54 protein-coding genes, 1 tRNA gene and 1 pseudogene (2 of these 56 running past the window's edge) are annotated in these 55,731 nt (G+C 65.7%); 25 read left to right on the forward strand and 31 right to left on the reverse strand.

The window, feature by feature from the left end:
* The 9 genes from RBT54_RS06060 to RBT54_RS06100 all read left to right on the forward strand — a co-directional run.
* Nucleotides 1–132: the 3' portion of a plastocyanin/azurin family copper-binding protein gene (locus RBT54_RS06060; protein WP_320365176.1), read on the forward strand. It extends 198 nt beyond the left edge of the window; only the last 132 of its 330 coding nucleotides appear in the window; its start codon lies off the left edge, out of view; its stop codon occupies nt 130–132.
* Nucleotides 133–257: 125 nt separating this feature from the next.
* Complete coding sequence (locus RBT54_RS06065; protein WP_320365177.1) at nt 258–641, forward strand: cytochrome c; 384 nt, start codon at nt 258–260, stop codon at nt 639–641.
* A gap of 73 nt (nt 642–714) precedes the next feature.
* Nucleotides 715–1,923, forward strand: a complete 1,209-nt coding sequence (locus tag RBT54_RS06070) for a cytochrome D1 domain-containing protein (RefSeq protein ID WP_320365178.1) — start codon at nt 715–717, stop codon at nt 1,921–1,923.
* Nucleotides 1,923–2,972, forward strand: a complete 1,050-nt coding sequence (locus RBT54_RS06075; RefSeq protein ID WP_320365179.1) for an AsnC family transcriptional regulator — start codon at nt 1,923–1,925, stop codon at nt 2,970–2,972. The genes RBT54_RS06070 and RBT54_RS06075 overlap by 1 nt, the downstream gene beginning before the upstream one ends.
* Nucleotides 2,965–3,474: an Lrp/AsnC family transcriptional regulator gene (locus tag RBT54_RS06080; protein ID WP_320365181.1), complete on the forward strand. Its 510-nt coding sequence runs from the start codon at nt 2,965–2,967 to the stop codon at nt 3,472–3,474. The genes RBT54_RS06075 and RBT54_RS06080 overlap by 8 nt, the downstream gene beginning before the upstream one ends.
* Before the next feature lie 53 nt (nt 3,475–3,527).
* Nucleotides 3,528–4,031: an Lrp/AsnC family transcriptional regulator gene (locus RBT54_RS06085; RefSeq protein WP_320365332.1), complete on the forward strand. Its 504-nt coding sequence runs from the start codon at nt 3,528–3,530 to the stop codon at nt 4,029–4,031.
* A gap of 113 nt (nt 4,032–4,144) precedes the next feature.
* A complete protein-coding gene (gene nirJ, locus RBT54_RS06090) occupies nt 4,145–5,353 on the forward strand; it encodes a heme d1 biosynthesis radical SAM protein NirJ (RefSeq protein ID WP_320365183.1) in 1,209 nt (402 codons plus the stop codon).
* Nucleotides 5,350–6,990 carry a cytochrome D1 domain-containing protein gene (locus tag RBT54_RS06095; protein WP_320365185.1) on the forward strand — a complete coding sequence of 547 codons (1,641 nt, stop codon included), beginning with the start codon at nt 5,350–5,352 and terminating at the stop codon, nt 6,988–6,990. The genes nirJ and RBT54_RS06095 overlap by 4 nt, the downstream gene beginning before the upstream one ends.
* A 71-nt stretch (nt 6,991–7,061) precedes the next feature.
* Nucleotides 7,062–8,249 (forward strand): NnrS family protein, encoded by a 1,188-nt coding sequence (locus RBT54_RS06100; RefSeq protein ID WP_320365187.1) that lies wholly within the window; start codon nt 7,062–7,064, stop codon nt 8,247–8,249.
* A gap of 62 nt (nt 8,250–8,311) precedes the next feature.
* Here the strand turns inward: RBT54_RS06100 and RBT54_RS06105 are convergent, their stop codons facing one another.
* The 11 genes from RBT54_RS06105 to RBT54_RS06155 form a co-directional block, all read right to left on the reverse strand.
* Complete coding sequence (locus tag RBT54_RS06105; RefSeq protein ID WP_320365189.1) at nt 8,312–9,118, reverse strand: EAL domain-containing protein; 807 nt, start codon at nt 9,116–9,118, stop codon at nt 8,312–8,314.
* A gap of 129 nt (nt 9,119–9,247) precedes the next feature.
* Nucleotides 9,248–10,006: a Crp/Fnr family transcriptional regulator gene (locus RBT54_RS06110; protein ID WP_320365191.1), complete on the reverse strand. Its 759-nt coding sequence runs from the start codon at nt 10,004–10,006 to the stop codon at nt 9,248–9,250.
* Nucleotides 10,007–10,010: 4 nt separating this feature from the next.
* A complete protein-coding gene (locus tag RBT54_RS06115; protein ID WP_320365193.1) occupies nt 10,011–11,936 on the reverse strand; it encodes a nitric oxide reductase in 1,926 nt (641 codons plus the stop codon).
* Between the two features lie 4 nt (nt 11,937–11,940).
* On the reverse strand, nt 11,941–12,960 hold the full coding sequence (locus tag RBT54_RS06120; protein WP_320365195.1) for a 4Fe-4S binding protein: 1,020 nt from the start codon (nt 12,958–12,960) through the stop codon (nt 11,941–11,943).
* 14 nt (nt 12,961–12,974) lie between these two features.
* Nucleotides 12,975–13,382, reverse strand: a complete 408-nt coding sequence (locus tag RBT54_RS06125; protein ID WP_320365197.1) for a hypothetical protein — start codon at nt 13,380–13,382, stop codon at nt 12,975–12,977.
* 20 nt (nt 13,383–13,402) lie between these two features.
* Nucleotides 13,403–14,203, reverse strand: coding sequence for a CbbQ/NirQ/NorQ/GpvN family protein (locus RBT54_RS06130; protein WP_320365199.1), 801 nt, complete (start codon nt 14,201–14,203; stop codon nt 13,403–13,405).
* A complete protein-coding gene (locus RBT54_RS06135; protein WP_320365202.1) occupies nt 14,200–14,481 on the reverse strand; it encodes a cytochrome C oxidase subunit IV family protein in 282 nt (93 codons plus the stop codon). The genes RBT54_RS06130 and RBT54_RS06135 overlap by 4 nt, the downstream gene beginning before the upstream one ends.
* A gap of 10 nt (nt 14,482–14,491) precedes the next feature.
* Nucleotides 14,492–15,100 (reverse strand): cytochrome c oxidase subunit 3 family protein, encoded by a 609-nt coding sequence (locus RBT54_RS06140; RefSeq protein WP_320365204.1) that lies wholly within the window; start codon nt 15,098–15,100, stop codon nt 14,492–14,494.
* A 45-nt stretch (nt 15,101–15,145) separates the two neighbouring features.
* On the reverse strand, nt 15,146–16,240 hold the full coding sequence (locus RBT54_RS06145; protein WP_320365206.1) for a type I glyceraldehyde-3-phosphate dehydrogenase: 1,095 nt from the start codon (nt 16,238–16,240) through the stop codon (nt 15,146–15,148).
* Between the two features lie 228 nt (nt 16,241–16,468).
* On the reverse strand, nt 16,469–17,848 hold the full coding sequence (locus tag RBT54_RS06150; protein ID WP_320365208.1) for a cbb3-type cytochrome c oxidase subunit I: 1,380 nt from the start codon (nt 17,846–17,848) through the stop codon (nt 16,469–16,471).
* A gap of 32 nt (nt 17,849–17,880) precedes the next feature.
* On the reverse strand, nt 17,881–18,306 hold the full coding sequence (locus RBT54_RS06155; RefSeq protein WP_320365210.1) for a cytochrome c: 426 nt from the start codon (nt 18,304–18,306) through the stop codon (nt 17,881–17,883).
* A gap of 224 nt (nt 18,307–18,530) precedes the next feature.
* On the opposite strand from RBT54_RS06155, the gene RBT54_RS06160 reads away from it, so the two are divergent.
* From RBT54_RS06160 to RBT54_RS18460, 4 genes and pseudogenes are all read left to right on the forward strand, one after another.
* Nucleotides 18,531–19,262, forward strand: a complete 732-nt coding sequence (locus RBT54_RS06160) for an N-acetylmuramoyl-L-alanine amidase (RefSeq protein WP_320365212.1) — start codon at nt 18,531–18,533, stop codon at nt 19,260–19,262.
* Between the two features lie 138 nt (nt 19,263–19,400).
* Nucleotides 19,401–19,946 (forward strand): PAS domain-containing protein, encoded by a 546-nt coding sequence (locus RBT54_RS06165; RefSeq protein WP_320365214.1) that lies wholly within the window; start codon nt 19,401–19,403, stop codon nt 19,944–19,946.
* Nucleotides 19,947–20,548: 602 nt separating this feature from the next.
* Nucleotides 20,549–20,989, forward strand: a pseudogene (locus tag RBT54_RS18455) (methyl-accepting chemotaxis protein); the annotation flags it as partial.
* A gap of 102 nt (nt 20,990–21,091) precedes the next feature.
* Complete coding sequence (locus RBT54_RS18460) at nt 21,092–21,427, forward strand: CZB domain-containing protein (RefSeq protein WP_413788425.1); 336 nt, start codon at nt 21,092–21,094, stop codon at nt 21,425–21,427.
* 105 nt (nt 21,428–21,532) lie between these two features.
* On the opposite strand, the gene RBT54_RS06175 is transcribed toward RBT54_RS18460, so the two are convergent.
* The 5 genes from RBT54_RS06175 to RBT54_RS06195 form a co-directional block, all read right to left on the reverse strand.
* Nucleotides 21,533–22,621, reverse strand: coding sequence for a BMP family ABC transporter substrate-binding protein (locus RBT54_RS06175; protein WP_320365218.1), 1,089 nt, complete (start codon nt 22,619–22,621; stop codon nt 21,533–21,535).
* A gap of 103 nt (nt 22,622–22,724) precedes the next feature.
* On the reverse strand, nt 22,725–23,729 hold the full coding sequence (locus RBT54_RS06180) for a quinone-dependent dihydroorotate dehydrogenase (protein WP_320365220.1): 1,005 nt from the start codon (nt 23,727–23,729) through the stop codon (nt 22,725–22,727).
* Between the two features lie 91 nt (nt 23,730–23,820).
* Nucleotides 23,821–24,546: an arginyltransferase gene (locus tag RBT54_RS06185; RefSeq protein WP_320365222.1), complete on the reverse strand. Its 726-nt coding sequence runs from the start codon at nt 24,544–24,546 to the stop codon at nt 23,821–23,823.
* A 30-nt stretch (nt 24,547–24,576) separates the two neighbouring features.
* Nucleotides 24,577–25,284, reverse strand: coding sequence for a leucyl/phenylalanyl-tRNA--protein transferase (gene aat / locus RBT54_RS06190; protein ID WP_320365224.1), 708 nt, complete (start codon nt 25,282–25,284; stop codon nt 24,577–24,579).
* A complete protein-coding gene (locus RBT54_RS06195) occupies nt 25,281–26,390 on the reverse strand; it encodes an ABC transporter ATP-binding protein (RefSeq protein ID WP_320365334.1) in 1,110 nt (369 codons plus the stop codon). The genes aat and RBT54_RS06195 overlap by 4 nt, the downstream gene beginning before the upstream one ends.
* Nucleotides 26,391–26,530: 140 nt before the next feature.
* Between RBT54_RS06195 and RBT54_RS06200 the strand changes: the two genes are divergently transcribed.
* Nucleotides 26,531–28,198 (forward strand): iron ABC transporter permease, encoded by a 1,668-nt coding sequence (locus RBT54_RS06200; protein ID WP_320365226.1) that lies wholly within the window; start codon nt 26,531–26,533, stop codon nt 28,196–28,198.
* A 182-nt stretch (nt 28,199–28,380) separates the two neighbouring features.
* Nucleotides 28,381–30,522, forward strand: a complete 2,142-nt coding sequence (locus RBT54_RS06205; protein WP_320365228.1) for an MASE3 domain-containing protein — start codon at nt 28,381–28,383, stop codon at nt 30,520–30,522.
* Between the two features lie 39 nt (nt 30,523–30,561).
* Here RBT54_RS06205 and RBT54_RS06210 read toward each other — a convergent pair whose 3' ends face one another.
* Nucleotides 30,562–31,575 (reverse strand): Fe(3+) ABC transporter substrate-binding protein, encoded by a 1,014-nt coding sequence (locus tag RBT54_RS06210; RefSeq protein ID WP_320365230.1) that lies wholly within the window; start codon nt 31,573–31,575, stop codon nt 30,562–30,564.
* 122 nt (nt 31,576–31,697) lie between these two features.
* Here RBT54_RS06210 and RBT54_RS06215 point away from each other — a divergent pair, with 122 nt between their 5' ends.
* On the forward strand, nt 31,698–32,045 hold the full coding sequence (locus tag RBT54_RS06215; protein WP_320365233.1) for a DUF2325 domain-containing protein: 348 nt from the start codon (nt 31,698–31,700) through the stop codon (nt 32,043–32,045).
* Between the two features lie 66 nt (nt 32,046–32,111).
* On the opposite strand, the gene RBT54_RS06220 is transcribed toward RBT54_RS06215, so the two are convergent.
* The 6 genes from RBT54_RS06220 to RBT54_RS06245 form a co-directional block, all read right to left on the reverse strand.
* The gene (locus tag RBT54_RS06220) at nt 32,112–32,660 is read right to left on the reverse strand and encodes a C40 family peptidase (RefSeq protein WP_320365336.1); all 549 of its coding nucleotides are present in this window, start codon (nt 32,658–32,660) and stop codon (nt 32,112–32,114) included.
* 92 nt (nt 32,661–32,752) lie between these two features.
* On the reverse strand, nt 32,753–33,394 hold the full coding sequence (locus tag RBT54_RS06225) for a 3'-5' exonuclease (RefSeq protein WP_320365235.1): 642 nt from the start codon (nt 33,392–33,394) through the stop codon (nt 32,753–32,755).
* A complete protein-coding gene (locus tag RBT54_RS06230) occupies nt 33,391–35,289 on the reverse strand; it encodes a DUF294 nucleotidyltransferase-like domain-containing protein (protein WP_320365237.1) in 1,899 nt (632 codons plus the stop codon). The genes RBT54_RS06225 and RBT54_RS06230 overlap by 4 nt, the downstream gene beginning before the upstream one ends.
* 106 nt (nt 35,290–35,395) lie before the next feature.
* Entirely contained in the window at nt 35,396–36,883 is a 1,488-nt protein-coding gene (locus tag RBT54_RS06235) for a PhoH family protein (RefSeq protein WP_320365239.1), read from the reverse strand.
* A gap of 85 nt (nt 36,884–36,968) precedes the next feature.
* Nucleotides 36,969–37,424: a peroxiredoxin gene (locus RBT54_RS06240; RefSeq protein ID WP_320365241.1), complete on the reverse strand. Its 456-nt coding sequence runs from the start codon at nt 37,422–37,424 to the stop codon at nt 36,969–36,971.
* Nucleotides 37,425–37,562: 138 nt separating this feature from the next.
* Nucleotides 37,563–37,946: an Mth938-like domain-containing protein gene (locus tag RBT54_RS06245; RefSeq protein WP_320365243.1), complete on the reverse strand. Its 384-nt coding sequence runs from the start codon at nt 37,944–37,946 to the stop codon at nt 37,563–37,565.
* Nucleotides 37,947–38,095: 149 nt separating this feature from the next.
* Here RBT54_RS06245 and RBT54_RS06250 point away from each other — a divergent pair, with 149 nt between their 5' ends.
* The 5 genes from RBT54_RS06250 (at nt 38,096) to RBT54_RS06270 (ending at nt 42,065) form a co-directional block, all read left to right on the forward strand.
* Nucleotides 38,096–39,400, forward strand: coding sequence for a pyridoxal phosphate-dependent aminotransferase (locus tag RBT54_RS06250; protein ID WP_320365246.1), 1,305 nt, complete (start codon nt 38,096–38,098; stop codon nt 39,398–39,400).
* Between the two features lie 64 nt (nt 39,401–39,464).
* Entirely contained in the window at nt 39,465–40,772 is a 1,308-nt protein-coding gene (locus RBT54_RS06255) for a homoserine dehydrogenase (protein ID WP_320365248.1), read from the forward strand.
* Nucleotides 40,773–40,887: 115 nt separating this feature from the next.
* Nucleotides 40,888–41,562 (forward strand): MOSC domain-containing protein, encoded by a 675-nt coding sequence (locus RBT54_RS06260; protein WP_320365250.1) that lies wholly within the window; start codon nt 40,888–40,890, stop codon nt 41,560–41,562.
* A 106-nt stretch (nt 41,563–41,668) separates the two neighbouring features.
* Nucleotides 41,669–41,809 carry a hypothetical protein gene (locus RBT54_RS06265; RefSeq protein ID WP_320365252.1) on the forward strand — a complete coding sequence of 47 codons (141 nt, stop codon included), beginning with the start codon at nt 41,669–41,671 and terminating at the stop codon, nt 41,807–41,809.
* 43 nt (nt 41,810–41,852) lie between these two features.
* Entirely contained in the window at nt 41,853–42,065 is a 213-nt protein-coding gene (locus RBT54_RS06270) for a dodecin (RefSeq protein ID WP_320365254.1), read from the forward strand.
* 105 nt (nt 42,066–42,170) lie between these two features.
* Here the strand turns inward: RBT54_RS06270 and RBT54_RS06275 are convergent, their stop codons facing one another.
* A complete protein-coding gene (locus RBT54_RS06275; protein ID WP_320365256.1) occupies nt 42,171–43,100 on the reverse strand; it encodes a tellurite resistance TerB family protein in 930 nt (309 codons plus the stop codon).
* 268 nt (nt 43,101–43,368) lie between these two features.
* Here RBT54_RS06275 and thrC point away from each other — a divergent pair, with 268 nt between their 5' ends.
* Nucleotides 43,369–44,817 (forward strand): threonine synthase, encoded by a 1,449-nt coding sequence (gene thrC / locus RBT54_RS06280; RefSeq protein ID WP_320365257.1) that lies wholly within the window; start codon nt 43,369–43,371, stop codon nt 44,815–44,817.
* 120 nt (nt 44,818–44,937) lie between these two features.
* Here the strand turns inward: thrC and RBT54_RS06285 are convergent.
* The 7 genes from RBT54_RS06285 to RBT54_RS06315 all read right to left on the reverse strand — a co-directional run bounded on the left by RBT54_RS06285 (nt 44,938) and on the right by RBT54_RS06315 (nt 53,138).
* Nucleotides 44,938–45,022, reverse strand: a tRNA-Leu gene (locus RBT54_RS06285).
* 144 nt (nt 45,023–45,166) lie between these two features.
* Complete coding sequence (locus tag RBT54_RS06290; protein ID WP_320365259.1) at nt 45,167–45,724, reverse strand: DUF2946 family protein; 558 nt, start codon at nt 45,722–45,724, stop codon at nt 45,167–45,169.
* 22 nt (nt 45,725–45,746) lie between these two features.
* Nucleotides 45,747–46,592, reverse strand: coding sequence for a carboxylating nicotinate-nucleotide diphosphorylase (gene nadC / locus RBT54_RS06295; protein WP_320365261.1), 846 nt, complete (start codon nt 46,590–46,592; stop codon nt 45,747–45,749).
* A 67-nt stretch (nt 46,593–46,659) separates the two neighbouring features.
* Nucleotides 46,660–48,201 (reverse strand): NAD(P)H-hydrate dehydratase, encoded by a 1,542-nt coding sequence (locus RBT54_RS06300; RefSeq protein ID WP_320365262.1) that lies wholly within the window; start codon nt 48,199–48,201, stop codon nt 46,660–46,662.
* 113 nt (nt 48,202–48,314) lie between these two features.
* Nucleotides 48,315–49,856: a SpoVR family protein gene (locus RBT54_RS06305; protein ID WP_413788426.1), complete on the reverse strand. Its 1,542-nt coding sequence runs from the start codon at nt 49,854–49,856 to the stop codon at nt 48,315–48,317.
* A 23-nt stretch (nt 49,857–49,879) separates the two neighbouring features.
* Complete coding sequence (locus tag RBT54_RS06310; RefSeq protein ID WP_320365268.1) at nt 49,880–51,148, reverse strand: YeaH/YhbH family protein; 1,269 nt, start codon at nt 51,146–51,148, stop codon at nt 49,880–49,882.
* Between the two features lie 67 nt (nt 51,149–51,215).
* On the reverse strand, nt 51,216–53,138 hold the full coding sequence (locus tag RBT54_RS06315) for a PrkA family serine protein kinase (RefSeq protein ID WP_320365270.1): 1,923 nt from the start codon (nt 53,136–53,138) through the stop codon (nt 51,216–51,218).
* Nucleotides 53,139–53,503: 365 nt separating this feature from the next.
* Between RBT54_RS06315 and tig the strand changes: the two genes are divergently transcribed.
* The 3 genes in view from tig to clpX are tightly spaced (at most 20 nt apart) and all read left to right on the forward strand, a layout consistent with a single transcriptional unit that may run on beyond the window.
* Nucleotides 53,504–54,811 carry a trigger factor gene (gene tig, locus RBT54_RS06320; protein ID WP_320365272.1) on the forward strand — a complete coding sequence of 436 codons (1,308 nt, stop codon included), beginning with the start codon at nt 53,504–53,506 and terminating at the stop codon, nt 54,809–54,811.
* Between the two features lie 20 nt (nt 54,812–54,831).
* A complete protein-coding gene (clpP, locus tag RBT54_RS06325) occupies nt 54,832–55,470 on the forward strand; it encodes an ATP-dependent Clp endopeptidase proteolytic subunit ClpP (protein WP_320365275.1) in 639 nt (212 codons plus the stop codon).
* A 17-nt stretch (nt 55,471–55,487) separates the two neighbouring features.
* Nucleotides 55,488–55,731 carry the start of an ATP-dependent Clp protease ATP-binding subunit ClpX gene (gene clpX / locus RBT54_RS06330; RefSeq protein WP_320365277.1) on the forward strand. Its footprint extends 1,025 nt past the window's final position, so the window shows 244 of its 1,269 coding nt (coding positions 1–244); it begins with the start codon at nt 55,488–55,490; the stop codon falls past the right edge of the window.

Below are 55,731 nucleotides of genomic sequence, written 5' to 3' on the forward strand. Positions count from 1 at the left end.
GGCCGTAGCGAAGAGTCGGAGCGCTTCTTTCCGGGCGAGAAGTGGTCACGGGTCTTCCCCGAAGCGGGACGCTTCGAGTATCGCTGCGGTCCGCATCCCGAGATGCTGGGCGTGGTGATCGTCGACGAGTAAGCACGCTCGTGCATCGGGGGGCGGCACGGCTACAACCCCATGCCGTTCAGGGTTGATTCGAGTCAAGGTTTCATGCGGGCCGAAAGGCCATTCTTTGCCCGACTGCATCGCCGTTGGAAAACAGCATGAAACTCCCGCCCCTCGTTGCTCACGTTGTCGTCCTGATCGGTGCGGCCGTCGTCTCCGCCCTCGTTTCGGCGTCCGACACGCCCCCGGTGGCGCCCGATTCCCAGCGCGCGCGCGAGCTGATCCATATCGTCCGCCAGGACTGTGGTTCCTGTCATGGGCTGACGCTCAAGGGCGGCCTGGGCCCTGCGCTCACGACCGAGGCCCTTGCGGACAAGCCGGCCGAGGGGTTGGTCACAACGATCATGGGCGGCAGGCCCGGGACGCCGATGCCGCCCTTCAGCACCATCGTCACCGAGTCCGAGGCGCAATGGATCGTCGATCAGTTGCTGCGTGGATTCCCGCCTGATGCAGGACTGCCGCAAGCGCGCAGCATGAACTGACCGCTCTGCCGCACGCCTGCGCAGAGATGTTTTACCTTGGGGCACAAGCCCCGGCCCTGAAGTCGGAGTTCTCATGTCTTCCCAGAAAGTTCGTCTAGCGCCGCCCGCGTTGTGGGGCGTGGTCTTGTCCGTGATGGTCGTGCTGCTGTCTGCGTGCTCGACCACGCCACCTGCTGCGCTGCGGGGCTCGGGCGATCTCGGGGTCGTCATCGAGCGTGCCGACGGCAATGTGAAGGTCATCGAGACGACCGGCCGCAGCGTGCTCGAAACCGTCGGCGGTCTGGGCGACCTTTCCCATGCGTCCGTCGTGTTCTCGCGCGATGGGCGTTACGCCTTCGTCTTCGGCCGCGATGGCGGGCTGACCAAGGTGGATCTGCTCGAGCGCAAGATCGCCAGGCGCGTGGTCCAGGCCGGCAACGCCATCGGCGGCTCGATCTCGCACGATGGCAGCCTGGTCGTGGTGCAGAACTACGAGCCGGGCGGCATCAAGGCCTTCGACGCCAACACCCTGGCGCTGGTCGCCGACGTACCGGCGACGACCGAAGATGGCACGCGCTCCAAGGTGGTCGGCCTTGCAGATCTCTCGGGCAAGCGCTTCATCTATTCGCTGTTCGAGGCCGGCGAGATTCGCATCACCGACTTTTCGGACCCTGCAAAGCCGGTCACGCAACGGTTTGCGGGTGGCAAGCAGCCCTATGACGCGCTGGTCACGCCTGACGGGCGCTATTACATCGCCGGCCTGTTCGGCGAGGACGGCCTGGCGCTGATCGACCTGTGGAATCTCGACAAGGGCAGCCGCAAGATCCTGTCCGGCTATGGCCGTGGCGAGCAGCCGCTGCCGGTGTTCAAGATGCCGCATCTGCGCGGCTGGTCGGTGGCTGGTGGCAAGGCGTATCTGCCCGCGATCGGTCGCCACGAGGTGCTGGTGGTGGACACCGACACCTGGGAAGAGGTCGGCCGCATCAAGGTCAAGAGCCAGCCGGTGTTCGCGATGGCGCGTCCCGACGGACGCGAAATCTGGGTGAATTTCGCCTTCCCCGACAACGGCTGGGTGCAGGTGATCGACACCGTCACCGGCACGGTCACCGATACACTGCAGCCCGGGCGCGGCATCCTGCACATGGAGTTCCTGTCCAAGGGGCACGAGGTCTGGCTGTCGGCGCGTGACGACAACAAGGTGGTGATCCTCGATACCGCGACCAAGAAGCGGATCGGCGGATTCGACTCGGCGAGCCCGAGCGGCATCTTCTTCACCACGCGCGCCGCGCGCACGGGATTCTGATGCCGCGCCAGCTCGTCCTGCCGGAAGCGCTCGACGCAACCGACTTCCGCCTGCTCAACGAATGGCAGCGCGACTTCCCGCTCGTCTCGCGGCCTTTCGCGCGCATCGCGGAGGAAGTTGGCGATAGCGAGGAAGCGGTGCTCGCGGCTTACCGGGAGATGATGGGGCAGGGGCTGGTAAGCCGGGTGGGCGCGGTTTTCGCGCCGCGCCGCCTGGGGGCGAGCGCGCTCGCGGCGCTGGCTGCGCCGTCCGAGCGCCTGGAGGAAGTGGCCGCGCGCGTCAGCCGCGACCCCTCGATCAACCATAACTATCAGCGTGAGCACCGCTACAACCTCTGGTTCGTGGTCACCGCAGCCTCGCGCGCGCATCTGGACGAGGTCGTGGCCGGCATCGAGCGCGACACCGGTTGCGCGGTGATCGTGCTGCCGCTGGAAGAGGAGTTCCACATCGACCTCGGCTTCGACCTCAAGGCGGGCGCGCAGGGGCGCAGGGCGCACGGGGCGACCTCGAGCGGCGAGCCGATCGCGATCGCCAACGGCGACGACGGCTGCAAGCTGCCCGCGGTGGAGCGCCAGTTGATTACTGCGCTGCAGGGTGGGCTGGTGCTCGAGCCGCGTCCTTTCGAACGCCTGGCGGCGACGGTGGGGCTGGACGAGACGGCGGTGATCGATCGCATCGAAGGCTGGCTCAATGACGGCCTGATCCGCCGTTTCGGCGTGGTGGTGCGCCATCATGAGCTGGGTCTCGAAGCCAACGCGATGTGCGTCTGGGACGTGCCCGACGACCAGGTGTCCGCGCTCGGTCGCCAGCTCGCGCGCGAAGCGGCGGTGACGCTGTGCTACCGGCGCAGCCGGGTGCAGCCCGACTGGCCCTACAACCTGTTCTGCATGATCCACGGCAGCGCGCGCGAGGAGGTGCTTGCCGCGCGCGAGGAGCTTGGCGCGCGCCTCGGGCTCGACCGTCATCCGCATGAGGTGCTGTTCAGTTGCAAGCGCTTCAAGCAGACCGGCGCGCGTTACCTGGGCGCAAAGGATCTCGTCGATGTCTGAGTCCGGCAAGACGGCGGCCCAGTCTGCGGGCCGGCGCGGTGTGGCCGCGAAACGCGCGCCGGACGACATCGACCGCCGCCTGATCAACGCACTGCAGGGCGAGTTTCCGCTCACCGAGACCCCGTTCGCCGACATCGGTGCCGTGCTCGGCCTCGCCGAGGCGGAGGTCATCGCCCGCCTGCAGTCGCTCCTCGACGACCGCGTGCTCACGCGCTTCGGGCCGATGTTCCAGATCGAGCGCATGGGTGGCGCGTTCTGCCTGGCGGCGATCGCGGTGCCCGAGGCGCGCTGGGCTGAAGTGGTGGAGGCGGTGAATGCCTTTCCGGAGGTCGCGCACAACTATCGCCGCGAGCATGCGCTCAACATGTGGTTCGTGCTCGCCACCGAGACCCGTGATGGCATCGCCGAGTGCGGGCGCCGCATCGAGGCCGCAACCGGGCTCGTGGTGCACCTGTTCCCCAAGGAGCGCGAGTACTTCGTCGAGATGAGGCTGGAGGCGTGATGGCACAGGGTAGCGCGACGCAGGCAGCGGATCTCGCACAATCCGGCTCTCCGATGGCACACGCGGGCGAGCTCGTCGAACTCGACCGCCGCCTGGTGCTCGCCACCCAGGGCGGGCTGCCGCTGGTGCCTCGGCCTTATGCCGCGGTCGCTGCCGGACTCGGCGTGAATGAAGCGCTGGTGCGAGCGCGCCTGGCGGCGATGCTCGCCGATGGCCGCATCCGCCGCATCGGCGCAGTGCCCAACCACTACGCGATCGGCTACACCGCCAACGGCATGAGCGTGTGGGACGTTGACGACGCGGTGATCGATGCGGTGGGCGAACGCGTCGGTGCGCTCGAGTTCGTCACCCACTGCTACCGGCGTCCGCGCCATCTGCCCGACTGGCCGTACAACCTGTTCGCGATGGTGCACGCCGCCAGCCGCGAGGCGGCGCTCGAGCGGGTCGAGGAGATCGCCGCGCTGATCGCGGCCGAGTTTCCCGGCGTCTGCCGCAGCCGCGACGTACTGTTCTCGGCGGGGATCCTGAAGAAGACCGGGCTGCGGATAGGCGGCTGAACGCGCTCGGCAAGCACCGCGCGCGGTCTTGCACCCCTCATCGGCACCCTTGACGCGCATCATTTTCATTCGCGGGCGGCTCGGGTGAAATGGGTGGCATTCAGGAGGCCTCCATGTTCCGCATCTCCCAATTCATCCGTGAGCTCGATCACCCCACGCCGGCCGGCCCGCGCCGCAATCCACCGGGTCCGGTAGTCATCTGGAACCTGATCCGGCGCTGCAACCTCACCTGCGAGCATTGCTACTCGATCTCGGCGGACAAGGACTTCCCGGGTGAGCTGAACACGCAGGAAGTGTTCAAGGTCATGGACGACCTCAAGGCCGCGCGTGTGCCGGTGCTGATCCTTTCCGGCGGCGAGCCCTTGCTGCGCCCCGACATCTTCGACATCGCCCGCCGCGCCAAGGCCATGGGCTTCTACGTCGGCCTGTCGTCCAACGGCACGCTGATCGACGCATCCAACATCGACGCGATCGACGACATCGGCTTCGACTACGTCGGCGTCAGCCTCGACGGCATCGGCGCGACGCACGACCACTTCCGCCGCAAAGAGGGCGCCTTCGTGGCCTCGATGCACGGTATCCGCCTGTGCCGCGAGCGCGGCATCAAGGTCGGTGTCCGCTACACGATGACCGAGGGCAACGCCCACGACCTGCCGGCGCTGTTGAAGCTGGTCGAGGACGAGGCCATCGACAAGTTCTACTTCTCACACCTGAACTACGCCGGGCGCGGCAACAAGAACCGTGCCGGCGATGCGCACCATCGCACTACCCGCGAGGCCATGGAGCTGCTGTTCGAGACCTGCCTCGAGCTGCACCAGCGCGGTATCGACAAGGATTTCGTCACCGGCAACAACGACGCCGACGGCCCCTTCCTGCTGCACTGGGTGCAGCGCCGCTTCCCCGACAAGGCGGCGCACATCGAGGCCAAGCTGCGCCAGTGGGGCGGCAACGCGAGCGGGGTCAATGTCTCCAACATCGACAACCTCGGCATCGTGCACCCCGACACCATGTGGTGGCACGTGCCGCTGGGCAACGTGCGCCAGCGTGCCTTCGGCGAGATCTGGAACGACCTCTCCAACCCGCTGCTCGCCGGTCTGAAGCAGCACCCGCGCAAGCTCGAAGGGCGCTGCGGGGCGTGCAAGTATCTGGACATCTGCAACGGCAGCTCGCGCGTGCGCGCCGAGCAGGTCACCGGCAACCCGTGGGCGGAGGACCCCGCCTGCTATCTCGACGATGACGAGATCGGTGTGAGTGCCGCCGACTACGGCGCCGAGCGCGTCGTCACCACGCCGTGGACCCGCATCAACAAGGTGTCGGCATGAACTTGCGTGTCTCGACCCTGGCCTGCCTGTTCGCGCTGGGTAGTGGTCTGGCGGCCTTGCCCGCCGCCGCATCGCCGGGCAAAGCCGGCGCGCAGCCTGCGACGGCTGAAACCGCCGCCGCCGGCATCGATGTGCCCAAGCTCTACGAGCAACACTGCGCCGCCTGCCACGCGCCCAATCGCCTCGGTGCGATGGGCCCCGCGCTGCTGCCCGACAACCTCGGCCGTTTGCGCAAGACCGAAGCGGTCAAGGTGATCGCCGAGGGCCGCACCGCCACCCAGATGGCCGGCTTCGCCGCGCAACTGAGCCCGGCGGAGATCGCCGCGATCACCGACTGGATCTACACCCCGGTCGTGCCCGAACCGCGCTGGACCGACGACGACATCCGCGCCTCGCGCATCGTCCATGCGGACCCGGCCACGCTGTCGGACAAGCCGGTGTTCGATGCCGATCCGCTCAACCTGTTCCTGGTGGTGGAGGCCGGCGATCATCACGTCAGCGTGCTCGATGGCGACAGACTGGAGCCGATTCACCGCTTCCAGTCTCGCTTTGCATTGCACGGCGGACCGAAGTTTGCCGCCGGGGGGCGTTACGTCTTCTTCGGTTCGCGTGACGGCTGGATCACCAAGTACGATATGTGGAGCGTGAAGGTGGTCGCCGAAGTGCGCGCAGGCATCAACACCCGCAACGTTGCCGTGTCGCCAGACGGAACTCACGTCGCGGTGGCCAATTACCTTCCGCACACCCTGGTGCTGCTCGACGGCGACCTGAACCTGATCAAGGCGATCGAGGCCAAGGACCGTGACGGCAAGATCAGTTCGCGCGTATCTGCCGTGTACGACGCCACTCCTCGCCAGTCCTTCATCGCGGCGCTCAAGGATGTCGCCGAAGTGTGGGAAATCAGCTATACGAAGGCGGTCGAGGACATCCCGATCAGCTACATCCACGACTACACCCAGCGCGAAGGCACGTTCATCCCCGGCTACCTGAACCCGCGCCGTACCATCCTGCAGGAAGTGCTCGACGACTTCTTCTTCACCCAGGATTACTCCGAACTGATGGGTGCCTCGCGTGAAGGCGTGGGTCAGGTGGTGAATCTCGATGTACGCAAGAAGATCGCCAACCTGCCGCTCGACGGCATGCCGCACCTCGGGTCGGGTATCACCTGGGAATGGACCGATCCGGCCGCCGGCCCCGATGCCAAGCCGCGTACGGTGATGGCGAGCACCAACCTGAAGGCGGGCGAGGTCACCGTGATCGACATGAAGACGTGGGAGGTCATCCGCCGCATTCCGACCCGCGGCCCGGGTTTCTTCCTGCGCAGCCACGGCAACAGCCGCTACGCCTTCGTCGACTCGATGATGAGCCCGGAAGCCAAGCACATCCTGCAAGTCATCGACAAGCAGACGCTCGAAGTGGTCAAGGAGATCACCGGCGAGCCCGGCAAGACGCTCGCCCATATCGAATTCACCCGCGACGGGCGCTACGCGCTTGCAAGCCTGTGGGAGGACCAGGGCGCCGTGATCGTCTTCGACGCCCAGACCCTGGAAGAGGTCAAACGCTTGCCGATGCGTAAGCCGGTGGGCAAGTACAACGTGTGGAACAAGATCAGCCGCGAGGAAGGCACCAGTCATTGAGCCCGCCCGCGGGTGGCCGGAGCTGATTCCGACACCGCTTCATCAACCCCGATTGCACGACCGAGAAAAAAATGGCGCTGATTCGCCTCGACGAACCGACAAGTAAACGCATCCCACCTGAAACCTTTTCGCTGTGGGCCCTGGCCTTCCGGCCCTTCTACCTGCTGGCAGCGCTGTTTGCCGCGATCGCCGTGCCGGTGTGGTCGGTCGCCTATTCGGGCGCGATCGAGTTGCCCATGCCCGGCATCTGGTGGCATGCGCACGAGATGATCTTCGGCTTCGCGGTCGCGGTCATCATCGGCTTCCTGTTCACCGCCGGGCGCAACTGGACGGGGCTCGACACCCCCGACGGCAAACCGCTGATGGTCCTTGCTGCGGTATGGCTCGCCGGTCGGCTGGCGATGGCCTTCGGTAGCGGGGTCTGGGTGGCGATCATCGATCTGGCCTTCCTGCCGGTGGCCGCAGGCATGCTGCTGAGGGTGCTGATCAAGGCCAAGAGCAAGCGTAACTACTTCGTCGGCGCGCTGCCCGCCATGCTGGCGCTGGCCAATCTGGTGTTCCATCTCGCTGTGCTCGGGGTGATCGACGCCGATCCGCTGATGGCGATGCATCTGGCGCTTGGCCTGGTCGTGGTGCTGGAGACCATTGTCGGCGGGCGCGTAATTCCGATGTTCACCTTCAATGCGGTACGTGGCATCAAGCAGTGGCGCAACCAGCGCCTCGACTGGGCGGCCGCGATCGCGACCGGTGTGGCGCTGCTGCTGTGGGCGCTCGGCGCCGGAGCGTGGGCGGGTGCAATCTCGCTGCTGGCCGCGACGCTGCAGGCAGTGCGGCTCGGGGGCTGGAATCCGCTGGCTACCCGGGGCCAGCCGATCCTGTGGGTGCTGCACCTTTCTTACCTGTGGATTCCGCTGGGCCTTGCCCTGATCGCCCTGACCCAGTTCGGGGTCGTGCCGCGCTCGGCGGGTGTTCATGCGCTGGCGATCGGTGCCACCGGCGGGCTCATCATCGGCATGATCACGCGCACTTCGCTCGGCCACACCGGTCGCATGCTGGTGGCGGGGCGGATCGAGACGGCCGCCTACGCGCTCGTGCTGATCGCCGCGCTGGTGCGCGTGGTGACGGTCGCATTGATCCCCGCGGCGCAGCTCGGCGGCGTGCATGCCGCGGCGACGCTGTGGTCGCTCGCGTTCCTGCTCTACCTCTGGCGCTACACACCGTTCCTGATGCGGGCACGGGTGGACGGCAAGGAAGGTTGAGGCCGGGCGGCGGTGGGGCGGGCCCGCGGGGTTGGAACTGGCCAACCGTCGCCGCTCGGCTGTTACGCCGCGAGCAGGCGGGCGAGTACGCCGGGGTCGGGTGCAGGCAGGGTCTCGAAACCCGGCCGTGCGTAGACGTAGCCCTGTTGCAGGCTGATGCCCATGTCGGCGAGGCAGCGTGCCTCGCCGAGGGTTTCGACCCCCTCCGCGATCAGTGTGCAGGGCAGTTCGGCAGCGAGCTGGATCAGATGGCGCACGATCAACCGACGTCGGGGATCCTGATCGATGTTGCGGATCAGATTCATGTCCAGCTTCAAGGTGTCGGGCTGGAAGTGGGTGAGCAGGTTGAGACCCGCATAGCCCGCGCCGAAGTCGTCGATCGCGGTGGCAAAGCCGATCGCCCGGTACTCCTCGACAATGCGGCGCAGATGCCCGTCGTTGCGGACTTCCTCGACTTCGGTGATCTCGAACTGCAGCCGGTTGAGCGGGAAGCCCACCCGGTTTGCCGCCTCGATGGTGGCCCGAATGCAGGCGCGCGGCTCATAGACTGCGTTGGGCAGGAAATTGATGCTCAGCATTGTCGACATCCCGAGCTGGTGGGCGAGTTCGATCGCACGTGTGCGGCAGCGCTGATCGAACTGGTAACGATTGTCGTCCGTCACCTGGGACAGCACGGTCGCTGCGCCCTCGCCGTTGAGGCCACGCACCAGCGCCTCCCATCCCCACACCGCGCCCGAGGCGAGATCGACAATCGGCTGAAAGGCCATGCTGAAATCGAAGGGCAGGGGTTCCAGCGTGCGGCAGCGGCCACAGTCGGGAGTTTCGCGTGCAGGCAGCAGGGGGTGAAGCGGGAATTCCTTGTCCGTCATCGGCGCAGCCTTCGTGGAGAAACTTGCGAACACACTATTGGCTGAGCCCGGTGCGGGTCAAGGGCGGAAATCACGCATGAACTCACACCCGCGGCCGCTATCCTGATGCGCGCACGACCTGCGGCCAGTTCAGCCCAGACTCTTGCGCAGCTTGCCGATATCGGGGATGTGGATCGTGCGGCCTTCGACCTGGATCAGTCCGGTATTGGTCAGCTCATGCAGGATTCTCGAGAAATGTTCCTGCGTGAGGTTGAGGCGGGAGGCGATCGTGCCCTTGCTGGTCGGTAGCCGGATCGAGACCTGGCCCTCGGCGACGCCTTCGCCTTCACGCTCTTCCTCACGCAGCAGGTAGCCGATCACGCGTTCGCGACCCGAACGCAGCGAGTAGCTCTCGACGTCCGCCATGAGGTGATGCAGGCGCTGGGCCAGGCCGGCGATGATCTTGCGGCAGAAGAGCGGATCGCCCGCCATCTCCTCGAAGAACATCTGCTTGCCGATGTGCAGCAGCGTCGCATCGCTCAAGGCCTGAGCCATGACCACGTAGGGCTTGTCCATGAACATCACGGCCTCGCCAAAGCTCTTGCCCGGGTAGAGGATGTCGACGACCTTCTCGTTGCCGTCGGCCGACGTGAAGGCGAGCTTGACCTGACCGCTCAGGATCAGATGGAAGCCGTTGCAGGGGTCGCCGCGGTGAAAGAGGATGTCGCCCTTGGCCACCTTGAGCTCACGGACGCCGCGCGCAAAGCGCGCGATGTCGGAACAGGCGAGCCCGTTGAACAGCGCCGCCTGGCCGAGCAGCCGACACAGACGGTCCAGCTCGGGGGTGGAGGGATCGTCCGGCGAGGCACTCTGGAGTACCTCCCGGCACACAGTGTCGCAGGGGTTCATGGCGTCAACGCGTGAGCTGGGCATAGAACATCGGCAGGCGGGCGGGCAGTTCGTCCGGCTGGCGGATGACCGCAAAACCGGCCGGACCGAACAGGTGGGGTAGATAACTGGCGCCCTCGCGGTCGATGGTGACGCAAAAGGGCACGACGCCTCGGTTGCGCGCTTCGACCACAGCGACTCGGGTGTCCTCGATGCCGTAGCGGCCATCGTAGAGGTCGAGGTCGTTGGGTTTGCCGTCGGACAGGATGAGCAGGATGCGGCGTGCGGCAGTCTGTTTTTCCAGCACACTCGTCGAGTGGCGGATGGCAGCGCCCAGGCGGGTGTAATACCCGGGCTTGATGGCCATGATGCGGCCGCGGGCCTTGTCGTCGAATCGCTGGTTGAAATCCTTCAGGCGGTGAAAGCGCACGTTGCTGCGCTTGACCGAGGAGAAGCCGCACAACGCGAAGCTGTCTCCGGTGGCGAGCAGCGCTTCGCCAAACAGCAGCAGCGAGTCGCGGATGACATCGATGACGCGGGCCTCGGAAGAGATCCAGGCGTCGGTCGAGAGCGACAGGTCCGCCAGCGCCAGGCAGGCGAGGTCGCGCTCGCGTTTTTCCAGCGACAGGTAGAGCTGGTCGGAGGGGTGGTGGCCGATGGCGCGATCGGTTGTGGCGCGCACGACGGCATCGATGTCGAGCTCGCCACCGTCGGTCTGGGCCTTGAGCCAGCGCCGGCCGGGGGTCAGCGCGGCGAACTGGCGATGCAGCCGGCGTGCGGTGCGGCGCAGGTGCTCGGGTAGCGGGGAGGGCGCGGCGCGGAGGTCGTGTACCGAAGGGGTCAACTCGATCAGGCGGACGTGGTCCTCGCGCAGCAGGCTCTTGCGGTAGTCCCACTCCGGCAGCGGAATGCCTTCACCGAGCGCGACGTCGTCCTCGGCGGCAGAGGGCAGGTCGAGATCGAAGCGCACCTTGGAGGCGACGCGTTCGCCATCGCGGGTGATCGAAAGCTGCTCGAGGTTGGCTGCGGCGTCGGCGGCGTTGTCCTCGGGGTCGTCGTCGGTGCTGCGCTTGACCTTGATGAACTCCGCTACCGACAACAGGCTCTCGGCACGGAATGGAATGATCATGCCGTGCTTTTCGGGGGCGTTTTCCTGGCGATCGACCCGATGCGCCTGCTCGCTGGTGTCGCGGCCGGGCTTGCTCTTGCCGGCCTCGCCGGCCTCTCCGCCGCTCCCCATGCCGGTGAGGCCGCCTTGTTGCGCGCCGCGAAAGTCGCTCAGCCACAGCAGCATGGGCTGGGTGGCCTTGGCCTTGGGCGGCAGCGGGGGAAGGGCGGCGACGCTGCCTGGCGCATGCAGGGCCTGACGCAGCAATTGCTCACGGGCCGCCTCGGCGGGCGGGAGTTTTTCGAGCTTTGGGCGCTGGGCGATCACTGCGTCGACCAGGCGGCGATATCGGGTCTCGATGCCGGGCCAGCGTTGAAGTGCGCGCAGGGTGGCGCGCTGGTTCTCGCGCAGCTCCCGGGATGCCGGGGCGTCGAACCCGCCCTCGGGCAGCGGGGCAAGGGCCGCATCGGCTGCGGCATCGGCCGCGGGCTCGCCCGCGGCATGGCCCGCAGCGAGCGCGGCGAGCCAGAGGTACAGGTCGCGGTTGAGGCCACGTTCGGGCAAGGCGTCGATCTCGGGCGGCAAGCGCAGCGTGGCGATGTCCATGCGGCCGCGGGAAATGCGCTCGTCGGCGCCGGCGATGCGCTGTAGCAGGCTGCGACGCGCGCCGTGACCGTCTGCGGTCGCGGCCGCGACGCGCAGGCCGGGGTCGCCACCGAGTGCGCGGAAAAATACGCCGGCGACCTTTTCGATCTCCTTGAGCTTGACGGCGGCCTTGGGAAAATGTCCGCCGGCTGCACGGGTGATCAGGCGGTGCCAGAGCAGGCCTACGGTTTCTTCCATGGTTCTAGTGATCCTTGAGTGCGCGGAATCCGGCTTCGTTCTGACGCGCAGCCTCGTCGGCAACCCAGGTCAGCAGCGGGCCGTCGGGGTTGCGTGTCTGAGTCTGGGCGCAGGCGTCGATGCACTGCCGGCACTGGGTGCAGGTGAACATGTGGCGCTTGATGTTGCGCGGGCGCAGCCGCATCGGGCACACCGCATCACAAGCGGACTGGCGGTCGGGCAGGCAGGTGGCGCAGTCGGTGGCGCGGTCGCGCTTGAACCCTACGACCATGGCGTTCTTGTTGCCCATCCATGCGAGGCTCTGGAACAGGCCGACCGCACACACGAAGCGACAGAACAGGTGGCGGGCGAACAGGAACTCCAGGCTCAACACCACGGTGGCGGCGGTGATGAAGGTGAACTGGTTGCGGGTGAGGTCGCCGCTGAAAAGGTTGCCATAGACCTCTGCGGGCGGAAGCAGGTAGGTCAGCAACACCACGGCCCACAAGAAGGCAAACGCCACCGCGGCTGGTACGACAATGCCCCACCAGCGTGCGTCCACCTTGGCGCGGGTTCCGTCCGGCTTCCAGGCCGGCAGGCGGTGATGTTCCCACACGGTCGGTTTGCCCGAGGCCCGCGCCATCAGGCGATTGATGGTTTCCACAACGGAAAAATGCGGGCACAGCCAGCCGCAATACAGCCGACCCCAGCGCCAGGCGACGCCGATGACCAGCGCCGCGACACCGAGCAGGGGCACGAAAAGGTTGACGATGATGCTGCCCGCGGCCTGGAGCGCGTTCGCCTCGCCGGCCAGGAAGGGGTCGAGACCGAGGCGCCACTCCATGCCGAGGAGCCAGGCATGGTCGGCGTTGAGGTCGTAGCGGAACAGGTCGAAGACGGGTGCCAGGATGAACAGCACGAAAAACCCGCCCTGCAGCGCCCAACGCAAGCGCTGCGGGCGCTGCGGCTTGACCGGGGCGAGACCGTCCGTCAGCGCGATCGGGATCACGCGGCGCGGCGCTGAGGTGGCGGGCGGCGGGGTCATGGTGTCGGGCCGGCCTAGCCGTGCTCGCGCGGACCGAAGACGGGGAAGCGCCAGGTGCGGCCGTTGATTGCGCGCGACAGCCCGGCGACGCCGAGCAGGATCAGGCTCGAATGGACGAAGGTGAAGTACAGCACGCCGATGACCCAGGTCCATGGGTTGTCAAAACCGCCGAGCATGAAGATGGCGACACTGATCACGACCAGCAGCAGTCCGCCCCAGATGCAGGTCCAGCCGGTCTGGCGCAGATGGTTGCGCACAAGGGGGTCGGGGTGATCGCGATGCATCGCCCACAGCACCATCAGCGCAAGAAAGGCCAGCCCGGGCAGCAGCATCAGGTTGATCAGGAACAGCGCCTCGGCCACCACCGCCAGGTGCGGGCCGGGCATGACGTGCTTGAGAGGGTCGGGACGGTCGATGGACATGCGGCGCTCCGGGGGTGGCGTCAGCGGCCGAAGGTCGCGGCGACGACTTCCATGAGGCCTTCTGCGACCTCGGGGTCGTCGGTCAGGCTTTCGACAATGCCGACGCGACATGCCGCGACCGGATCCATGCCGTCCTTGATCAGCAACGCGGCATAGACGAGCAGGCGGGTGCTGGCCGACTCTTCCAGATCGCGATCCTTGAGCGAGCGCAGCGCGCCGGCGATGGCCACGAGGCGCCTGGCCAGATCTGGCGGGCAGGCGGCTTCGCCGATCAGCACGGACTCTTCCTGCTCGGGGCGGGGGAAGTCGAAGCGCATGCTGACGAAGCGCTGCCGGGTCGAGGGCTTCATGCCCTTCAACAGGTTCTGGTAGCCGGGGTTGTACGACACCACCAGCATGAAACTGCGCGGCGCCTCGAGCACCTCGCCGGTGCGGTCGATCGGCAGGATGCGGCGATCGTCGGCAAGTGGGTGCAGCACCACGGTGGTGTCCTTGCGCGCTTCGACGACTTCGTCGAGGTAGCAGATGCCGCCTTCGCGCACTGCGCGGGTGAGCGGTCCGTCACACCACACCGTCTTCCCGTCGCCGATCAGGTGGCGGCCGACGAGGTCGGCGGCGGTGAGGTCGTCGTGGCAGGCCACCGTGTACAGGGGCAGGCCGAGCCGGGCCGCCATGTGCGCGACGAAACGGGTCTTTCCGCAACCGGTCGGGCCCTTGATCAGCAACGGCAGGCGGTTCCGCCAGGCGTGCTCGAACACGCTCACTTCATCGCCCGCCGGCTGATAGAAAGGGATGTCGAGGTTGGGGGTGTCAGGCTTCATTGTGCGAGTCCCTTGATGTAAGCGATGGCGATGACGGCCCAGACCAGAATCATCCAGCCCATGGTGATGGCGCGCCACAGCAGCGGCGCGTGACGCAGCGCCATGAAGTCGAGAATGATGACCGCGCCTTTCCAGAAAGAGATGACGGCGAGCGCGGCGACGCCCCAGCGCCCGGTCTCGCCCAGGGCGCCAATGCTCCAGGTGAGGATCGTGGCAAGGATCAGCGTGGCCCACAGGATCGTGGAGCCCTTGGAAGTGCCGTGCACATTGGTGCTCATGGTGGGCGCCTCAGTGAATGACGTAAACGAGTGGGAACAGGATCAGCCACACCAGATCGACCATGTGCCAGTAGGCGGCGCCGGTCTCCAGGCCGTTCATGTCGCCGGGGCGGTAGCGGCCCTGGCGCGCGCCGTTCCACATCGCGACCAGGATCACCAGGCCAAGGATCACGTGCATGAAGTGGAAGAAGGTGAGCGACAGGTAAAACATGTGAAACGGGCTGCTCGACAGGCTGATGTTGTGCTCGAAGGCGGCTGCATATTCGGTGAGCTTGACGATGACGAAGCCGAAGCCGGTGAGGATCGCCCCGAGCAGCCAGTTGGCGGCCTGTCGCGAGGCCTCGCGCTCGGCGGCTTGCACCGCACGCACGACGAAGTAGCTCGCAGTGAGCAGCAGGATGGTGTTGATTGCGCCGGCGTGCCGGTTCAGCTCGGCCTGTTCGGCGTTGAACAGTTCGATGTGGTTGGCGCGCGTGAAGGCGTAGGCGGCAAAGAACACGCCAAAGGCCAGCAGTTCGGCGAGGATGAAAATCCAGATCGCCAGGTCGCCGGCGAGGCGAGGACCCTGTCCGGACGCCGTCGCCGGGGGCAGGGAAAGGGGAGCGCTTGTCGTTTCCATCCGTGGCAGTCTAGGCAAGCGCACACGGTTTTAACTTGATCGTGGTTAATTGGATTCCTGCTCGGGCGGCGCACCCGCCGTGATGCCGAGCCAGTGCCGGGTCACATCCACCATGCGGCTGGCGAAGCCCCACTCATTGTCGAACCACACCAGCAGATTCACCATGCGTGCCCCGATGCTCCGAGTCTGGCTGCCGTCGACGATGGCCGAGTGAGGGTCGTGGTTGAAGTCGATCGAAGCGTGGGCTTCGTCGGAGTAGGCGATCAGGCCGTGGTAACAGCTCTCGGCCGCAGCGCGCAGCAGGCGGTTGACCTCACCCGGCTCGATGTCGCGGGCGAGCGTAAGCACCATGTCAATTGCCGAGACGTTGTGCGTTGGCACCCGGATTGCCTTGGCCTTGACTCGACCGGCGAGGCTGGGCAGCAGGCGCTCCACGCCGCGCGCCAGCCCGGTCGATACCGGGATGATCGACTGCATCGCCGAGCGCGTGCGACGCAGGTCGGTGTGATGGTAGCCGTCGATCAGGGGCTGGTCGTTCATGGCCGAGTGCAGCGTGGTGAGCAGCGCCTGCTCGATCCCGATCTCGCGATGCAGGAGGTCGAGCACCGGCACGACCGCATTGGTGGTGCACGACGCGTTCGATACCAGGCCTTCGCCGCCGTCGAGCCGGGCGTGGTTCACCCCGAACACGACGGTGGCGTCGACATCCTCGGCGCCGTTGCCCGGGTGGGAGAGCAAAAGTCTGGGGCAGCCAGCACTCAGGAAACGCGTCAGTTCGCTGCGGCTGCCGTACTGGCCGGAACACTCGACGATCAGATCGATGTCGAGCGCGGCCCAATCGACTTCTTCGGGTGTGCGTGCATGCGAGACGACGATCGCCTGGTTGTTGACGATCAGCGTGTCCTCAGTGCAGTCCACAGCGCCGGGGAAACGCCCGTGGGTGGAGTCGAAGCGGGTGAGGTAAGCGATGCTGGCAAGGTCGGCGGGCTCGTTGATTGCCACCACGCGGAAGTGCTCGCCCAGCCCGGCCTCGTGCAGGGCGCGCAGGTAGCAACGGCCGATCCGGCCGTAGCCGTTGATCGCGATCCGAAAGACAGGACGGGAAGCCGTGGAGGCAGGTAGGGCGTTGGAAGCGGGCACGGCGTACTCGGGGCAGGCGGAAAGCGGGGCGGGCGGAAAGAAGCGGCGCGTCGGGCCGCGGCAGGCCGCTATTCTAGCGGGCGGCTGGGGCCGCTCCGCCAGGAGGAGCAAAAATCCTTCCCCGTGGTGCCGGTTGCGGGCGGAAAGACAAAAAAAAGGGCGGCTCTCGCCGCCCCAACCCCTTCCCCTGGATCGCCCAGGAGTTGCTACCCATGCACCCGGTAAATATCAGGCCTTGACTGCCTTGCTCTCGCCCTTGATGAAGAAGCTGGCAAGGTAGGTCAGCAGCCCGATGAAGAACATCACGCCCGCCCATTCACGCATCCAGTAGAACAGCGTGAGCTGGTCCTGGGTGGCCATGAACGACATCGGGGTGTCGGACACGCGCTGCAGCCAGACCTGGAGGATGCCGGCGGCGGTCAGGAACAGGGTGATGAACACCATCGCGATGGTCATCAGCCAGAACGACCACATCTCGACGACCTGTGCCTTCTCGCTGTTCGCCGCACGACCACGCAGGATCGGCATGGCGTAGCTGATGATGGTGATGACGACCATCACGTAGGCACCATAGAAGGCCATGTGACCGTGAGCGGCGGTGATCTGCGAGCCGTGGGTGAAGTAGTTCACCGGAGCCAGGGTGTGCAGGAAGCCCCACACGCCAGCGCCCAGGAAGGCCATCACACCGGTGCCCAGCGCCCACAGAACGGCAGCCTTGTTCGGATGCTCGCGGCGGCGACGGTTCACCATGTTGAAGGCGAACACGGTCATGGCGAAGAACGGGATCGGCTCCAGCGCGGAGAAGATCGAACCCCACCACTGCCAGTACTCCGGCGTACCGATCCAGAAGTAGTGGTGACCGGTGCCGATGATGCCGGTGACGAGCGCCAGGGTGATGATCACGTACAGCCACTTCTCGATGACTTCGCGGTCGACCCCGGTGACCTTGATCAGCACGAAGGCGAGCAGCGCAGCCATGATCAGTTCCCACACGCCTTCCACCCAAAGGTGAACCACCCACCACCAGTAGAACTTGTCGCGGACGAGGTTGACCGGGTTGTAGAAGGAGAACAGGAAGAAGATCGCCAGACCCCACAGACCGAGCAGCAGCACGATGCTGATGACGGTCTTGCGGCCCTTCAGCATGGTCATCGTGATGTTGAACAGGAAGGCGAGTGCGACCACGACGATGCCGACCTTCGTTGGCAAGGGCTGCTCGAGGAACTCTCGACCCATGGTGGCGAGGAGGTCGTTACCGGTCATTGACGCCAGCGTGCTGTAGGGCACGAGCAGGTAGCCGAGGATGGTGGCAGCGCCAGCGACGAGGAAGACCCAGAACAGCAGCAGCGCCAGCTTCGGGCTGTACAGTTCGGTCTCGGTCTCTTCAGGCACGAGGTAGTAAGCCGCTCCCATGAAGCCGAACAGCAGCCACACGATCAGCAGGTTGGTGTGAACCATGCGCGCCACGTTGAACGGGATCTCCGGAAAAAGGAAATCGCCGACCACGTACTGCAGGCCCATGATCAGACCGAAGATGATTTGCCCCACGAAAAGCCCGATCGCCGCTATGAAGTAGGGCATGGCGACCGCTTGTGATTTGTATTGCATGAAAGATCCCCTTGTGGTCTCCAGGTTTCCGATCAACCTTCGATGTTGGGCGGCCAGTTGGCGGTGTTGATACCCGCCGTGTACTTGAAGAAGGCCACGAGCTGGTCGAGCTCTTCATCGGTGAGGTTGAACTGGGGCATCTGACGACGGCCCGGGGCTCCGGTGGGCATTGCCTGCATCCAGCCCTTGATGAAATCAGGGCCGCGGCGGGTGTAGACGTTGCCGAGTTCCGGTGCGAAATAGGCGCCTTCACCCAGCAGGGTATGGCAGCCAAGACAGTTGCGTGTTTCCCAGATGTGTTTGCCCGCAGCAACCTCGGGGGTGATTGCGCCGCGGTTGTCGCGATTCGGGAGTTCGCGCTCGGTGTCGAAAGTAAGCGCCAGGAACAGGAGGAAGAAGAACACCGTTCCCCCGTAGAAGATGTTCCGCGCCATTGATTTTGTGAAGATACCGCTCATGGAGTACTCCTCATCGCTTATCTCGTTTTGTCCGAAAAGGTGCCAGGTTGCCCGGGTGGTTCAGGGGTTACAGCTATCCACGGCAGTGCCGATGGTGGGCGCATTGTCCCGGGCACGTCAGCCCGTCTCCATGATTTGAATCAAGACGAAGTCGGGCTGCGGGTTTCGGTTAACATCGGCCCATGGCAAGACCTTTCGTTCGCGCTGCCTGCCATGCGCTTGCAATGATCCTCGGGCTCACCGCCGGTGCCGCGCGTGCAGCCGCAGCGCAATCGGGGGAAGTGGGCCGGGTGGCCGTCGACATCGGGCACACGCTCGACGCGCCGGGCGCCACGAGTGCACGGGGACGCAGCGAATTCGAATTCAATCGCGAGTTCGCAGAGCGCCTCGTCGATGCCTTGCGCAGTCGTGGGCTTCGTGTGGAAACGATCAACGCGGATGGCCGGATCGCGAGCCTGAAGGCTCGCCCGCAAGCTGCGGCGGGGGCCGCATTCTTCCTGTCCATTCACCACGATTCAGTCAATGCCGCTGAACTGCGGCCGTGGCAGTGGAATGGTCAGGTGCTCGATTACAACGACGAATTTTCCGGGCATTCGCTGTTCGTGTCGCGCGACAACCCGGACACGGCGCGCAGCATCCTGTGCGCGCGCACGATCGGTGCCCGGCTCCAGCGCCTCGGCTTCGAGCCCACCCACAAGAACGGGCGGCGGCGGGCCTACGCAGACCATCAGCATGCGGTGCATTACTACGACGGTCTCGCCGTGCTGCGGCATGCGCGCATCCCGGCGGTGCTGTTCGAGGCCGGGGTCATCAAGAATCGTGATGAGGAGCTTCTGTTGCGGGATCCTGCGCGCCAGGCCCGTATGGCCGATGGCATCGCGACTGCGCTCGCGGCGTGTCTGCGCAACGGCCAGCCGGCCGATGACGAGGCCGGCGCCGATCGTCCTGACGGCTGATCTTGGCGGTGGCTGGCGGGGTGCCGTGCCGCTCCCCGGATTGCACTGAAGTTTTCAGGAATATTGCCGCTATTGGTTTAAGGGCTGAATCGGGCCTTCTTCCGGCGCAACGCGCCGTCAGCAGCGAGGAAATGGGCAGTGAAAGGCAGGATTACACCGACACAGCGGGAAGTTCGGGTTGCCGACGACGACCTGATCGTCAGCAAGACAGACTCGACAGGCCGGCTCACCTATGTGAACCGGACCTTCATGCGCATAAGCAACTTTGCCGAGCATGCGCTACTGGGGCAGCAGCACAATATCGTGCGCCACCCGGACATGCCGCGCGGCGTGTATCGGCTGATGTGGGAGACGCTCAAGGCGGAGCGTGAGTTCTTCGGCGTCATCAAGAATATCACCGCGGATGGCGACTTCTATTGGGTGTTCGCCAACGTCACCGCCGACCATGATCGTGGCGGCGCCGTTTCAGGCTATTTCTCGGTGCGGCGCTCAGTCTCGCCGCGCGCGGTGGCGGCTGTGTCCGAGCTCTATGCGCAGATGCGGCAGATCGAGCACAAGTCGGGACCGGCGACTGCGCCCGAAGCCTCGTTGGCCTGGCTGCGCCGCACACTCGCGGATCAGCAGACAACCTACGAGCGCCTGGTGCTCGGTCTCTACACGGGCTGGAAGGAAGCGGCACGATGAACAAGCATGCAAACCGTCCCGTCAGCAGCGGTACGCCTTTCCTCGACAAACAGTTCCGCATCTTCTGCCTGGTCTTCGTCGCCCTCGTGGTGGCCATGGCCGGCTGGCAGATCACCCTGTTCGGGCTTTCGGCACCGAGCGTGGCGATTCCCGTGCTCGCGGTCGCCTTCAGCGCCTATGCGTGGCGCTCTTTCGACCGACCGCTGCGCACGCTGGCCCACATGCAGCAGGTGATCATGTCGTGCCGGCGCGGTGATCTCCATCAACGCATCACCAGTACCCGGGGCCTGGGCGAAGTGGGTAGGGTCGCATGGGAGTTCAACGAACTCCTGGATACGGTCGAGACCTATTTCAAGGAGATCAACACCTGCTTCGCGGCGGTTGCACGCGGCGAGTTTCACCGCCGTGCCCTTGAAAAGGGGCTGCCGGGCGACTTTGCTTCCTCGCTGGTGGCGGTCAACCGCGCGATCGGGACGATGGAAGAGAACGCACGCTACGTGGTGCGCAATCGCCTGGGCTCGCAACTGCATGCGCTCAACACGGTGAACCTGCTCGCCAACCTCAAGGGCAATCAGGGCGATCTGCTGGCCGTGTCGCGCGAGATGGATGCGGTGCTCGACATCGCAGAGGACAACCGCAGCGGTGCCGGGCGCAGCCGCGAGGACGTGGCGCGCATCAGCCACGCGCTCGAGGACATCAACGTCGACATGCAGACCATGGCGACTGCCGCGGGCGAGCTCGGCGCCGCCAGCAACTCGATCGACCGTGCGGTGCTGATCATTTCCGACATCACCGACCAGACCAACCTGCTCGCGCTCAATGCGGCGATCGAAGCGGCGCGCGCGGGCGAGCTCGGGCGCGGGTTCGCGGTGGTTGCGGACGAGGTGCGCAAGCTGGCCGAGCGCACCAAGTCGGCGACGCAGGAGATCGGGCAACTGGTGAGCGGTTTCCGTGCGCGCGTGGGGGCGATGGTCGAGCACACGGCGCGGGTGGGCGAGCACAGCGCGCGGGTGAGTGGCGACGTGGCGGCGTTTCGCGAGCAGTTCGCGGCGGTCGCGCAGTCGGCAGCGGCCACCATCGAGCAATTGTCGCGGGCGCAGGATCTGTCGCTTGCATCGCGCGTGAAGATGGATCACATCATCTACATGCAGAACGCCTACGTCGCGATGGAGCGGCGCGGCGAAGGGGCGGAAGCGGCCGAGGTCGCCACCGACCCGAACGCATGCCGGGTCGGGCAGTGGTATCACGATGGCGAGGGCGCGCGGCACTTCGGCACGACCCGGGCGTTCTCGCAGACCGAGCGCCCGCATGCGACCGTGCATGCGGCTGTCCATGAGGCACTGGCGGCAATCCGCACCCGCACCGATGACGAAGAGGCGGTGCGCAAGACCGTGGTTGGTGCGCTCGAGCGTGCGGAGCAGGCGAGCGAGACACTGATGCGCCTGTTGGGCGAGATGGTGCGCGAGAAGCACGCGCTCTGACGGGCGCCGCGCGTCGTCGACGAAGAAACGGCCCCAGTCGGGGCCGTTTTTCGATCCGGGTTCGCGCGTTGCGTCTTGCCTGGTCTTACTTGGCCTTATCTGGCCTCATTTTGCATTCGGCAGCCGCGACGACACGCCCTGCACGAAGTAGTCCATCTTGCCCAGCGTTGCGTCATCCATGACGGCGCCGGCAGCCAGGCGCTCGGTGCCGGCCTGGTCTAGCACCGGGCCGGTGAAGGGATGGAAGCTGCCGGCGGTGATCTTCGCCTCGAGATCGCGGACCATGGTCTGCACGTCGGCCGGGATCGCCGGGTTGAGCGGTGCGAGCTTGATCATGCCGTCCTTCATGCCACCCCAGACGGCTTCGGGCTTCCAGGTGCCGTCGAGCACCGCGTTCACGGTGCGGGTGTAGAACTCGCCCCAGTGGTGGGTGGTGGCGGTGAGCTGGGCCTTGGGGCCGTACTTCGACATGTCGGAGTGGTAGGCGAAAGCGTTCACGCCCTTTTCTTCGGCCGCCTGCACGGTCGCGGTGGAGTCGGTGTGGTGGGTCAACATGTCCGCGCCCTGCGAGATCAGCGTCATCGCCGCCTCGCGCTCCTTGCCCGGGTCGTACCAGCTATTGGCCCAGATCACGCGCACCTCGACGTTCGGATTGACGCTGCGCGCGCCCATCGTGAATGCGTTGATGCCTTGCAGCACCTCGGGGATGGGGAAGGCGCCGACGTAGCCGAGCACGTTCGACTTGGTCATCTTGCCGGCGATCACGCCATTGAGATAACGCCCCTCGTAGAAGCGCGCGTTGTAGGGCGCGAAGTTTTTCGCCGACTTGTAGCCGGTGGCGTGCAGGAAGGTGACCTTGGGAAACTGACGGGCGACGCGCTCGACGTAGTTCATGTAGCCGAAGCTGGTGGCGAACACGATCTGGCTGCCGCTGGCGGCGAACTCGCGGATCACGCGCTCGGCGTCGGCCCCTTCGGCCACGCTCTCGACGTAGCGCGTCTCGATCTTGCTGCCGAGCGCCTTTTCCATCTGCTTGCGGCCTTCGTCGTGTTGGTAGGTCCAGCCGGCGTCGCCGATCGGGCTGACGTAGACGAAGCCGACCTTGGCTGGCGATTCGGCGGCGGCCGTGAGCGGCAGGGTGGCGGCGACGGCGAGCGCAGCAGCAGACAGCATGAACCGACGGCGTTGGATCATCGTGAAATCTCCTGGAACGGGCGGAAGAGTCGAGCGGGCGCGCCATGTCGGCGACGCGGAAAGCCGGCGGCAGTGCCGCCGGGCGAGTTCGAGGCGGCGGGGTTCAGGCCGTGGCGCGCACGCATTCGCGAACGAGCCCCGGGCCACGGTAGATGAGGCCGCTGTACAACTGCACCAGCGCCGCACCGGCGTCGATCTTGGCGCGGGCCTGGGCGCCTTCGAGCACGCCGCCCGCAGCGATGATCGGCAACTCGCCAGCCAGCGCCTCGGCCAGGCGACGCACCACGGCGGTGGAGGCGTCATACACCGGCGCGCCCGAGAGCCCGCCCTGTTCGTTGCCGTGGCGAATGCCCTGTACCTTGTCGCGCGCAATGGTGGTGTTGGTGGCGATGACGCCGTCGATGCGGTGACGGCGCAGCGCGTCGGCGATGTTGGTGACCTGGGCGTCGTCGAGGTCGGGCGCGATCTTGAGCGTCAGCGGCACATAGCGGCCGTGGGTGTCGGCAAGCCGGGTCTGGGCGCTCTTGAGGCGAGCGAGCAGGTCGTCGAGTTCGGACTCGCCCTGCAACTGGCGCAGGTTCTTGGTGTTCGGCGACGAGATGTTGACGGCAACGTAGCTCGCCAGCGGATACACCTTGTCGAGGCAGGCGAGATAGTCGTCGGCAGCACGTTCGATCGGGGTGTCGAAGTTCTTGCCGATGTTGATGCCGAGGATGCCGCGGTACTTGGCCGCACGCACGTGGGCGATCAGCGCATCGACGCCGTGGTTGTTGAAGCCCATGCGGTTGATGATGCCCTGCACCTCGGGCAGCCGGAACATGCGCGGGCGCGGGTTGCCGGGCTGGGCGCGGGGCGTGATGGTGCCGATCTCGAGGAAGCCGAAGCCGAGCCGGGAGAGCCCGTCGATCGCCTCGCCGTTCTTGTCGAGGCCGGCGGCCAGGCCGATGCGGTTGGGAAAGCGCAGGCCCATGACTTCGGCGGGCGGTGCGGGCTCGGGCTGCCCGGGGGGCAGCAGCTTGCCGGCGAAGTGGAGTCCCTGCAGGGTGAGGTCGTGGGCGTTTTCGGGGTCGAGCGAAAACAGCAGCGGGCGGATGAGTTCGTAGAGCATCGGCGGATTGTAGCGATTCGCCGCCGCGCGCGGGAGGCGAGGGCGAGCAGTGGGCGATCTGCGCTGAACGGCGCGGGCGGTCGCAGCGCACTCAGTCGGTGGCAGGAAGCGGTATCCAGTCGCCGTCAATCAGCGCCTCGAGCGGGCGAAAGCGCGCCTTGTAAGCCATTTTGGGGCTCTCGGCGATCCAGTAGCCGAGGTACACGTGCGCGAGTTCCAGGTGGCGGGCGGCCTCGATCTGCCACAGGATGCCGTAGGTGCCGAGGGCGCCGCGCGGGTGCTCGGGTTCGTAAAAGGTATAGACGCTCGACAGTCCGTCCGAGAGGCGGTCGATTACGCTCACCATCCTCAGCACGCCATGCTCGCGAAATTCGACGAGCCGTGTGTCGACGTGGCTCTGCAGCAGGAAGTGGCTGTACTGCTCGCGGTTGTCGAGGTCCATGCCGCCACCGGAATGACGCGCGGCCTGGTAGCGCTGGTAGAGCTGGTAGTGCTCTTCGAAGAATTCGAGCGGACGCTCGATGGCGATCAGGTCCTGGTGCCGGGCCCACGCGCGGCGCTGGCTGCGGTCGGCCACGAAGCGCTCGACCGGGATGCGCACCGGCACGCAGGCGCGGCAGTGGTCACAGTACGGCCTGTAGGTGAACACGCCGCTTCGGCGAAAGCCACGGCGCACGAGTTCGCTGTACACCTGCGGGTCGATCAGGTGCCCGGGCGTTGCGACCTGCGAGCGCGCGCTGCGGTCGGGCAGATACGAGCACGCGTAGGGCGCGGTCGCGTAGAACTGGATGAGGGCGTAGGGATAGTCCTTTTGCATGGTTTCGCAGCTGCCGCCAGGCGTTCGATCTCAGGGCCAGATGAGGTACCGGGCGGCGTCGGCCGCCCACTTTTGCGCTGGTGGCCCGTCGGGCACCCAGCGCGCCAGGGTTTCGACAAAGTGCGCACGGGACATCTCTCGGGCGCCCATGGACTGCAGATGGGCGGTTGTCATCTGGCAGTCGATGATGGCATAGGCGCGCTCCGCTAGCAGCCGAGCCAGATGGGCCAGCGCGACCTTGGATGCATCGGTCTCGAGCGTGAACATGGATTCCCCGAAAAAGACCCGACCGAGCGCCATGCCATACAGACCGCCGACCAGCCTGCCCTCACGCCAGCATTCGACACTGTGCGCGTGACCCAGTTCGTGCATGCGCAGATAGGCGGCCTGCATCGCCGGCGTGATCCAGGTGCCCAGGCCCGGCGCGCGCGGCGCGGCACAGGCCCGCAGCACCGCGGCGAAGGCTGTGTCGGTGCGAACCTCGAAGCGCTGCCGGCGCAGCGTCCTGCGCAGCGAATGGCTGACATGTAGGTGATCGGGAACGAGGACGAGGCGCGGATCGGGCGTCCACCACAGGATCGGCTCGCCTTCGCTGAACCACGGGAAGATGCCGCGGCGATAGGCGGCGAGCAGCCATGCGGGCGTTAGCGAGCCGCCCGCGGCAAGCAGACCGTTCGGTTCGCAAAGCGCCTGCTCGTCGGGCGGAAACACCACCTCGCTGCCCAGCCAGGGAATCATGCCGCGATGGATTCCGGGTGCGCGACCGGCGTCGGTTCGCCGTCCTCGACCGGGAATGTGACGACGTGGTCCACGTCGAGGCGAATGCCGATGCGTTCGCCGATGGCGTGGTTATGGTGGCTGGGCACCAGGGATAGCACCTTGGCTCCCCCGGCCAGGCGCAGGGTGTACAGGATGTCCGCCCCCCGAAAGGCCTTGTGCGCCACTTCGGCCTTCAGCAGGCTGGCGTCGTCGTGCACGATGTCGTCGGGGCGCAGCAGAACGTCGACCGGGCTGCCATGCACACAGCCGGCGCAATCCGCACAGCACACCAGCGGCACGGAACTGTCGAGTACGCCGAGTTCGATCTGCACCTGGTGATCATTGAGCACCTTCCCGCGCAGGAACACGCCCTGGCCGATGAAGTCGGCGACGAACCGGTTGGCCGGACGGTGATAAAGGTTGTAGGGCGTGTCCCACTGCTGGATACGGCCTTCGTGCATGATGCCGATCTCGTCGGCGACGGCGAAGGCCTCGTGCTGGTCGTGCGTGACCAGGATCGCAGTGGTGTTGGTGGCCTTGATGATGTCGCGCACCTCATGCGACAGGCGCTCGCGCAACTCGACGTCGAGGTTGGAGAAGGGCTCATCGAGCAGCAGCAGGCTGGGGCGCGGCGCCAGCGCACGGGCGAGCGCGACGCGCTGCTGCTGGCCCCCCGACATCTCGTGCGGAAACTTGTGCCCCTGGTCGGCCAGGCCGACGAGGACGAGCAACTCCTCGACCCGTGTCCGTCGTGCTGCCGCGTCTTCCTTGCGCAAGCCGAACGCGATGTTGTCGGCGACGCAAAGGTGGGGAAACAGCGCATAGTCCTGGAACACCATGCCGATGCGCCGGCGCTCCGGGGGCAGGGTCTGCGCAGGCGTGCTGACCAGTGCGCCGTCGAGCCGGATTTCTCCGGCGGCGAGGCGCTCGAAACCCGCAATGCAGCGCAGCACGGTGGTCTTGCCGCAGCCGGAGGGGCCGAGCAGGCAGCCGATCCGCCCTGTTTCGAGGCTCAGTGACAACTGACGCACGACGACCTGGTGGCCGAAGGCGAGGTCGATCTGGTTCAGGTTCAGGTGTGACATCGTGGAAGGGGAGGGCCGGTTGAGGGCGAAAAACGTCTTCACCGATTATTGCATCGCGGTGTTCCAAATGCGATCAATTATAATTTGCCGCTCGAAGCGGGCGGCCGAGTTCCGGTACGCCCCGGCATTGTGGAAACAGAATGAACGCTTTGGCTGGACAGGGCGCCGCGCGCCTGCAGTGGTCGACGTTGACCGTCGTGGCCGTGGTCGTCGGGGTGCTGATCGCTGCTCCTGTGCTCTCGGTGTTCTCGAACGTCCTGATCGGCGAGACGGGGGATACATGGGCGCACCTGGCCGACACCGTGCTGGGCGAGTTCATGTGGAACACCGTCATCCTCTGCGTCGGGGTCGGCCTGGGTGTGTCGTCGATCGGGGTGACGTCGGCGTGGCTGACGACGATGCTCGACTTTCCCGGCAGGCGATTCTTCGAGTGGGCGCTGGTGTTGCCGCTGGCGATGCCGGCCTATGTGATGGCCTACGTCTACACCGACTTCCTGCAGTTCGTCGGCCCGTTGCAGACCTGGTTGCGCGAGGCCTTCGAATGGCGGCGGGGTGATTACTGGTTTCCGGACGTGCGCACGGTAGGCGGCGCGGTCGCGATGTTCATGTTCGTGCTCTATCCCTATGTGTACATGATTGCGCGCACGGCCTTTCTCGAGCGCGCGGGGGGCATGCTCGAGGCAGGACGCTCGCTCGGGCTCGGACCCTGGGGCAGCTTCTTTCGTGTGTCCCTGCCGCTGGCACGGCCGGCGGTGGTGGCCGGCACGGCATTGGCGCTGATGGAGACGCTGGCGGACTTCGGCACGGTCTCCTACTTCGGCGTGCAGACCTTCACCACCGGGATTTACCGCGCCTGGTTCTCGCTCGGTGACCGCATCGCGGCGGCCCAGCTTTCCGCCGCGCTGCTTGCGTTCGTCGTCCTGGTGCTCACCCTGGAGCGCATGTCGCGGGGCCGGGCGCGCTTCAACAACACCTCGCGCCAGCTCAGCATGCCGGTGCGCCTGCGCCTGCCGCTGCCGCTCGGCCTGCTTGCGGCCTTCGCCTGCTTCATGCCGCTGCTGCTGGGTTTTCTGCTCCCGGCTGCATTGTTGCTGCAGATGGCCTTTGCCGAGGGCGATGCGCAGTTCGGTCCGCGCTTTGTTCACCTCGCGCGCAACAGCTTCGTGCTCGCCGCGGTGACGGCGATCATCGCGGTCGTGCTCGCGGTCGTGCTCGGCTATGCCGCCCGGCTCGCGCGCACCCGGCTGCCGCAGGCGCTCAACCGCGTGGTCGGGCTCGGCTATGCGGTGCCTGGGTCGGTGATTGCGGTGGGCGTGCTCATTCCCCTTACGCGTCTCGACAACTGGCTGGCGCAATCCTGGGAGGCGATCTTTGGCACGAACCCGGGCTTGCTGCTCACCGGGGGCATCGCCGCGCTGGTCTACGCTTATCTGGCGCGTTTCCTCGCCGTCGCGCTGCAGACGGTCGAGTCCAGCCTCGGGAAGATCACGCAAAGCATGGACGATGCCTCGCGCAGCCTTGGTTTCGGCAAATGGGCGACGCTGCGCCGGGTGCACATTCCCATGCTGCGCGGCAGCCTGCTGACGGCCAGCCTGCTCGTGTTTGTCGATGTCATGAAGGAGTTGCCGGCCACGCTGGTCATCCGTCCGTTCAACTTCGACACCCTGGCCACCCAGGCGCACACCCTCGCCGCGGACGAGCGTCTCGCCGAAGCCTCGACTGCGGCGCTCATCATCGTCGCGGTCGGGCTGCTGCCGATGTTCATCATCTCGCGCCAGATCCTCAAAGTGAGGAGGCGCGCGGGCTGAGGGCAGGTCCTGCCCTGTGGTGCCTTAGCCACAGGGCTTTGGGTGGCCCGGGCTGTAATGGATAATTACGGCCTCATGACTTCCCATCAAATGCCCGCGCCGTTCGCCATCGCCAATCAGATCGCCGGCATGCTTTCGTCTCATGCGCGTCATCTGCGTAGTGCCCGTGTTCGGGGGCGGCGTTGAGCTCGGCGCTTCCTTGCAGCCGATTCGGCTCGGGGCCGGTCGCCTGGCTGCTCGTGCTGGCGACCGTGTTCGTCGCAAGTCGCTTCTTGCCGGCTACGCAGCTGTTTGCGGCGCATGAAAACTATCTGGCGCTGCATACGGCACTCGAGTTCTTTTCGATCGCGGTCGCCGGCATGGTATTCGCCCTTGGCTGGAACCTGCGCCGCACCGATCGCGGCGCGCGCCTCGCCTGGCTGGGGGCGGTGTTTCTTGCAGTTGGCCTGATCGATTTTGCGCACACCCTTTCCTACCCGGGCATGCCGGTGTTCGTCACCCCGAGCGGAGCCGACAAGGCAATCCATTTCTGGCTCGCAGCAAGATTGATCGCTGCGCTCGGTCTGCTCGTCCATGCCGTGTTACCCGAACGCCGGGGTTCGTCCGCTGCCGCCAGGGGCATGACCCTGGCGGCAATCGGGCTGGCGCTTGCTTGGGCCTGGATCGTGCTGAGCCATCCGGACAGCTTGCCCCGCAGCTTCGAACCGGGCGTGGGCGTCACGCCTCTCAAACTGATCGCCGAATATGGGCTGGTCGCGCTCTACCTGCTGGCGGCAGTGCTGCTCGCGCGGCGCGGCACTCGCGAGCGCGAGGTGACCTCGTGCTGGCTGGCCGCCGCGGCCGGGGTGCTGGCGCTGGCCGAGCTCTATTTCACCTTCTACGTCGAAGTGAGCGACCTCTTCAACGTTCTTGGGCACGCCTATAAGGTGGCGGCGTTCGGGATGATCTATCGTGCGGTCTTCGTCGCTGGTGTTCGCGAGCCGCAAGAGGCACTGGTGCGGGAACGGGCCCTGCTGCGCGGACTCATCGATTCGGTGCCGGACCTCATCGCGTTCAAGGACACGCAGGGGCGTTTCCTGGGCTGCAACACGGCTTTCGCCGAGGCCTATGGCCTCGACGAGGCGCGCATCCTCGGTCTACGTGACGCAGACGTATTCCCGGACCGTCCCAGCCTGGCGGGCCGCGACCCCGATTCGGTCGTGGTGAGTGCACCCGAGCATCACGAGGAATGGCTGGAAGGGCGCGATGGCGCGTTGCGATTGCTCGACACCCTGCGCACGCCTTATCGTGATCAGGACGGCACTTACCTGGGCGAGATCCGGATCAGCCGCGACTTTACTGAACGGCGTCGGGTTCGCGAGCAGATTGCCGAGCGCGAACGTCGCATGATGCTGGCGCTCGAGGGGGCCGGGCTAGGCCTTTGGGATTGGGATGTACCGAGCGGAAAGGCGAGCTTCAGTCCGGTGTGGTTGCGGATTCTGGGATACGCGCCCGACGAGTTGTCGTCCCATGTCTCGAGTTGGGAGACGCTCGTCCATCCGGACGACTGGCGCGATATCCGGGCGACGCTCGAACCGCATCTGCGCGGACTGACCGATGCCTACCGCGCCGAGTACCGCATGAAGCACAAGGATGGGCATTGGGTGTGGGTGCTCGGGGCTGGGCGCGTGCTCGACCGCGGGGAACAGGGCGAGCCACTGCGCGTGGTCGGGATTCATGAGGATATCTCGCCGCGCAAGGCCATGGAGGAGAGCCTGCTCCAGCTTGCGACCAGTGATCCGCTTACCGGGCTGTGGAACCGCCGTCACTTCACCGAGATGGTCAAAAACGAACTCGGCCGGGTGCGGCGAGGACAATCGCAGGCTGCGCTGCTGCTGCTCGACCTCGACTTCTTCAAGCGCATCAACGATACGTATGGACACGCAGCGGGCGACGAGGTGCTGCGCCATTTCACGGCGACCTTGAGCGTACAGTTGCGCGAAGCCGATGTTTTCGCTCGCCTCGGGGGCGAGGAGTTTGCCATCCTGTTGCCGTGCATCGATAGTCTGGGCGCCGTGCGTGTGGCTGACCGCATGCGGCGAATGGTTACCGACAGCCCGGCGCAGGCGCAGGTGGGGCCACTGCATTACTCGGTCAGTATCGGTGTATCGATGCTCGACCCCGCAGATGAGGGATACGAGGCGGCTTATGCGCGGGCCGACGAGGCCCTGTATGCGGCCAAGCGTGAAGGTCGCAACCGGGTTCTCATGTCTTCTGGAAAAACTTCAGCCCCGGCAGTTGACGCTGCGGGGGCTGAGTCTTCCGGGGCCGCGACTGCGGGGTAGGGCGCCACAGGTCGCGCGGCGCTTACTACGCTAGGGTGATCAGCGGTAGCCGGCGCGGTCGAAGATGCGCTGGGCTTCGGCGATCGTGGCCGCCAGTTCGCCGATCGGCAGCGTATCGGCCTTGAAGTCACCGAGTTTCGTCAGCGCGGCGTTGTCCACCTTAACGCTCGCCACCACCGGCCATTCGTTGTTGCCGTTGGCGAAGTAGGTCTGCGCCTCGTCCGAGGCGAGGTACTCGAGGAACTTGACCGCGGCTTCCTTGTTCGGCGCGTGCTTCAGCATGCCGGCTCCCGACACGTTGATGTGCGTGCCCCAGCTCGCCTGGTTGGGCCATACGGCCTTGATCTTCGCCACGGCCTCCTGATCTTCGCGCTTGTCCGAATTCATCAGGCGCGCCAGGTAGTAGCTGTTGGCAATCGCCACGCCGCACTCACCCGCTGCGACCGCGCGGATCTGGTCGGTGTCGCCGCCCTTGGGGGCGCGCGCGAAGTTGGCCACGACGCCGCTCGCCCACTTCTCGGTCGCCTCTGCACCGTTGTGCTGGATCATGGCCGCGCCGAGCGACAGGTTGTAGGGGTGGCTGCCCGAGCGCGTGCACACCTCGCCCCTGAGCGCCGGGTCCGCGAGCTGCTCGTAGGTCTGGACCTGCTCGGCCTTTACGGCATCCGGGTTGTACACGATGACGCGGGCGCGGGTCGAGTACGAGAACCAGTTGGCCGTGCGCAGGTGGGCGGGGATGCGGGCCTCGAGCTCGGCCGACTGCACCGGCGCGAAGATACCCATCTCGTCGGCCTTGGCCAGGCGCGATGCATCGACCGTGACGAAGATGTCGGCCGGGCTGTTGGCGCCTTCGGTGCGGATGCGCTCGAGCAGTTCGTCTTCCTTGGCCTCGATGCGGTTGATCTTGATCCCGGTCTGCTTGGTGAAATTGCCGTAGAGCTGCTCGTCCGTCTGGTAGTGGCGAGCCGAATAGACATTGAGCTCGGCCGCAGTCGCGGCAGCGGACAGGCCAAAGGTGGAAGCGAGGGCGGTGAGGAGGACTTTCTTCATCATGGTGGCGTGTTTACGAGTGGGTTGTGACGGTGGCCGAATAGTAACGATAAAGGTTCGCAGTTGCAAACGGTTCGCATTGCCGGCATTATGAATGCGAATAATTCGCAATGAGGACGAAATTCATGGATGCCTTGCTTGTCGGCGCGGATCGGCTCGGAAACATCCCCGCAGTGCTGGATGGCTTCGGTATTCGCATCGCGGGACACGTCAGTGGGCGCGACACGAGCCATCAGCGCCGCAGTGCGCCGCTGCCGAGCGGGATCGGGATGGTCATCCTGTTCACCGACTTCATCGGGCACAACGTGATGCAGCGCTTTCGTGATGCGGCGAGCCGCGAAGGGGTGGCCTTCGTGTGTTGCCGGCGCTCGACCTGCGCATTGCAGCAGGTCCTCGGACGGCGCCTGGGCGAGCGCTGCACGAGCTGCCCAGAGCGCTGCAAGGCGGAAGCCAGGAAGGCGCCGACGAAATGAAAAAGCCCGGCGATCAGCCGGGCTTTTTCATGAGATCTCGCAGGCGAGGCAGGCTTCGGCGCACTGTCAGCGCAGGGAGGCCAGCTTCGCCGATGGGGTCAATACGTCGCCGTCATCGACCAGGCGACGCGCGCCATTGAAGCGCTGTGCCCAGTAACGTGTGGAAATGCTCTCGACACGAACCTTGCCGCCGCTCGAAGGAGCATGGACGAACTTGCCGTCGCCAAGGTAGATCCCAACGTGAGAGAAGGTGCGGCGCATCGTGTTGAAGAACACGAGATCACCCGGCTTCAGTTCCTGGCGACCGATCTTGTCGCCCACGTTGGCCATTTCGCGCGCAGTACGCGGCAGATCCAGGCCGACCGCGTTGCGGAAGACATTGAGCACCAGGCCACTGCAGTCGAGACCTGTCTCAGGCGAAGTTCCGCCAAAGCGGTAGCGGATCCCGAGGTAGGACAGGGCTTCGTCGACCAGTTGCTCGGCTACGGCGGTGTACTCACCGATCACCGATTTTTGCGCTGCCTGCACCGTCTGCGCTTGCTGCTCGGCGGCGTGGGCGAACGGGGCCGACGTGAGCAAGAGGGTCAGAGATAGGAGGGCTGGTCGCAAAAACATTTGGCGAAATATACGCAGGCAACTGCAGGATGTAAACAAGAAATCTCCGTCGTGCCGCTCGGGAGATGGGCATTTTTCGCGGTGGGGACGAATCACACCTTGAGCTTCTGCCGGAACGCGCTCTGATGCTCGGCGAGCCCCGCCGGAGTGGTGACGCTGAAGGAAAGCGCGCGCGTCTGGGCGGCAAGAAACAGTTGGGCGATTGCCCAGGCGTCACCCAGGGCATGGTGGCGCTGAAAGGTTTCGATACCAAATGCTGCCATCCAGTCGGCGAGACGGGCGGGGCGATCGAGCTTTTCGGGGAACAGCGACGGCAACAGAAAGTAGAGGTCGATCCAGAGAAAGGACGGAGCGAGCCCGACGTGCTCCTGCAGGGCGCGCTCCAGCATGTTGCGGTTGAACGAGGCGTTGAACACCACGAGCGGGCTCTTTCCGACCAGGCCGAGCAGACCGGCCAGGGCTTCGGCTGGTGCTGGTTCGAGCGTGGCGTAGTAAGCGTCCTCCGGGTGGAGCAAGCCACCGTCGACACCCACTGCGCCGACTGCGAGCAGGCGATCGCTATCGAGATCGAGCCCGGTCGCCTCCGTATTGACGACCACATAGCGGCTTTCGAAGTGGGGGCGATCGAGCATGGCGTCGGGAAGGGCGTGCCAACTGCGCAGGATTTTCTCGGCCTGCGGGCTGAGGGCTTGCGCACCGCCGCGCGCGGCCTTGAGACGGGATAGCCAGCTCACAGCTGGTAGTCCAGTTTGAGCCGCAGTTGGAGCTTGCGCGCCTGGCGGAAGGCTTCCTTGAGGATGCGGCGGTCGAGCTCGTTCAGCGATTCGGGATTGATGCGGTTATCGTCGGCCGCGTCGTGCTCGGTCTCGAGGTGCTGCGAGCGCAGACGCAGGAGCTGGATGAAGTTGAATCCATCGACGATCGCGGCCGTCTCCTCGGTCGTGATGCCGGTCTTCGTGCCGGCCTGGCGCAGGCGCTGTACGGTGCTGCTGGACTCTACGCCGGTGCGAAGCGCGATGATGCGGGCGACGTCCACGAACAGGCGGGCTCCGGACTTCTTGAGGTCGACAGTGCCATCGTCCTCGAGCACGAAGTCGCGGATGCGCCCGAGCGGGGGCAGAACCTTGAGCGCGTTGGCTGCCATCATGCGCAGGAAGGTCGTGTTGCCCTTTGCCGCTTTGTTCAGCCAGGTGCGCAGCTGGTCGCCAAAGCGTTCGTTCCCGTAAAGCACGCGAAAATCGAAGAAGATCGACGCATTGAGCAGGGCCTGGGGATCGGGCTCGCGGATCCAGTCGCCGAAGCGTGATTTCCACTCCTCGAGCGTCAGGCACAGCTCCGGGTTGCTCGCCATGATGTTGCCCTTGCAGAGCGGAAATCCGCAGGCGGCGAGGTCGTCGTTGACCGTCTTCGCAAAGGCCAGCAAGCGTCGGCGCGCACCATCGACCGGATTGCCGTCGGCGACGCGAAAGACGATGCCGTTATCCTGGTCGGTGGATAGGGTCTGCTCGTGCCGGCCCTCGGACCCGAACGCGAGCCAGCCGAAGTCGATGCCGAGCAGGTCGTGCTGCTCGCGGGCGAGCACGATGATGCGGCGCGTGAGCGCGTCGTTGAGCGCCGAGATGAACTGCGTCAGCTGCTCGGCGCCGATCCCTTGTGCGATGAGGTTCAGCGCGAGCTGACGGATGTCCTTGCTGGCGCGCTGCAGGGCCTCGATGTCGGCCGCGTTCTCGATGCCGGCGCGGATCTGGCGCAGGCTGATGCGCTGCAGGCTGAACAGATCGCGTTCGGAGACGACCCCCTTGAGGATGCTGTCCGAGTCCACCACCAGCAGGTGGCGCACGCCGTGGGTCGCCATCTCGAGGGCGGCGTCGTACGCAGAAGCGGTGGCCGGAAGCTGATGCGGATTGGCGGTCATCAGCTCGCCGATCGGGCGCGTGAGGTCGAAACCGGCGAGGATCACGCGCGGCAGCAGGTCGCTCTGCGTGACGACGCCGACGGGCCGGCGATCGTTGTCCACCACCACAATGCAGCCCAGGCGCAGCTCGTTCATGCGCTCGAGCGCCGTCCGCGTCTGCGTATCGGCGGTCACATACACCGGGTCCTTGTTGATGAGCTTGCCCAGCGTCGTGGTCATCGTCTGCTGCTCTGCCGCACGCTGCGCGAAGGTCGTCTGCAGTTGCTGGCGCGACTGGTTGAGCAGGCTGGCGATGTACTGGGTGCAGAACAGGTGGAAGACGGGGCTCAGCTGCATCAGGTGCAGGAAGTCGTCCGCAGTGATCTGGAAGCAGAAGCTGTCTTCCACCGCGACGTAGGCGTTGGTCGAAGGGCGCCGTGCAGAGATCGCCCCAATCGGAAAGCATTCTCCCGGCCCCAGGTTGAGGCTGGCGTACTCGGTGACCGCGGTGGAGCCCGTCTGGCGCGCCTGTACCTTGCCGCGCTGGACGATGTAGAAGTGGCGGGGCACGCCCATCTCGGGGGTCAGGATGTCGCTGCCACGCGCGTGGAAGGCGAGGACGGCGCGTTCGGCGAGGAAGGCGAGCGCCTCCGCTTCCATGCGATTGAAGGGCGAGAAGTTGCGCAGGAAATCGGTGCTGGCGCCAACCAGCAGGTTTGCAGCTTCGGTGGTCATGACGGCTCTGTCGTCGGATGGATCACCGGATTATAGGTGAGCCGCCGCGCGGCGAGTGGCTTGCCTGCGCACGCGGCCGCGCGTGAACGGCTGCGCAGGCGCCCGCTCAGAGCACCTCTGCCGCGTAGTCGGCCAGGCGCGAGCGCTCTCCGCGCTGCAGGGTGATGTGGCCCGAGTGCGCCCAGCCCTTGAAGCGGTCAACGACGAAGGTCAGGCCCGATGAGCCTTCGGTCAGGTAGGGGGTGTCGATCTGCGCGATGTTGCCCATGCAGATCACCTTGGTGCCGGGGCCGGCGCGGGTGATCAGGGTCTTCATCTGTTTGGGCGTGAGGTTCTGCGCCTCGTCGATGATGAGGAACTTGTTGAGGAAGGTGCGCCCGCGCATGAAGTTCAGGCTCTTGATCTTGATCCGGCTGCGGATCAGGTCGCGGGTGGCCGCACGGCCCCAGTCGCCGCCTTCGCCGGCGGTGCCATTGAGCACCTCGAGGTTGTCCTCGAGCGCACCCATCCACGGCGCCATCTTTTCTTCTTCGGTGCCGGGCAGAAAGCCGATGTCCTCGCCGACCGACACGGTCACGCGGGTCATGATGATCTCGCTGTAGCGCTTCGATTCCAGCACCTGGGTGAGGCCGGCGGCGAGCGTGAGCAGGGTCTTGCCGGTGCCGGCCTGGCCGAGCAGGGTGACGAAGTCGATCTCGGGGTTCATCAGCAGGTTGAGCGCGAAGTTCTGTTCGCGGTTGCGCGCGGTGATGCCCCACACGTTGTTCTTCTGGTGGCTGAAATCGGTCAGCGTCTCCAGCACCACGCTGCGGCCTTCCTTCTCCTTCACCCAGGCCTGCAGTGGCGTGTCACCGTCCTGGTAGACGAACTCGTTCACCAGCATTTCGGCGGCAAGCGGGCCGCTAAGGCGGTAATAGGTGTGGCCCTCTTCCTTCCACGATTGCATGCCGCGCCCGTGCGTGTCCCAGAAGTCGGCGGGCAGTTCGCGGGTGCCGGCGTACAGCAGGTCGCTGTCCTCGAGTACCTTGTCGTTGAAGTAGTCCTGTGCGGCGAGCCCGAGCGCACGCGCCTTGATACGCATGTTGATGTCTTTCGACACCAGGATGACTTCGCGCGCCGGATGCTTCTCGGCGAGGTACATCACCACCGCGAGGATCTGGTTGTCGCCGCGCGCAGTTGGCAGCGCGGGTGGCAGCTTGATGTCGATGGCTTCGGTCTGCAGGTACATGCGCCCGGTGGCCTGTCCGCGCGAGGGGCCCTCGAGGGCGATGCCGGTCTCGATGCCCTTGTCCGACGAGGACACGATCTCGTCGAGCATGCGGCTGGCCTGGCGGGTGTTGCGCGCGACCTCGGTGGTGCCCTTCTTGTTGTTGTCCAGTTCCTCGAGCGTCATGATCGGCACGTAGAGATCGTGCTCCTCGAAGCGGTAGAGGCTGGTGGGGTCGTGCATCAGCACGTTGGTGTCGAGCACGAAGAGCTTGGTCGCAGTCACTGCCGCCCCCTTGCGGCGCGGGCGCGCGGTGCTGCGGGTGCGCGGGGCGGCGCGCTCTTCGGTGGTGTTCGGGGTGCTGGTGGATTTGCGGGTCGCGGGCATGTAGGGCGTGGATCCGGTCGATCGGGGGGACGGGCGTCCAAGCGCACGCCCAATCAGGACAAAGTTTCAGAGCAAGAACAAAAGCTCAGAGCGCGCGCGCGGCGGCGAGCACTTCCTCGGCGTGGCCGGGCACCTTCACGCCCCGCCATTCGCGGGCGATGTTGCCGGCGACGTCGATCAGGAAGGTGCTGCGTTCGATGCCGCGCACCTGCTTGCCGTACATGTTCTTCAGCTTCATGACCCCGAAGGCCTCGCAGGCTTTCTCGTCCGGGTCCGATATGAGTTCGAAGGGCAGTTCGAGCTTGGCCTTGAAGTTCTCGTGGCTCTTCAGGCTGTCGCGGCTCAGGCCGTAGATGTCACAGCCGCAGGCTGCGAAGTCGGTATGCAGCGTCCCGAAGTCACGCGTTTCGTTGGTGCAGCCGGGCGTGTTGTCCTTCGGATAGAAATAGATGACGACCTTGCGCCCGTGCAGCGCGGACAGGGTCACCGTGTTGCCGCCGGTGGCGGGCAGGCTGAAGTCGGGGGCGGGGGTGGCGCTCATGGTGTCTCCTGCTGAAATGGGGGGCATGCTACCCGCGCGCCGGGCGGCGTTCGTGTTTGAGGTTAGCCGATGGCGACAAACGCGTGAACATAATCTTGCATGCGCGTTACCACCGCGTGTCGGCACCCGAGGCGGCCTTCAGCGATCGCGGAGCAGGCCGAGGACGACTGCCCGCCCCTCGCCGACGAGGATGTTGTAGGTACGGCACGCAGCCGAGAAGTCCATGAACTCGAAGCCGATGCGCGACTCGATCAGTGGGCGCAGCAACTGCGGCTGCGGAAAGCGCTGGCGGCGCCCGGTGCCGACGATGAGGATCTCCGCGCCGAGCTCTCGCGCTGCGGCGAGGTCCTCGGCCTGCAGTCCGCTGAGGTCGCCCGCGGCCTGTGGCGCCCAGTCGGTGATGACGCGGCTGGCGCTGAGGAGCACGTTGCCCTCGTGGCGCACCCTGCTGATCATGACGTGATCGTCACCGTAGCCGGTCACGACGTTGATGTTGGCGTTGTTGTCCTGGTAGAGCTTCATGGTCCGGTCGTAGGCGCGGCGCGCGCGCAAGGAAGTAGGTTCAGACGCGATGGCAAAATTGCCGCAGTGCGGGAGCAGGGCTAAGATAACAACCTTTTGCAACATCGGAAAACGGTGTTGCGGTTTTCCATCTATCAGGAAGGATCGGCATGAAAGCGGTGAAGACACTCGAGCTCGCGACGGTATCCCCGGAACCGGTGATCAAGGCCGAGGCAGCCGCAGCGGCACCGCGCCCGATCCGCAAGTCTGCCAAGCTCGCCGAGGTCTGCTACGACATCCGTGGCCCGGTGCTGGTTCGCGCCAAGCAGATGGAAGACGAGGGTCACAAGATCATCAAGCTCAACATCGGCAACCTCGCCGCGTTCGGCTTCGATTCGCCCGAAGAAATCCAGATGGACATGATCCGCAACCTGCCCAACGCGGCCGGGTATTCGGACTCCAAAGGCATCTTCTCGGCGCGCAAGGCGGTGATGCACTACACCCAGCAGAAGGGCATCAAGGGCGTCACCATCGAGGACATCTATATCGGCAACGGCGTCTCCGAACTCATCGTGATGGCGATGAACGCGCTGCTCGACGCTGGCGACGAGGTGCTGGTGCCGGCCCCCGACTACCCGCTGTGGACCGCGGCGGTGAGCCTGTCGGGCGGCAGGCCGGTGCATTACCTGTGCGACGAGAGCAAGGGCTGGCTGCCGGACATCGAGGACATGCGCGCGAAGATCAACGCCAACACGCGCGCGATCGTCATCATCAACCCGAACAACCCGACCGGCGCGGTGTATCCGGACGAAACGCTCAAGCAGATCGTCGAACTCGCGCGCGAACACGACCTGATCATCTACGCCGACGAGGTCTACGACAAGGTGCTGTACGACGGCATCAAGCACACCTCGATGGCGGCGCTGTCCGAGGATGTGCTCACCATCATCTTCAACGGCCTGTCCAAGAATTATCGGTCCTGCGGCTATCGCGCGGGCTGGATGGTGGTGTGCGGCGACAAGCGCCGTGCGACCGACTACATCGAGGGCCTCAACATGCTGGCTTCGATGCGCCTGTGCGCCAACGTGCCCGGGCAGTACGCGATTCAGACCGCGCTCGGCGGCTACCAGAGCATCGACGACCTCGTCGCCGAAGGCGGGCGCATGCGCCGCCAGCGCGACCTGGCCTGGGAGCTGATCACGAAAATTCCGGGCGTCAGCTGCGTGAAGCCGCAGGCCACGTTGTACATGTTCCCGAAGCTGGACCCGAAGATGTATCCGATCGAGGACGACCAGGCCTTCATCGCCGAACTTCTGGAAGAGGAGCGCGTGCTGCTGGTCCAGGGCTCGGGCTTCAACTGGCCGTATCCGGACCACTTCCGCCTGGTCTTCCTGCCACACGAGGACGACCTGCGCGACGCCATCGGTCGCGTGGCGCGCTTCCTCGAGAACTACCGCAAGCGCCACGCCACCTGAGCGCGGCGCATCCGATCAAGCGACACCCCGCATCTGTCACCACTCTCACCACGGAACACACTGCATGAAACCGATCAATGTTGGCCTGCTGGGCATCGGTACCGTCGGCGGCGGCACCTTCACCGTTCTGAAGCGCAACGCGGAGGAGATCACCCGTCGCGCCGGTCGCCCGATCGTCATCACCACCGTGGCCGACAAGAACCTGGAGCTTGCGCGCACGGTCACCGGCGGTGACGTCAAGCTCACCGACGACGCCTTCTCCGTGGTGTCCGACCCCGAGATCGACATCGTCGTCGAGCTGATCGGCGGCTACGGCGTGGCCAAGGAGCTGGTGCTCAAGGCGATCGAGAACGGCAAGCATGTGGTCACCGCCAACAAGGCGCTGCTGGCCGTGCATGGCAACGAGATCTTCGCCGCCGCACAGAAGAAGGGCGTGATGGTGGCCTTCGAGGCCGCGGTCGCCGGTGGCATCCCGATCATCAAGGCGTTGCGCGAAGGCCTCACCGCCAACCGCATCGAATGGCTGGCCGGCATCATCAACGGCACGACCAACTTCATCCTGTCCGAGATGCGCGACAAGGGCCTGCCGTTTGCCGAGGTGCTGAAGGAAGCGCAGGCGCTCGGTTATGCCGAAGCCGACCCGACCTTCGACATCGAAGGCGTGGACGCCGCGCACAAGGCGACGATCATGAGCGCGATCGCCTTTGGGATCCCGATGCAGTTCGACAAGGCCTACATCGAGGGCATCAGCAAGCTCGATTCGGTCGACATCACCTACGCCGAGCAGCTCGGCTACCGCATCAAGCTGCTGGGCATCGCCCGTCGCCGCGAGAACGGGGTCGAACTGCGCGTGCATCCGACGCTGATCCCCGCCAAGCGCTTGATCGCCAACGTCGAAGGCGCGATGAACGCGGTGCTGGTGCAGGGCGACGCCGTCGGTGCGACGCTGTACTACGGCAAGGGCGCCGGCGCCGAGCCGACCGCCTCGGCCGTCATCGCCGACCTGGTCGACGTCACCCGCCTGCACACCTCCGACCCCGAGCACCGCGTGCCCCACCTGGCCTTCCAGCCCGACCAGGTCCGCGACGTGCCGGTTCTGCCGATCGAGGACGTGGTCACCTCCTACTACCTGCGCATGCGGGTCGAGGACAAGCCGGGCGTGCTCGCCGACATCACCCGCATCCTCGCCGACAGCGACATCTCGATCGAGGCGCTGAACCAGAAAGAAGCCGCCGAGGGCGAGACACACACCGACATCATCCTGCTCACCCACCAGACGGTCGAGCGCAAGGCCAACGCCGCGATCGCCAGGATCGAGGCGCTGCCGGTGGTGCAGGGCAAGGTGACGAAGCTGCGGATGGAAGGCCTGTGATCGCAGGCTGATGCGTCGTCGAAGAGGTCGTCCCCCGAGGGTGCGGCCTCTTTTTCGTTAACGGGCCGCCGCGTCGGGCGCGCGAGCGGTGAAGCGGGGCAGGGGCGAGGGCGGAATGAAAGACTGGCTCGAAAGCAGGGTGGATCAAGTCTTTATCGGGCGCGTGCGCCTGATGCTTCCCGATGGCGAGGCGACGGGCATCTTCAAGGCCGCGGCGGGCGGTCCGGTGCGCCTGACGCCGACCGGTCTGGAGGGCGACGAGCAGGCCGATCTGCGCCATCACGGCGGTGTCGACAAGGCACTGCACCACTACCCGGTCGAGCATTACGCGGTGATGGCCCAGGAGTGGCCGCAATGTGCCGACATGCTGGGCGCAGGCGTGCTCGGTGAGAACATCAGCACGCGCGGCATGATCGAGCACGAGGTCTGCATCGGCGATGTCTTTCGGGTCGGCGGGGCGCGGGTACAGGTGAGCCAGCCGCGCTCACCGTGCTGGAAGATCGACCGTCGGCTGAAGGTGGACAACGCCTCGCGCTTCGTCGAGGCGGCGGGTATCACCGGCTGGTACTACCGGGTGCTCGAACCCGGGATGATTGCCGCCGGGGACTCGATCGAGCTGCTGGAGCGGCCCAACGCCTGGCTCAGCCTCGCGCACTACTGGGACGAGGTGATGGCGCATCGGCCGGATCCCCTGTCCCTTCGGCGCATTGCTGCGGCGCCCGGCCTGGCGGCCGACAAGGCGCAGCGCTGGGCCGAGCGTGCCGACTGGCTAGACGCTCATGCCGGATGACCCTCGCCCGCGCGTGGCGGCGGATTCGCGGCTACACTGAAGTCAGTCGAACGCCGCAGTGTGGCGCCGGCTGATCGATCAAGCGTGCTGCAAGGAGCGGATCTGCATGGCCTTCAAGCTCATCGTGTTCATCGCCATCCTGGTGGCCGTGGCCGTGCTCGGCATGCGCGGCTATCGTGCCTCGGTGCAAGGTTTCGAGCGCGAGCATGCGGCCCTGCCCGGCGGTGACGATGCGCCTGTGAGCTGAGCAGCGTGCGACTGCCCTATTCGAATTCATCGAGGAGACCGTAATGTCCGATCACACCTACAAACTCGTGGAAATCGTCGGTTCGTCGAGTGAGGGCTCGGATGCCGCCATCCGCAACGCAATCGAGACCGCGTCGAAGTCGATTCGCCATATCGAGTGGTTCGAGGTGGTGGAAACCCGCGGGCACGTCGTGGACGGGAAGGTCGGCCACTTCCAGGTGACGCTGAAGATCGGCTTCCGTCTCGAATCCGAATGAGCAACGTCTGCGGCCGGGGACTCCGGGCGCAGGCGTCGCGACTGAAACAAGCAGCGACCCGAGCAGGTCGCTGCGTTGGTGCGCCTGCAAGCGGCGCGCCGGGGTTCAGATCTGGGTGGCGCCCGTGATCTGGTGCAGGCGGGCTACGGTCGCGCCGTCCAGGCGCAGGGCTTGCGCCAGTTGGCGCAGATAGGCCACCTCTTCCTGGGTATCGAGGTCGATCGCGAGCAGGGACGCCGCGTAGACTTCGGCTGCGACCATCTCGTTGGGCACATCGGCCACCAGGGCGTCGAGGTCGAGCGGGGTACGCAGTTCGCTCATCAGGAACTGCTTTTCCTCTTCGCTCAGGCCGTCGGCGCCCACCTTGCCGACGATGCGCTGGACCTCGTCTTCCTCGATGCGGCCATCGGCCTTGGCCGCGGACAGCATCGCACGCAGGATCAGCGCCTCGGTGTCGGGCGCAGTCATCGTTTCCAGTTCCTGCGGCGCGAAGCCGGCTGTGCCACCGGACATCGAAGCCTGCTCGCGGCGCTTGTCGGTCCAGTTCTTCAGGGCGGCCATCGCGATGGTGGCGAGGATGGCCATGCCGGCAGTATTGCCGCGACCGCTGCTTGCACCGCTCGTGCGGCCTCCACCCAACACGCTGCCGAGCAGATCGCCGAGTCCGCCGCCTGCGGCCGTCGGGCGGCTTGTGCCCGCACCGCCCCCGAGTGCGCCACCGAGCAGGTCGCCCAAGCCACCTGCGCCAGCGCCCGCATTGCTGCGGCCACCGCCGAGCGCACCACCGAGCAGGTCACCCAGGCCACCGGCCCCTGCGCCCGCATTGGTGCGTCCTCCGCCGAGCGCCGTGCCCAGCAGATCGCCAAGGCCGCCGCCTGCTGCGCCGCTACCGCCGCCCTGGCCGCCCTGGCCGCGCAGCAGTCCGCCGAGCAGATCACCGATACCGCCGGCACCGACTGCATGGTCCAGCCGCGACCGGCCCTGGCCGGACATGCCCTGTTGCAGGATCTGGCCGAGAATGTTTCCGAGGCTCATCGCTGACTCCAATTCGTTGTGTGGAAAAGTCATTGTATCGGTCCGACTTGGCCGTTGTGCGCATCAATAGCGCAAGCATGCGCACCGTGGGTGTACTCGTGAATGGCCACGCGTTCTCCGGTGCGCATGGGTCGCGATCCGTCAGGCTCGATGAAACGGCCGATGCGGTGGCCGAATTCGTTAGAATTCCACCTTTGCGTTCTTGCTTTGCGCCCTCGTTCCGGGCCAATTCGGGCGCATCGACCACGCCATCCTGAAGGACTGCTCCGTGAAGTACATCTCGACCCGTGGCCATGCCGGCCAGCCCGCCCATCCCGAGTTCTGCGACATCCTCCTCGGCGGCCTCGCGCCGGACGGCGGCCTCTACCTGCCTGAGCATTATCCGCAGGTCACCCGCGCCGAACTCGACGCCTGGCGTAGCCTGTCTTACGCCGAGCTCGCCTTTGCGATCCTGTCGAAGTTCATCACCGACATCCCGCCCGCCGACCTCAAGGCGATCTGCGACAAGACCTACACCGCAGACGTCTATCGCCACGTGCGCGAAGGCGACAAGGCGAGCGACATCACACCGGTGCATTGGCTCGAGGAGGGGCGTCTGGGCCTGCTCGAACTGTCCAACGGCCCGACGCTGGCCTTCAAGGACATGGCGATGCAGTTGCTCGGCAACCTGTTCGAGTATGTGCTGGCCAAGCGTGGCGAGACCATCAACATCCTCGGTGCCACCTCGGGCGACACCGGTTCGGCGGCCGAGTACGCGATGCGCGGCAAGCACGGCGTGCGCGTGTTCATGCTGTCGCCGCATGGACTGATGAGTCCCTTCCAGCGCGCGCAGATGTACTCGCTGCACGACGACAACATCTTCAACATCGCCGTCACGGGCATGTTCGACGACGCCCAGGACATCGTGAAGGCGGTGTCCAACGACCACGCCTTCAAGGCGGAGCACAAGATCGGCGCGGTGAATTCGATCAACTGGGCGCGGGTTGCGGCGCAGATCGTCTATTACTTCAAGGGCTATTTCGCCGCCACGAAGAGTAACGACGATCAGGTCGCGTTCTGCGTGCCTTCGGGCAACTTCGGCAACATCTGCGCCGGCCACATCGCCCGTCAGATGGGCCTGCCAGTGGCAAAACTGATCCTCGCCACCAACGAAAACGATGTGCTCGACGAGTTTTTCCGCACGGGTGTCTATCGCCCGCGCAAGGCGGCAGAGACGCACGTGACCTCCAGCCCGTCGATGGACATCTCGAAGGCGTCCAACTTCGAGCGCTTCGTGTTCGACCTGGTGGGGCGCGACCCGAAGAAGGTGGCCGCGCTATGGGCCGAGGTCGATGCGGGGCGTGCTTTCGATCTGTCGGGCTCGGCCGAATTCGCCCGCATCGCCGAGTTCGGCTTCGTCTCGGGCGCGAGCAGCCATGCCGGCCGCCTGGCGACGATTCGCAAGGTTTTCGAGCAGTACGGGGTGATGATCGATACCCACACCGCGGATGGCGTGAAGGTGGCCTGGGATCATGCGGCGGAGGTTCCGGCGGGCGTGCCGCTGCTTGTGCTGGAGACCGCGCTGCCGGTGAAGTTTGCCGAGACCATCGTCGAGGCACTCGGTCGCCAGCCGGAGCGGCCCGCGGACTTCGAGGGCATCGAAACACTGCCGCAGCGCGTCGAGGTGATGGCACCTGATGTGGATGCGGTGAAGCGATTCGTCGCCGAGCGCACCTGAGCCCTGCGTTCCCGCCGGCGAGTGGCCGGCGGGAACGCAGGGACGTAAACGAAGAAAAGCCCGCGAGCGATTCGCGGGCTTTTCTTCGTTGGGCGCCACGTTGTCGGTGGGGCCGGAATCTGGTGCCTTGGGCGAGACTCGAACTCGCACGGCTTTCGCCACTACCCCCTCAAGATAGCGTGTCTACCAATTTCACCACCAAGGCATTGCCGTTGTCGGGCGCTGCTTGCCTGCAGTGCTCGGTACGACAAGGGCGCGGATTATAGCCTTAGCGTGCCGGGTGGCGTCAACGCCCTTTTGTAGAGTTTTTTGCGGGCCCTTCTGCAGGTGTTCTTGCAGGCCTGCTTGCTCAGGCCGTGGCGACTGGCTTGCGATGGAAGCCGAGCTGTCCGGGGGTCTCGCTGCCGGGCGCGAAACCCAGGGTCAGGCCGCGCCATCGGAGTGGCGTGGTGGATTTTCCTTCGAGCAGTGTGATCAGGGTCCTCTCATCGGCGCCGTGGCCATGCTCGTCCTTCAGCTCCGCCAGAAAGATCGCGAGATCACGATCGTCGATCGCCGCCGGGCCGAGATCGGTCTTCAGGCTTACGCGCCCGTTCTCATCGACCAGAACCGGCGAATCCGCCATCGCAGGACGCCCGCTGTGTGTCAGCAGCACGTCGTCCGGGAGCAGGCGCAGAATCCATGGTGCTGCTTCCAGTTCCACAAAGACACGCTGGGGACCGTTGTGGACGAGCCAGTTGCCGGACTCATCGCTACCGTAGTTGGCGTTCAGGAAGCCGAGCAGTCCGCCATGTTCGACGCGTTCGCCCTTGAGTCGCCAGCCTCCGCGGGCGTCAAGCGACAGCCAGCCATAGCAGGCTGGTACGTTCGGCCAATCGGGCAGGGTATCGGTCGATGTGTGGGTCATGGCAGCAGGCCCCGCTGGCGGATCACTCTTCGACGTGGCGAAGCGACAGGTCGAGCGCCTGCACGTCCTTGGTCAGGGTGCCGATCGAGATGCGGTCGACGCCGGTCTCGGCGATTGCACGAACACGCTCGAGGTTCACGCCGCCCGAGGCTTCGAGTTCCGCGCACCCAGCCGTGATTGCGACCGCCTCGCACATTTGCTCGAGGCTCATGTTGTCGAGAAGGACCATCTTGACACCTGCGTCGAGGGCGTCGCGCAATTGATCCAGGGTTTCCACCTCGACCTCGATGAACACGTTGGAGGGGGCGATGGCGCGCGCCGCCTCGACGACTTCGCGGATGCCGCCGGCGGCGATGATGTGGTTCTCCTTGATCAGGATACCGTCGTAAAGCCCGACGCGATGGTTGGTGCCGCCACCGATCGCGACCGCGTATTTTTGCGCGAGGCGCAGCCCGGGCAGCGTCTTGCGGGTGTCGACGATCTTCGCGCGCGTGCCGGCCACGGCGTCGACGAAGCGCCGGGTAACGGTGGCCGTGCCCGACAGCAACTGCAGGAAGTTGAGCGCCGTGCGCTCGGCCGTGAGCAGCACGCGCGCGCGCGCGATGATCTCGCACAGCAGTTGCCCGGCCTTGACCGTGTCGCCGTCCTTCACGTGCCAGTGCACCACGGCAGCGGGGCTCAGCGCGGCAAAGGCGGCGTCGAACCAGGCGGTGCCACAGATCACTGCGTCCTCGCGGGTGATGACGCGGCCGCGTGCCTCGGTGTCGGGGGCGATCAGGCGGGCGGTGAGGTCGCCGGTGCCGATGTCCTCGGCGAGCGAGGCTGCGATGTTGCGCTGGATTTCGACGCGAAGCTGTTCGGAGAGCATGGCGGGGCCTGGAAAAGTAGGGTCAGGAGGGAGCGCTGCGAATGTCCGGATTCTATCACCGCGGCCATCAGCGCCCGGCGCGGGGTACAGGCGCGCCGGCCAGGCGCGGGTCGCGCTGGGACTCGATCAGCCAGCCGTTGAACACGCCGCGGGCTGCGTCGATGGTCTCGCTCGCGGTGAGTCCGATCGGGCCGATGCCTTCGCGGGCGAGGCGGTCTGCTGCGGCGCCGTGCAGGTGCACGCCCGCGATGAGGGCGGATTCGGCGGGCCAGCCCTGGGCAAGCAGGCCGACGATGAGGCCGGTGAGCACGTCGCCCATGCCCGCGCTGGCCATGCCAGGGTGGCCGGTGCCGTTGATGAACCAGCGCCCGTCCGGTGCGGCCACGATGCTGCCGCAACCCTTGAGCACCACGAGGGCCTTGTACTGTGCGGCGATCTCGAGCGCGGCGTGAAGGCGGTCGGCCTGCACGCTGGCGGTGTCGGTGCCGAGCATGCGCGCGGCTTCGGCCGGATGCGGGGTGAGCACGGTGGGGGCGATGCGCGCGGCCAGGGTTCGCTTCAGGGTGGGGTCGGCGCCGCTCAGGTTGAGCGCGTCGGCGTCGAGCAGCAGCGGGATGTTGCGCTCGAGCGCGGTGGAAAGCAGGCTGGCCGACGTGCCCTCGGTGCCGAGGCCGGGCCCCACGGCGAGTGCGCTCAAGCGCTCGGGCAGCGCGTGTGCGCGGCGCAGCATCAGCTCGGGATGGGCGAAATCGACCGCCGGGCCCTTGCCGTCGAGCAGGCCCACATAAACCCGCCCGGTGCCGAGCCAGAGCGCAGCGCGCCCGGCGAGCAGGGCGGCGCCGACCATGCCGGCGTTGCCGCCGAGGATGCCGGCGTCGCCATAGATGCCTTTGTGGGTGTTGCGCGGGCGCGGCTGCAACTGGTCGCGGAACAGCGAGGGGGCCACCGCGTGGCCGCGCGCCGGCAACCAGGCCGGGGCGTCGATGTCGATGCGCTGCACGCTGATCTCGCCGCAGTAGTCGGGGCCGTCGTTGGTGAGCAGGCCGGGCTTGAGGGCGATGAAGGTGGTGGTGTGCGTGGCGCGAAAGGTGGCGCCGAGCGGCTGTCCGGTGTCGGCGTCGAGCCCACTCGGGACGTCGAGCGCCATGCGCGGGCCGGGCTGGGCGTTCAGGGTCTGGATCCAGCTCGCATAGCGGCCTTCGATCGGGCGGCCGAGGCCGATGCCGAACAAGGCGTCGACCACCAGGGCCCAGCCATGCGCGGGCGCGGCCGGCAGGTCGGAGACGATGGTGCCGCCGGCGGCGAAGTAATCGGCGTGCGCCTTGGCCGCTTCGGCCGGCAGACGGTCGGCTGCGCCGGTGAACGCGACCACGACCTCGCGTCCGGCCTGGGCGAGCTGGCGCGCCATGACGAAGCCGTCGCCGCCGTTGTTGCCGGGACCGCAGGCGATCAGGATGGGGCCGGGGCGGTCCATGATCAGACGCACCGCGTCCTGGGCCGCGGCGCGGCCGGCGCGCTCCATCAGGGGCGGGCGCGCGCTGGGGATCAGCGTGTTCTCGATCTCGCGGATGCCGGCGACGGAGTAGATGGGACGCAGGGGGCTGAACATGCTGGGCTCCAGGGGTAGAGCCCGGATTCTACGTCGTCACCGGTTCGGCTGCTGTCCTCACAGCCGTTCTCGCGATCATGGCTCGGCCGTCATGGCGAGGTCGCAGGCCTCGCCTACGGGATCACGGAGTGATTGCGCCGCTCGCCGCGGATCTCGTTCTGCAACTCGACCTTGCCGTCCTCGCCAACGGTCTCCAGGCGCGCGGTGAAGCCCCACAGGCGCGCGACATGGCGCAGCACTTCGTCCGCACTGGCGCCCAGCGGCCGGCGGCGGTAGGGCGTGTAGCGCAGGGTGAGCGAGCGGTCGCCGCGCAGGTCGACATTCCACACCTGGACGTTGGGTTCGCGCGCGCCCAGGTTGTACTGGTCGGACAGGATGTCGCGGACCTTGCGATAGCCCGAATCGTCGTGGATGGCCGAGACCTCGAGCTTGTCGGCGCGGTCGTCGTCGAGCACCGCGAACATGCGAAAGTCGCGCATCACCCTGGGCGACAGGTATTGGGCGATGAAGCTCTCGTCCTTGAAGTTGCGCATCGCGAAGTCGAAGGTCTCCAGCCAGTCGCTGCCGGCGATCTCGGGGAACCAGCGCCGGTCCTCCTCGTCAGGGTCTTCGCAGATGCGCCGGATGTCGCGCCACATCGCGAAGCCGAGCGCGTAGGGGTTGATGCCGCTGAACCAGCGGCTGTTGTAGGGCGGCTGGGCGACGACGTTGGTGTGCGACTGCAGGAACTCGAGCATGAAGCTGTCGGCGAGCAGGCCTTCGTCGTACAGGTGGTTGAGCAGCGTGTAGTGCCAGAAGGTCGCCCAGCCTTCGTTCATGACCTGGGTCTGACGCTGCGGGAAGAAGTACTGCGCGATCTTGCGCACGATGCGCACGACTTCGCGCTGCCAGGGTTCGAGCAGCGGCGCGTTCTTCTCGATGAAGTACAGCAGGTTCTCTTCCGGCTCGGGCGGGAAGCGCTGCTCGGACCGGCTGCTGGCGCGCACGTCGTGTGCGGGCAGGGTGCGCCACAGGTCGTTCACCTGGCTCTGCAGGTATTCCTCGCGATCCTGCTGACGCAGCTTTTCCTTGGCGAGCGAGAGCTTGGGCGGGCGCTTGTAGCGGTCGACGCCGAGGTTCATCAGCGCGTGGCACGAGTCGAGCAGCAGCTCGACTTCTTCCTCGCCGTGGCGCTCCTCGCATTGGGTGATGTAGTTCCGCGCGAACACGAGGTAGTCGATGATCGCGTCGGCGTTGGTCCACGTGCGGAACAGGTAGTTGCCCTTGAAGAAGCTGTTGTGGCCGTAGGCTGCGTGCGCGATCACCAGACCCTGCATCGTCAGCGTGTTCTCCTCCATCAGGTAGGCGATGCAGGGGTTGGAGTTGATGACGATCTCGTAGGCCAGGCCCATCTGGCCGCGCTTGTAGCCCTTCTCGGTAGCGAGGAAGTGCTTGCCGAAGGACCAGTGGTGGTAATTGACCGGCATGCCCACCGAGGCGTAGGCGTCCATCATCTGCTCGGCGGTGATGACCTCGATCTGCACGGGGTAAGTGTCGAGCTTGTAAAGCGCAGCGACGCGGGCGATCTCGTCGTTGTAGCGCGCGATCGCGTCCTCGGTCCATTCCGATCCGGAGGGCAGGGGCGTCGGCTTGGCCGTGCGGCGGGCGCGGGACATGGGCGGCCGGGGTGTGGTCGTAGTCATGCGATCGTCTTCTTGAAGAGTTCGCGGAACACGGGGTAGATGTCGGCCGGCGACTCGATGCGCTGCATCGCGAAGTTGTCGTGATCGGCCTCGAGCTTGGCGTACTCGCGCCACAGGTTCTGCGGCTCGCCGGCCGTGATCTCGACATAGGCGAAGTACTGGCACCAGGGCAGGATCTCGTTGCCGAGCAGCCGGCCGCAGATCGGCGAGTCGTTGTCCCAGTTGTCGCCGTCGGAAGCCTGGGCGCCGTAGACGTTCCACTGTCCGTTGGCGTAGCGCTCGCGCAGGATGTCGCGCATCAGCACCAGCGCGCTCGACACCACGGTGCCGCCGGATTCGCGCGAGTGGAAGAACTCGTCCTCGTCGACTTCCTTGGCCACGGTGTGGTGGCGGATGAAGACGACCTCGATGTGCTCGTAGCTGCGGGTGAGGAACAGGTACAGCAGCATGAAGAAGCGCTTGCCCATGGCCTTGCGCTCCTCGTCCATCGAGCCGGAGACGTCCATCACGCAGAACATCACCGCCTGCGTGGTCGGGCGCGGCACCTTGATGCGGTTGTTGTAGCGCAGATCGAAGCTGTCGATGAAGGGGATGCGCTCGACCTTGGCGCGCAGCCCGGCTAGCTCCTCGCGCAGCGCGCGAACTTCGTCGCTGTCCTCGCCGAAGCGGGCGAGCGCCTCATCGAGTTCCTGCTGCAGCTCGCGGATACGCACCGCATAGGGTGAGCCGAGCGCGAGTCGGCGCCCGAGCGCGCCGCGCATCGAGCGGATGATGTTGATGTTGGCCGGCGTGCCGTCGGACTTGAAGCCGGCGCGCTGGGTCTTGTAATCGGTGACCTTGGCGAGCTGGGTGCGGATCATGCGCGGCAGCTCGAGGTCCTCGAAGAACAGGTCGAGGAATTCCTCGCGCGAGAGCTGGAACACGAAGTCGTCCTCGTGTTCGCCTTCGTTGCTCGCCTTGCCCTTGCCGCTACCGTCTCCGCCGCCACCGAGCGGGCGCTTGATGCGGTCGCCGGTGCTGAACTGGTCGTTGCCGGGAAAGACCTGCTCCCAGATCCCGCCCTTGCCGTGATGCAGCGAAGGCTCGGAAAGGTCGCGCGCGGGAATGGAGATCTGCTCCCCGTTGTCCAGGTCGCGGATCGAGCGGCCGTGGAGGGCCTCCGACACCGCCTTGCGGATCTGCTGCTTGAAGCGGCGCATGAAGCGCTGGCGGTTGACCGCGCTCTTGTTCTTGCTGTCGAAGCGTCGATCGATGATGCGGACCATGTTTTCTCCCTGTGCCATGCCGGGGGACGGGCCGGGCGCGCTGTACTGCCACGCCCGGCCGGCTGCGTCATGACGACTTGCGCACGCGCAGGTACCACTCGCACAGCAGGCGCACCTGCTTCTCGGTGTAGCCCTTGTCGATCATGCGGTCGACGAAGGCCTGATGCTTCTTCTGCTCGTCGGCGCTGGCCTTGGCGTTGAAGCTGATCACCGGCAGCAGGTCTTCGGTGTTGGAGAACATCTTCTTCTCGATCACCGCGCGCAGCTTCTCGTAGGAGGTCCAGCTCGGGTTGCGGCCGTCGTGCTTGGCCCGCGCCCGCAGCACGAAGTTGACCACTTCGTTGCGGAAGTCCTTCGGGTTGCTGATCCCGGCGGGCTTCTCGATCTTCTCCAGCTCTTCGTTCAGCGCCGCACGGTCGAGGATCTCGCCGGTGTTGGGGTCGCGGAATTCCTGGTCCTGGATCCAGAAGTCGGCGTAGATCACGTAGCGATCGAAGATGTTCTGTCCGTACTCGGAGTAGCTCTCGAGGTAGGCGGTCTGGATCTCCTTGCCGATGAACTCGGCGTAACGCGGTGCCAGGTACTCCTTGATGTAGCCCATGTAGCGCGCCTCGGTCTCGGCCGGATATTGCTCCGCCTCGATCTGCTGCTCGAGCACATACATCAGGTGCACCGGGTTGGCGGCGACTTCGCGGTGGTCGAAGTTGAAGACCTTGGAAAGCACCTTGAACGCAAAGCGCGTGGATAGCCCGGTCATGCCCTCGTCGACGCCGGCGTAGTCGCGATACTCCTGGTAGCTCTTGGCCTTGGGGTCGGTGTCCTTGAGGTTCTCGCCGTCATAGACGCGCATCTTGGACAGGATGCTCGAGTTCTCGGGCTCCTTGAGCCGCGACAGCACGGCAAATTGCGCCATCATCTTCAGTGTGTCCGGCGCGCAGGGCGCTTCCGACAGGGAACTGTGCACCAGCAGCTTTTCATAGATGCGGATCTCGTCCGACACCCGCAGGCAGTAAGGCACCTTGACCGTGTAGATGCGGTCGAGGAAGGCCTCGTTGTTCTTGTTGTTCTTGAACGCGACCCATTCGGATTCGTTCGAGTGCGCCATCACGATGCCGTCGAAGGGGATCGCGCCGAAGCCCTCGGTGCCCTTGTAGTTGCCTTCCTGGGTGGCGGTCAGCAGCGGATGCAGCACCTTGATCGGCGCCTTGAACATCTCGACGAATTCGAGCAGGCCGCGGTTGGCCAGGCACAGGCCGCCCGAATAGCTGTAGGCGTCGGGGTCGTCCTGCGAGTACTGCTCGAGCTTGCGGATGTCGATCTTGCCGACCAGGGACGAGATGTCCTGGTTGTTCTCGTCGCCGGGCTCGGTCTTGGCCACCGCGGTCTGCTTCAGCACCGATGGGTTGAGCTTGACCACGCGGAATTGCGTGATGTCGCCACCGTACTCGTGCAGGCGCTTGACCGCCCACGGGCTCATGATGGTGTTGAGGTAGCGGCGCGGAATGCCGAAATCGCCTTCCAGGATGTGCGCGTCTTCCGTGGCGTTGAACAGGCCGAGCGGTGATTCATGCACTGGCGAACCCTTGATCGCGTAGAAGGGCACCTTCTCGATCAGACTCTTGAGTTTCTCTGCGAGCGAGGACTTGCCGCCGCCTACCGGCCCCAGCAGGTACAGGATCTGCTTTTTCTCTTCCAGCCCCTGCGCGGCATGACGAAAATAGGACACGATGTTCTCGATGACCTCTTCCATGCCGTAGAAGTCGCGGAAGGCGGGGTAGAGCTTGATGATCTTGTTGGAGAAGATGCGCGACAAGCGCGGATCGAGCCGGGTGTCGACCAGCTCCGGTTCGCCGATGGCGCAGAGCATGCGTTCGGCCGCGGTGGCGTAGGCCATGCTGTCGGTACGGCAGAGTTCGAGGTACGCCTGCAGCGACATTTCTTCTTCGCGGGCAGCCTCGAAGCGCGCCTGGTAGGCATTGAAGATGGACATGGACGTCTCCTGATCGAGCGATGCAAGGTGCCGCGTCCCGCGGTCACCAACCCTGATTGCGCTGTCGTTCGTGATGCCCGTCAGCGCGGCCCGTTTGCGCCCGGTGCGCGGTGTTTGCGCGGGCGCCGGATCTGTTGCTGAGAACGGCCCCTCTGACGCGAGTTCCACGTCCGGCGCGGTTTTTCGTGAATGTTCGTGTCTTTGTTCACGGGCGGTTTCATGCTTCAGGCGCGCGGCAGGGGCTGTGCTAGAATCATCGACTTCGTTCATCGTGCCCACGCTGGCGAAATGCGTCTCCGGTTTGCGACGGAACAGCATCGGTGCAGGCGGGGGCGGTTTTTTCAAGACTTCTCAGGATCGATTTAATGGAGCAGAACCAGGTAACCCCGAGCGCGCTCGAGCGCCGTATCGACATCGCCGTTTCACTGGCGGACATCGAGAAAGAGGTGGACGCTCGCCTCAAGCGCATGGCGCGTACGGTGAAGATGCCGGGGTTCCGCCCGGGCAAGGTGCCGATGAAGATCGTCGCTCAGACGCATGGTGGCCAGGCGCGCGGCGAGGCGGTGGGTGCGGCGGTCGAGAAGGCCTTCGGTGAGAAGGTGCGCGCCGACAACCTGCGCGTGGCCGGCTACCCGCAGATCCAGCCCAAGGAAGCGGCTGCCGAGGGCACGCTCGAATTCACCGCAGTGTTCGAGGTCTATCCCGAAGTGTCGGTGGGCGAGTTCAGTGCCCACAAGGTCGAGCGCCCGGCGCTGGACGTCGGTGATGCCGAAGTCGACAAGACCATCGAAGTGCTGCGCAAGCAGCGCACCACCTTCAGCCTGGTCGATCGCGCTGCCGCCGAAGGCGACCGCGTCCAGATCGACTTCACCGGCCGCAAGGATGGCGAAATCTTCGAGGGCGGTCAGGCCCAGGATTTCCCGTTCGTGATCGGTGCCGGCTCGATGCTCAAGGATTTCGAGACTGCCGTCCTCGGTCTCAAGGCCGGCGACACCAAGACCTTCGACATGACTTTCCCGGCGGATTACCACGCGCCGCACCTGGCGGGTCAAACGGTGCAGTTCGAGATCACCGTCAAGGCGGTCGAGGGCGCCGTATTGCCCGAAGTGGATGCCGACTTCGCCAAGTCGCTCGGCGTGGCCGACGGTGACGTCGCGAAGCTGCGCGAGGAAGTGAAGGGCAACCTCGAGCGCGAGGTCAAGCGCCGCATCCAGTCCAAGGTCAAGGAACAGGTCATGGAGGCGCTGATCGCCGTGACCCCGATCGAGGTGCCGAAGGCGCTGGTGCAGGCCGAGTCGCAGCAACTGGCCGACAACGCCCGCCGCGATCTCGAGATGCGCGGTCTCAAGACCAAGGACATCCCGGTCGATCCGTCGTGGTTCACCGAGCAGGCCGAGCGCCGCGTCAAGCTGGGCCTGATCATGGCCGAGCTGGTCAAGGTCAACGAACTGCACGCCAAGCCCGAGCAGGTTCGTGCGCTGGTCGAGGAAATGGCGCAAAGCTACGAGGATCCGTCGGAACTCGTGCGCTGGTATTACGCTCAACCGGAGCGTCTGGCGCAGGCAGAAGCCGTGGTCATCGAAGACAACGTCGTCGCCTGGGTCTGCGAAAAGGCCGAGACCACCGACAAGCCGGTGGCCTTCGACGAACTGATGGGCAACAACGCGGCCTGATGCCGCAAAGGGTCTGACGAATGATGCAAGGAACACCCCAGCACAGCAGCGACTGGAACCCGGTCGGCCTCGGCCTGGTTCCGATGGTGGTCGAACAGAGCGGTCGCGGCGAACGCGCCTACGACATCTATTCGCGCCTTCTGAAGGAGCGGGTGGTGTTCCTCGTCGGCCCCGTCAATGACGTGACCGCCAACCTGATCGTGGCGCAGTTCCTGTTCCTCGAGTCCGAGAATCCGGACAAGGACATCTACTTCTACATCAACTCGCCCGGCGGTTCCGTTACTGCCGGCATGGCGATCTACGACACCATGCAGTTCATCAAGCCGAACGTCAGTACGCTGTGCATCGGCCAGGCGGCGAGCATGGGTGCCTTTCTGCTGACGGCGGGCGAGAAGGGCAAACGTTTCATCCTGCCCAACTCGCGCGTCATGATCCACCAGCCGCTCGGCGGCTTCCAGGGCCAGGCCTCGGACATCGAGATCCACGCCCGCGAAATCCTCTACCTGCGTTCGCGCCTCAACGACATGCTGTCCAAGCACACCGGCCAGCCGCTCGAGCGCATCGAGAAGGACACCGACCGCGACAACTTCATGTCTGCCGCGGCTGCGGTGGAGTACGGCCTGGTCGACAAGGTGCTGACCAGCCGCGACGACACCTGAATCAGGAGAATCCCCACATGACGGACAAGAAGGCTGGCGGCGAAAAGCTGCTGTACTGCTCCTTCTGCGGCAAGAGCCAGCACGAGGTGCGCAAGCTGATCGCCGGTCCTTCGGTCTTCATCTGCGACGAATGCATCGAGCTGTGCAACGACATCATCCGTGACGAGATCGTTGGCGCCGCAGATCCGGAGAGCATCAAGGGCTCGCTGCCCACCCCGCGCGAGATCTGCGACATCCTCGACCAGTACGTGATCGGCCAGT

Origin of the sequence: Thauera sp., from assembly GCF_034003485.1 — a bacterium.
GTDB lineage: Bacteria > Pseudomonadota > Gammaproteobacteria > Burkholderiales > Rhodocyclaceae > Thauera.

Bases quoted from the DNA above. Each gene is read 5' to 3' on its own strand.
- RBT54_RS06155 (WP_320365210.1), bottom strand. From the start codon at position 18,306: ATGAGCGGTATCTTCACAAAATCAATGGCGCGGAACATCTTCTACGGG.
- RBT54_RS18460 (WP_413788425.1), top strand. From the start codon at position 21,092: ATGCAGAACGCCTACGTCGCGATGGAGCGGCGCGGCGAAGGGGCGGAA.
- RBT54_RS06110 (WP_320365191.1), bottom strand. From the start codon at position 10,006: ATGAACCCCTGCGACACTGTGTGCCGGGAGGTACTCCAGAGTGCCTCG.
- clpP (WP_320365275.1), top strand. From the start codon at position 54,832: ATGATGCAAGGAACACCCCAGCACAGCAGCGACTGGAACCCGGTCGGC.
- RBT54_RS06135 (WP_320365202.1), bottom strand. From the start codon at position 14,481: ATGAGCACCAATGTGCACGGCACTTCCAAGGGCTCCACGATCCTGTGG.
- RBT54_RS06265 (WP_320365252.1), top strand. From the start codon at position 41,669: ATGGCCTTCAAGCTCATCGTGTTCATCGCCATCCTGGTGGCCGTGGCC.
- RBT54_RS06260 (WP_320365250.1), top strand. From the start codon at position 40,888: ATGAAAGACTGGCTCGAAAGCAGGGTGGATCAAGTCTTTATCGGGCGC.
- RBT54_RS06230 (WP_320365237.1), bottom strand. From the start codon at position 35,289: ATGACCACCGAAGCTGCAAACCTGCTGGTTGGCGCCAGCACCGATTTC.
- nadC (WP_320365261.1), bottom strand. From the start codon at position 46,592: ATGCTCTCCGAACAGCTTCGCGTCGAAATCCAGCGCAACATCGCAGCC.
- RBT54_RS06160 (WP_320365212.1), top strand. From the start codon at position 18,531: ATGATCCTCGGGCTCACCGCCGGTGCCGCGCGTGCAGCCGCAGCGCAA.
- RBT54_RS06235 (WP_320365239.1), bottom strand. From the start codon at position 36,883: ATGCCCGCGACCCGCAAATCCACCAGCACCCCGAACACCACCGAAGAG.
- RBT54_RS06085 (WP_320365332.1), top strand. From the start codon at position 3,528: ATGGCACACGCGGGCGAGCTCGTCGAACTCGACCGCCGCCTGGTGCTC.
- RBT54_RS06080 (WP_320365181.1), top strand. From the start codon at position 2,965: ATGTCTGAGTCCGGCAAGACGGCGGCCCAGTCTGCGGGCCGGCGCGGT.
- RBT54_RS06150 (WP_320365208.1), bottom strand. From the start codon at position 17,848: ATGCAATACAAATCACAAGCGGTCGCCATGCCCTACTTCATAGCGGCG.
- RBT54_RS06115 (WP_320365193.1), bottom strand. From the start codon at position 11,936: ATGGAAGAAACCGTAGGCCTGCTCTGGCACCGCCTGATCACCCGTGCA.
- RBT54_RS06215 (WP_320365233.1), top strand. From the start codon at position 31,698: ATGGATGCCTTGCTTGTCGGCGCGGATCGGCTCGGAAACATCCCCGCA.
- RBT54_RS06180 (WP_320365220.1), bottom strand. From the start codon at position 23,729: ATGCTCTACGAACTCATCCGCCCGCTGCTGTTTTCGCTCGACCCCGAA.
- RBT54_RS06175 (WP_320365218.1), bottom strand. From the start codon at position 22,621: ATGATCCAACGCCGTCGGTTCATGCTGTCTGCTGCTGCGCTCGCCGTC.
- RBT54_RS06220 (WP_320365336.1), bottom strand. From the start codon at position 32,660: ATGTTTTTGCGACCAGCCCTCCTATCTCTGACCCTCTTGCTCACGTCG.
- RBT54_RS06305 (WP_413788426.1), bottom strand. From the start codon at position 49,856: ATGTCCCGCGCCCGCCGCACGGCCAAGCCGACGCCCCTGCCCTCCGGA.
- RBT54_RS06245 (WP_320365243.1), bottom strand. From the start codon at position 37,946: ATGAAGCTCTACCAGGACAACAACGCCAACATCAACGTCGTGACCGGC.
- RBT54_RS06120 (WP_320365195.1), bottom strand. From the start codon at position 12,960: ATGACCCCGCCGCCCGCCACCTCAGCGCCGCGCCGCGTGATCCCGATC.
- RBT54_RS06075 (WP_320365179.1), top strand. From the start codon at position 1,923: ATGCCGCGCCAGCTCGTCCTGCCGGAAGCGCTCGACGCAACCGACTTC.
- RBT54_RS06210 (WP_320365230.1), bottom strand. From the start codon at position 31,575: ATGATGAAGAAAGTCCTCCTCACCGCCCTCGCTTCCACCTTTGGCCTG.
- RBT54_RS06240 (WP_320365241.1), bottom strand. From the start codon at position 37,424: ATGAGCGCCACCCCCGCCCCCGACTTCAGCCTGCCCGCCACCGGCGGC.
- RBT54_RS06270 (WP_320365254.1), top strand. From the start codon at position 41,853: ATGTCCGATCACACCTACAAACTCGTGGAAATCGTCGGTTCGTCGAGT.
- nirJ (WP_320365183.1), top strand. From the start codon at position 4,145: ATGTTCCGCATCTCCCAATTCATCCGTGAGCTCGATCACCCCACGCCG.
- aat (WP_320365224.1), bottom strand. From the start codon at position 25,284: ATGATTCCCTGGCTGGGCAGCGAGGTGGTGTTTCCGCCCGACGAGCAG.
- RBT54_RS06130 (WP_320365199.1), bottom strand. From the start codon at position 14,203: ATGAAGCCTGACACCCCCAACCTCGACATCCCTTTCTATCAGCCGGCG.
- RBT54_RS06125 (WP_320365197.1), bottom strand. From the start codon at position 13,382: ATGTCCATCGACCGTCCCGACCCTCTCAAGCACGTCATGCCCGGCCCG.
- RBT54_RS06105 (WP_320365189.1), bottom strand. From the start codon at position 9,118: ATGACGGACAAGGAATTCCCGCTTCACCCCCTGCTGCCTGCACGCGAA.
- RBT54_RS06315 (WP_320365270.1), bottom strand. From the start codon at position 53,138: ATGTCCATCTTCAATGCCTACCAGGCGCGCTTCGAGGCTGCCCGCGAA.
- RBT54_RS06290 (WP_320365259.1), bottom strand. From the start codon at position 45,724: ATGACCCACACATCGACCGATACCCTGCCCGATTGGCCGAACGTACCA.
- RBT54_RS06200 (WP_320365226.1), top strand. From the start codon at position 26,531: ATGAACGCTTTGGCTGGACAGGGCGCCGCGCGCCTGCAGTGGTCGACG.
- RBT54_RS06275 (WP_320365256.1), bottom strand. From the start codon at position 43,100: ATGAGCCTCGGAAACATTCTCGGCCAGATCCTGCAACAGGGCATGTCC.
- RBT54_RS06140 (WP_320365204.1), bottom strand. From the start codon at position 15,100: ATGGAAACGACAAGCGCTCCCCTTTCCCTGCCCCCGGCGACGGCGTCC.
- RBT54_RS06185 (WP_320365222.1), bottom strand. From the start codon at position 24,546: ATGCAAAAGGACTATCCCTACGCCCTCATCCAGTTCTACGCGACCGCG.
- RBT54_RS06195 (WP_320365334.1), bottom strand. From the start codon at position 26,390: ATGTCACACCTGAACCTGAACCAGATCGACCTCGCCTTCGGCCACCAG.
- tig (WP_320365272.1), top strand. From the start codon at position 53,504: ATGGAGCAGAACCAGGTAACCCCGAGCGCGCTCGAGCGCCGTATCGAC.
- RBT54_RS06070 (WP_320365178.1), top strand. From the start codon at position 715: ATGTCTTCCCAGAAAGTTCGTCTAGCGCCGCCCGCGTTGTGGGGCGTG.
- RBT54_RS06255 (WP_320365248.1), top strand. From the start codon at position 39,465: ATGAAACCGATCAATGTTGGCCTGCTGGGCATCGGTACCGTCGGCGGC.
- RBT54_RS06065 (WP_320365177.1), top strand. From the start codon at position 258: ATGAAACTCCCGCCCCTCGTTGCTCACGTTGTCGTCCTGATCGGTGCG.
- RBT54_RS06310 (WP_320365268.1), bottom strand. From the start codon at position 51,148: ATGGTCCGCATCATCGATCGACGCTTCGACAGCAAGAACAAGAGCGCG.
- RBT54_RS06250 (WP_320365246.1), top strand. From the start codon at position 38,096: ATGAAAGCGGTGAAGACACTCGAGCTCGCGACGGTATCCCCGGAACCG.
- RBT54_RS06300 (WP_320365262.1), bottom strand. From the start codon at position 48,201: ATGTTCAGCCCCCTGCGTCCCATCTACTCCGTCGCCGGCATCCGCGAG.
- RBT54_RS06095 (WP_320365185.1), top strand. From the start codon at position 5,350: ATGAACTTGCGTGTCTCGACCCTGGCCTGCCTGTTCGCGCTGGGTAGT.
- RBT54_RS06100 (WP_320365187.1), top strand. From the start codon at position 7,062: ATGGCGCTGATTCGCCTCGACGAACCGACAAGTAAACGCATCCCACCT.